66 protein-coding genes (1 of these 66 cut by a window edge) are annotated in these 56,202 nt (G+C 43.4%); 31 read left to right on the top strand and 35 right to left on the bottom strand.

The features are described 5' to 3' along the window. Positions 1-48: 48 nt before the first annotated feature. Genes HWN40_RS10230 through HWN40_RS10220 form a run of 3 tightly spaced genes read left to right on the top strand, consistent with a single transcriptional unit; the run spans position 49 to position 3,120 of the window. Positions 49-2,196: a hypothetical protein gene (locus tag HWN40_RS10230; RefSeq protein ID WP_176965637.1), complete on the top strand. Its 2,148-nt coding sequence runs from the start codon at positions 49-51 to the stop codon at positions 2,194-2,196. Then, positions 2,193-2,654 (top strand): hypothetical protein, encoded by a 462-nt coding sequence (locus tag HWN40_RS10225; RefSeq protein ID WP_176965636.1) that lies wholly within the window; start codon positions 2,193-2,195, stop codon positions 2,652-2,654. The genes HWN40_RS10230 and HWN40_RS10225 overlap by 4 nt, the downstream gene beginning before the upstream one ends. 16 nt (positions 2,655-2,670) lie before the next feature. Beyond that, entirely contained in the window at positions 2,671-3,120 is a 450-nt protein-coding gene (locus HWN40_RS10220) for a DUF6166 domain-containing protein (RefSeq protein ID WP_176965635.1), read from the top strand. A gap of 220 nt (positions 3,121-3,340) precedes the next feature. Here HWN40_RS10220 and HWN40_RS10215 read toward each other — a convergent pair whose 3' ends face one another. The 6 genes from HWN40_RS10215 to HWN40_RS10190 all read right to left on the bottom strand — a co-directional run bounded on the left by HWN40_RS10215 (position 3,341) and on the right by HWN40_RS10190 (position 8,560). After that, positions 3,341-4,513: a type III PLP-dependent enzyme gene (locus tag HWN40_RS10215; RefSeq protein ID WP_176965634.1), complete on the bottom strand. Its 1,173-nt coding sequence runs from the start codon at positions 4,511-4,513 to the stop codon at positions 3,341-3,343. Between the two features lie 611 nt (positions 4,514-5,124). Next, positions 5,125-5,688, bottom strand: a complete 564-nt coding sequence (locus tag HWN40_RS10210) for a GerW family sporulation protein (RefSeq protein WP_176965633.1) — start codon at positions 5,686-5,688, stop codon at positions 5,125-5,127. Positions 5,689-5,972: 284 nt separating this feature from the next. After that, positions 5,973-6,602, bottom strand: coding sequence for a cupredoxin domain-containing protein (locus HWN40_RS10205; protein ID WP_246275899.1), 630 nt, complete (start codon positions 6,600-6,602; stop codon positions 5,973-5,975). 230 nt (positions 6,603-6,832) lie between these two features. Beyond that, positions 6,833-7,540, bottom strand: coding sequence for a fasciclin domain-containing protein (locus HWN40_RS10200; RefSeq protein WP_246275898.1), 708 nt, complete (start codon positions 7,538-7,540; stop codon positions 6,833-6,835). 53 nt (positions 7,541-7,593) lie between these two features. Next, entirely contained in the window at positions 7,594-7,797 is a 204-nt protein-coding gene (locus HWN40_RS10195) for a hypothetical protein (protein WP_176965632.1), read from the bottom strand. Between the two features lie 397 nt (positions 7,798-8,194). Next, on the bottom strand, positions 8,195-8,560 hold the full coding sequence (locus HWN40_RS10190; RefSeq protein WP_176965631.1) for a cupredoxin domain-containing protein: 366 nt from the start codon (positions 8,558-8,560) through the stop codon (positions 8,195-8,197). A gap of 218 nt (positions 8,561-8,778) precedes the next feature. On the opposite strand from HWN40_RS10190, the gene HWN40_RS10185 reads away from it, so the two are divergent. Both HWN40_RS10185 and HWN40_RS10180 read left to right on the top strand, forming a co-directional pair. Next, positions 8,779-9,015, top strand: coding sequence for a ferredoxin (locus HWN40_RS10185; protein ID WP_425487353.1), 237 nt, complete (start codon positions 8,779-8,781; stop codon positions 9,013-9,015). Between the two features lie 112 nt (positions 9,016-9,127). Then, positions 9,128-10,006 (top strand): cation diffusion facilitator family transporter, encoded by an 879-nt coding sequence (locus HWN40_RS10180; protein ID WP_176965630.1) that lies wholly within the window; start codon positions 9,128-9,130, stop codon positions 10,004-10,006. A gap of 39 nt (positions 10,007-10,045) precedes the next feature. Here the strand turns inward: HWN40_RS10180 and HWN40_RS10175 are convergent, their stop codons facing one another. After that, entirely contained in the window at positions 10,046-10,408 is a 363-nt protein-coding gene (locus tag HWN40_RS10175) for a SpoIIAA family protein (protein WP_176965629.1), read from the bottom strand. 767 nt (positions 10,409-11,175) lie between these two features. Continuing rightward, a complete protein-coding gene (locus HWN40_RS10170) occupies positions 11,176-12,351 on the bottom strand; it encodes a C39 family peptidase (protein WP_176965628.1) in 1,176 nt (391 codons plus the stop codon). 318 nt (positions 12,352-12,669) lie between these two features. On the opposite strand from HWN40_RS10170, the gene HWN40_RS10165 reads away from it, so the two are divergent. Then, positions 12,670-14,502, top strand: coding sequence for a PAS domain S-box protein (locus HWN40_RS10165; RefSeq protein ID WP_176965627.1), 1,833 nt, complete (start codon positions 12,670-12,672; stop codon positions 14,500-14,502). Between the two features lie 16 nt (positions 14,503-14,518). On the opposite strand, the gene HWN40_RS10160 is transcribed toward HWN40_RS10165, so the two are convergent. Then, positions 14,519-14,950: a nucleoside deaminase gene (locus HWN40_RS10160; RefSeq protein ID WP_176965626.1), complete on the bottom strand. Its 432-nt coding sequence runs from the start codon at positions 14,948-14,950 to the stop codon at positions 14,519-14,521. 75 nt (positions 14,951-15,025) lie between these two features. On the opposite strand from HWN40_RS10160, the gene HWN40_RS10155 reads away from it, so the two are divergent. Continuing rightward, positions 15,026-15,742 (top strand): hypothetical protein, encoded by a 717-nt coding sequence (locus HWN40_RS10155; RefSeq protein WP_176965625.1) that lies wholly within the window; start codon positions 15,026-15,028, stop codon positions 15,740-15,742. Between the two features lie 114 nt (positions 15,743-15,856). Here the strand turns inward: HWN40_RS10155 and HWN40_RS10150 are convergent, their stop codons facing one another. Continuing rightward, positions 15,857-16,174, bottom strand: coding sequence for a B12-binding domain-containing protein (locus tag HWN40_RS10150; RefSeq protein ID WP_176965624.1), 318 nt, complete (start codon positions 16,172-16,174; stop codon positions 15,857-15,859). Positions 16,175-16,395: 221 nt separating this feature from the next. On the opposite strand from HWN40_RS10150, the gene HWN40_RS10145 reads away from it, so the two are divergent. Then, a complete protein-coding gene (locus HWN40_RS10145; RefSeq protein WP_176965623.1) occupies positions 16,396-16,767 on the top strand; it encodes a DUF6713 family protein in 372 nt (123 codons plus the stop codon). Between the two features lie 30 nt (positions 16,768-16,797). On the opposite strand, the gene HWN40_RS10140 is transcribed toward HWN40_RS10145, so the two are convergent. Beyond that, entirely contained in the window at positions 16,798-18,027 is a 1,230-nt protein-coding gene (locus tag HWN40_RS10140) for a peptidase U32 family protein (RefSeq protein ID WP_246275897.1), read from the bottom strand. A gap of 208 nt (positions 18,028-18,235) precedes the next feature. On the opposite strand from HWN40_RS10140, the gene HWN40_RS10135 reads away from it, so the two are divergent. Together HWN40_RS10135 and HWN40_RS10130 are read left to right on the top strand one after the other, a co-directional pair. Then, on the top strand, positions 18,236-18,472 hold the full coding sequence (locus tag HWN40_RS10135) for a FeoA family protein (RefSeq protein ID WP_176965622.1): 237 nt from the start codon (positions 18,236-18,238) through the stop codon (positions 18,470-18,472). Between the two features lie 210 nt (positions 18,473-18,682). Then, complete coding sequence (locus HWN40_RS10130) at positions 18,683-19,642, top strand: hypothetical protein (RefSeq protein WP_176965621.1); 960 nt, start codon at positions 18,683-18,685, stop codon at positions 19,640-19,642. A 57-nt stretch (positions 19,643-19,699) separates the two neighbouring features. On the opposite strand, the gene HWN40_RS10125 is transcribed toward HWN40_RS10130, so the two are convergent. From HWN40_RS10125 to HWN40_RS10105, 5 genes are all read right to left on the bottom strand, one after another. Then, on the bottom strand, positions 19,700-21,409 hold the full coding sequence (locus HWN40_RS10125) for a glutamate--tRNA ligase (protein WP_176965620.1): 1,710 nt from the start codon (positions 21,407-21,409) through the stop codon (positions 19,700-19,702). A 98-nt stretch (positions 21,410-21,507) separates the two neighbouring features. Further along, complete coding sequence (locus HWN40_RS10120; RefSeq protein WP_176965619.1) at positions 21,508-21,807, bottom strand: hypothetical protein; 300 nt, start codon at positions 21,805-21,807, stop codon at positions 21,508-21,510. Further along, positions 21,807-22,538, bottom strand: coding sequence for a fumarylacetoacetate hydrolase family protein (locus HWN40_RS10115; protein WP_176965618.1), 732 nt, complete (start codon positions 22,536-22,538; stop codon positions 21,807-21,809). The genes HWN40_RS10120 and HWN40_RS10115 overlap by 1 nt, the downstream gene beginning before the upstream one ends. A 93-nt stretch (positions 22,539-22,631) precedes the next feature. Further along, on the bottom strand, positions 22,632-23,552 hold the full coding sequence (locus HWN40_RS10110; RefSeq protein WP_176965617.1) for a ribonuclease HI family protein: 921 nt from the start codon (positions 23,550-23,552) through the stop codon (positions 22,632-22,634). A 476-nt stretch (positions 23,553-24,028) separates the two neighbouring features. Next, positions 24,029-24,913, bottom strand: a complete 885-nt coding sequence (locus HWN40_RS10105; protein WP_176965616.1) for a tetratricopeptide repeat protein — start codon at positions 24,911-24,913, stop codon at positions 24,029-24,031. Positions 24,914-25,120: 207 nt separating this feature from the next. On the opposite strand from HWN40_RS10105, the gene HWN40_RS10100 reads away from it, so the two are divergent. Beyond that, entirely contained in the window at positions 25,121-25,576 is a 456-nt protein-coding gene (locus HWN40_RS10100; protein ID WP_176965615.1) for a DUF5788 family protein, read from the top strand. A 17-nt stretch (positions 25,577-25,593) separates the two neighbouring features. On the opposite strand, the gene HWN40_RS10095 is transcribed toward HWN40_RS10100, so the two are convergent. Both HWN40_RS10095 and HWN40_RS10090 read right to left on the bottom strand, forming a co-directional pair. After that, entirely contained in the window at positions 25,594-26,142 is a 549-nt protein-coding gene (locus tag HWN40_RS10095; RefSeq protein WP_176965614.1) for a hypothetical protein, read from the bottom strand. A gap of 90 nt (positions 26,143-26,232) precedes the next feature. Beyond that, on the bottom strand, positions 26,233-26,754 hold the full coding sequence (locus HWN40_RS10090) for an LEA/WHy family protein (protein ID WP_176965613.1): 522 nt from the start codon (positions 26,752-26,754) through the stop codon (positions 26,233-26,235). Positions 26,755-26,977: 223 nt separating this feature from the next. On the opposite strand from HWN40_RS10090, the gene HWN40_RS10085 reads away from it, so the two are divergent. Together HWN40_RS10085 and HWN40_RS10080 are read left to right on the top strand one after the other, a co-directional pair. Then, positions 26,978-27,205 carry a DUF1059 domain-containing protein gene (locus tag HWN40_RS10085; RefSeq protein ID WP_176965612.1) on the top strand — a complete coding sequence of 76 codons (228 nt, stop codon included), beginning with the start codon at positions 26,978-26,980 and terminating at the stop codon, positions 27,203-27,205. A gap of 292 nt (positions 27,206-27,497) precedes the next feature. Continuing rightward, entirely contained in the window at positions 27,498-28,001 is a 504-nt protein-coding gene (locus tag HWN40_RS10080) for a type 1 glutamine amidotransferase domain-containing protein (RefSeq protein ID WP_176965611.1), read from the top strand. A gap of 22 nt (positions 28,002-28,023) precedes the next feature. Here HWN40_RS10080 and HWN40_RS10075 read toward each other — a convergent pair whose 3' ends face one another. Together HWN40_RS10075 and HWN40_RS10070 are read right to left on the bottom strand one after the other, a co-directional pair. After that, positions 28,024-29,307 carry a phytoene desaturase family protein gene (locus HWN40_RS10075; RefSeq protein ID WP_176965610.1) on the bottom strand — a complete coding sequence of 428 codons (1,284 nt, stop codon included), beginning with the start codon at positions 29,305-29,307 and terminating at the stop codon, positions 28,024-28,026. 1 nt (position 29,308) lies between these two features. Beyond that, positions 29,309-29,464 carry a 4Fe-4S binding protein gene (locus HWN40_RS10070; RefSeq protein ID WP_176965609.1) on the bottom strand — a complete coding sequence of 52 codons (156 nt, stop codon included), beginning with the start codon at positions 29,462-29,464 and terminating at the stop codon, positions 29,309-29,311. A 214-nt stretch (positions 29,465-29,678) separates the two neighbouring features. Between HWN40_RS10070 and HWN40_RS10065 the strand changes: the two genes are divergently transcribed. From HWN40_RS10065 to fpoO, 16 genes are all read left to right on the top strand, one after another. Then, the gene (locus tag HWN40_RS10065) at positions 29,679-30,131 is read left to right on the top strand and encodes an Lrp/AsnC family transcriptional regulator (RefSeq protein ID WP_176965608.1); all 453 of its coding nucleotides are present in this window, start codon (positions 29,679-29,681) and stop codon (positions 30,129-30,131) included. An 82-nt stretch (positions 30,132-30,213) separates the two neighbouring features. After that, complete coding sequence (locus HWN40_RS10060; RefSeq protein WP_176965607.1) at positions 30,214-30,633, top strand: DUF22 domain-containing protein; 420 nt, start codon at positions 30,214-30,216, stop codon at positions 30,631-30,633. Positions 30,634-30,647: 14 nt separating this feature from the next. Beyond that, positions 30,648-31,154, top strand: a complete 507-nt coding sequence (locus tag HWN40_RS10055; RefSeq protein WP_176965606.1) for a hypothetical protein — start codon at positions 30,648-30,650, stop codon at positions 31,152-31,154. Positions 31,155-31,535: 381 nt separating this feature from the next. Further along, positions 31,536-31,928: a F420H2 dehydrogenase subunit FpoA gene (fpoA, locus tag HWN40_RS10050; protein WP_176965605.1), complete on the top strand. Its 393-nt coding sequence runs from the start codon at positions 31,536-31,538 to the stop codon at positions 31,926-31,928. After that, positions 31,916-32,491 carry a F(420)H(2) dehydrogenase subunit B gene (gene fpoB / locus HWN40_RS10045; protein WP_176965604.1) on the top strand — a complete coding sequence of 192 codons (576 nt, stop codon included), beginning with the start codon at positions 31,916-31,918 and terminating at the stop codon, positions 32,489-32,491. The genes fpoA and fpoB overlap by 13 nt, the downstream gene beginning before the upstream one ends. Positions 32,492-32,500: 9 nt before the next feature. Then, complete coding sequence (gene fpoC / locus HWN40_RS10040; RefSeq protein ID WP_176965603.1) at positions 32,501-32,977, top strand: F420H2 dehydrogenase subunit FpoC; 477 nt, start codon at positions 32,501-32,503, stop codon at positions 32,975-32,977. A 12-nt stretch (positions 32,978-32,989) separates the two neighbouring features. After that, on the top strand, positions 32,990-34,114 hold the full coding sequence (fpoD, locus tag HWN40_RS10035) for a F420H2 dehydrogenase subunit FpoD (protein WP_176966378.1): 1,125 nt from the start codon (positions 32,990-32,992) through the stop codon (positions 34,112-34,114). A 5-nt stretch (positions 34,115-34,119) separates the two neighbouring features. Then, positions 34,120-35,145 carry a F420H2 dehydrogenase subunit FpoH gene (gene fpoH, locus HWN40_RS10030; RefSeq protein WP_176965602.1) on the top strand — a complete coding sequence of 342 codons (1,026 nt, stop codon included), beginning with the start codon at positions 34,120-34,122 and terminating at the stop codon, positions 35,143-35,145. A gap of 4 nt (positions 35,146-35,149) precedes the next feature. After that, on the top strand, positions 35,150-35,593 hold the full coding sequence (gene fpoI / locus HWN40_RS10025) for a F420H2 dehydrogenase subunit FpoI (protein WP_176965601.1): 444 nt from the start codon (positions 35,150-35,152) through the stop codon (positions 35,591-35,593). Next, positions 35,578-35,856: an NADH-quinone oxidoreductase subunit J gene (locus HWN40_RS13665; RefSeq protein ID WP_176965600.1), complete on the top strand. Its 279-nt coding sequence runs from the start codon at positions 35,578-35,580 to the stop codon at positions 35,854-35,856. The genes fpoI and HWN40_RS13665 overlap by 16 nt, the downstream gene beginning before the upstream one ends. Further along, complete coding sequence (fpoJ, locus tag HWN40_RS13660) at positions 35,846-36,154, top strand: F420H2 dehydrogenase subunit FpoJ (RefSeq protein ID WP_176965599.1); 309 nt, start codon at positions 35,846-35,848, stop codon at positions 36,152-36,154. Before HWN40_RS13665 ends, fpoJ begins: the two co-directional genes overlap by 11 nt. After that, complete coding sequence (gene fpoK, locus HWN40_RS10010) at positions 36,151-36,453, top strand: F420H2 dehydrogenase subunit FpoK (protein WP_176965598.1); 303 nt, start codon at positions 36,151-36,153, stop codon at positions 36,451-36,453. The genes fpoJ and fpoK overlap by 4 nt, the downstream gene beginning before the upstream one ends. A 2-nt stretch (positions 36,454-36,455) precedes the next feature. Further along, complete coding sequence (fpoL, locus tag HWN40_RS10005; RefSeq protein ID WP_176965597.1) at positions 36,456-38,468, top strand: F420H2 dehydrogenase subunit FpoL; 2,013 nt, start codon at positions 36,456-36,458, stop codon at positions 38,466-38,468. Continuing rightward, positions 38,468-39,949 (top strand): F(420)H(2) dehydrogenase subunit M, encoded by a 1,482-nt coding sequence (gene fpoM / locus HWN40_RS10000; RefSeq protein ID WP_176965596.1) that lies wholly within the window; start codon positions 38,468-38,470, stop codon positions 39,947-39,949. The genes fpoL and fpoM overlap by 1 nt, the downstream gene beginning before the upstream one ends. Further along, entirely contained in the window at positions 39,950-41,404 is a 1,455-nt protein-coding gene (fpoN, locus tag HWN40_RS09995; RefSeq protein WP_176966377.1) for a F(420)H(2) dehydrogenase subunit N, read from the top strand. A 1-nt stretch (position 41,405) separates the two neighbouring features. Beyond that, on the top strand, positions 41,406-41,768 hold the full coding sequence (gene fpoO, locus HWN40_RS09990) for a F420H2 dehydrogenase subunit FpoO (RefSeq protein WP_176965595.1): 363 nt from the start codon (positions 41,406-41,408) through the stop codon (positions 41,766-41,768). 89 nt (positions 41,769-41,857) lie between these two features. Here fpoO and HWN40_RS09985 read toward each other — a convergent pair whose 3' ends face one another. Continuing rightward, a complete protein-coding gene (locus tag HWN40_RS09985) occupies positions 41,858-42,127 on the bottom strand; it encodes a DUF2795 domain-containing protein (protein WP_176965594.1) in 270 nt (89 codons plus the stop codon). Positions 42,128-42,399: 272 nt separating this feature from the next. Here HWN40_RS09985 and HWN40_RS09980 point away from each other — a divergent pair, with 272 nt between their 5' ends. After that, positions 42,400-42,936, top strand: a complete 537-nt coding sequence (locus HWN40_RS09980; RefSeq protein WP_176965593.1) for a PRC-barrel domain-containing protein — start codon at positions 42,400-42,402, stop codon at positions 42,934-42,936. 246 nt (positions 42,937-43,182) lie between these two features. Here HWN40_RS09980 and HWN40_RS09975 read toward each other — a convergent pair whose 3' ends face one another. Continuing rightward, entirely contained in the window at positions 43,183-43,371 is a 189-nt protein-coding gene (locus HWN40_RS09975) for a DUF2795 domain-containing protein (RefSeq protein WP_176965592.1), read from the bottom strand. Positions 43,372-43,756: 385 nt separating this feature from the next. On the opposite strand from HWN40_RS09975, the gene HWN40_RS09970 reads away from it, so the two are divergent. Beyond that, positions 43,757-44,713: a hemerythrin domain-containing protein gene (locus tag HWN40_RS09970; RefSeq protein WP_176965591.1), complete on the top strand. Its 957-nt coding sequence runs from the start codon at positions 43,757-43,759 to the stop codon at positions 44,711-44,713. A gap of 97 nt (positions 44,714-44,810) precedes the next feature. Here HWN40_RS09970 and HWN40_RS09965 read toward each other — a convergent pair whose 3' ends face one another. The 13 genes from HWN40_RS09965 to HWN40_RS09905 all read right to left on the bottom strand — a co-directional run. Further along, the gene (locus HWN40_RS09965; RefSeq protein WP_176965590.1) at positions 44,811-46,094 is read right to left on the bottom strand and encodes a GntP family permease; all 1,284 of its coding nucleotides are present in this window, start codon (positions 46,092-46,094) and stop codon (positions 44,811-44,813) included. A gap of 176 nt (positions 46,095-46,270) precedes the next feature. Beyond that, a complete protein-coding gene (locus HWN40_RS09960; protein ID WP_176965589.1) occupies positions 46,271-46,876 on the bottom strand; it encodes a hypothetical protein in 606 nt (201 codons plus the stop codon). A 10-nt stretch (positions 46,877-46,886) separates the two neighbouring features. Beyond that, complete coding sequence (locus HWN40_RS09955; RefSeq protein WP_176965588.1) at positions 46,887-47,513, bottom strand: hypothetical protein; 627 nt, start codon at positions 47,511-47,513, stop codon at positions 46,887-46,889. A gap of 121 nt (positions 47,514-47,634) precedes the next feature. Next, positions 47,635-48,153, bottom strand: a complete 519-nt coding sequence (locus HWN40_RS09950) for a hypothetical protein (RefSeq protein ID WP_176965587.1) — start codon at positions 48,151-48,153, stop codon at positions 47,635-47,637. A gap of 35 nt (positions 48,154-48,188) precedes the next feature. Beyond that, positions 48,189-48,812: a chemotaxis protein CheC gene (locus HWN40_RS09945; RefSeq protein ID WP_176965586.1), complete on the bottom strand. Its 624-nt coding sequence runs from the start codon at positions 48,810-48,812 to the stop codon at positions 48,189-48,191. Between the two features lie 34 nt (positions 48,813-48,846). After that, positions 48,847-50,061, bottom strand: coding sequence for a DUF3795 domain-containing protein (locus HWN40_RS09940; protein ID WP_176965585.1), 1,215 nt, complete (start codon positions 50,059-50,061; stop codon positions 48,847-48,849). Positions 50,062-50,116: 55 nt separating this feature from the next. Beyond that, positions 50,117-50,575 (bottom strand): chemotaxis protein CheD, encoded by a 459-nt coding sequence (locus tag HWN40_RS09935; protein ID WP_246275896.1) that lies wholly within the window; start codon positions 50,573-50,575, stop codon positions 50,117-50,119. Positions 50,576-50,595: 20 nt separating this feature from the next. After that, complete coding sequence (locus HWN40_RS09930) at positions 50,596-51,207, bottom strand: chemotaxis protein CheC (protein WP_176965583.1); 612 nt, start codon at positions 51,205-51,207, stop codon at positions 50,596-50,598. Between the two features lie 13 nt (positions 51,208-51,220). After that, on the bottom strand, positions 51,221-51,829 hold the full coding sequence (locus HWN40_RS09925) for a chemotaxis protein CheC (protein ID WP_176965582.1): 609 nt from the start codon (positions 51,827-51,829) through the stop codon (positions 51,221-51,223). Between the two features lie 54 nt (positions 51,830-51,883). Further along, positions 51,884-52,723 carry a CheR family methyltransferase gene (locus tag HWN40_RS09920; RefSeq protein ID WP_246275895.1) on the bottom strand — a complete coding sequence of 280 codons (840 nt, stop codon included), beginning with the start codon at positions 52,721-52,723 and terminating at the stop codon, positions 51,884-51,886. Further along, positions 52,724-54,847 (bottom strand): pilus assembly protein PilM, encoded by a 2,124-nt coding sequence (gene pilM / locus HWN40_RS09915; protein WP_176965581.1) that lies wholly within the window; start codon positions 54,845-54,847, stop codon positions 52,724-52,726. Between the two features lie 5 nt (positions 54,848-54,852). After that, positions 54,853-55,467 (bottom strand): chemotaxis protein CheC, encoded by a 615-nt coding sequence (locus tag HWN40_RS09910; RefSeq protein ID WP_176965580.1) that lies wholly within the window; start codon positions 55,465-55,467, stop codon positions 54,853-54,855. 18 nt (positions 55,468-55,485) lie between these two features. Continuing rightward, positions 55,486-56,202: the 3' portion of a chemotaxis protein CheA gene (locus HWN40_RS09905; protein WP_176965579.1), read on the bottom strand. 1,314 nt of this gene lie beyond the right edge of the window; 717 of the gene's 2,031 nt are visible here — the last part of the coding sequence; its start codon lies off the right edge, out of view; its stop codon occupies positions 55,486-55,488.

Below are 56,202 nucleotides of genomic sequence, written 5' to 3'. Positions count from 1 at the left end.
GCTGCTTACTAAAAACCTTTATATCAAATTAAATCTACCAAATATTATATGAGAATTGATATATTTAGTATTGTTATATTTATTGTTTTTTTGCTGTCTGTACCTGTAGCTACAGCAGAATACAATTATGAAGAGGTAAAAACCATTGTCTACGAAGCCGGAAAAGAGGCACAACCCGGTTTCACTGAAGATTTTGCATGGTATGGCGAGGATCAAGACCATGTGGGAGTAGTAGGTTTCTGGGAGAATGGTCCTCTGAAGGATGAGATGAAGAGTGTGGATTACTGGGATGTAGATGATCCGATGATCATGATGACAGGGGAAACGACTGACCAGTCCGGATACAGTCTAAGTTCTGCATCATTCACAGCTCCGACTCCCGGGGGAGAACAGGTCTATGTTACTATAGAAGGTCATTATCTTCCCTTATCTGAGATCGAAACGGTAGCTGATAACATATTTATCAGACTTGTGGAGGAATCTGCTGCAAGTGGCGTCCTTTCAGGAACGGTGAGCAGTCCGGAACCTCAGGTAGTTGAACATACAGAAGAAGACATCAATGAAATAGTGATTGCTGCCGCAAAAGAGGTCAAGCCGGATATCAATGATAATGGGGTCTGGTATGTGGGTGACGATAAACACCTGGGTCTGGTCTATTTCTCGGAATCTGATCTTGAACCTGAAATGAGAAGTATTGATTACTGGGATATGGATGAGCGGATGTCCATGTCTGAAAATCCTGAATGGACGGTAAGCAGCGATATTATGTTCAATGCTCCAAGTCCCTATGGAACCCGTGTTGTTGTAACCATAGATGGCTATAATGTTCTTTTGCCTGAGATCCAGCCTGTAGCCGAGAACATCTTCAACACACTTGTAGAACAGTCTGTCGCAAGTGGTGCCATTGGTGAAGGAATAGAGGAGGATACAACTTTACAGGAAGATCTGATAGAAAATTCTATTGCAGATGCAGAAGATGATTCTTTGCAGGACCCGGTTCCAGAGGACATCCCATCTCTTACAGATGATGATACAGAACCTGAGGATACTGGATTCATAGAATCTGATGACGAACCCATGGATATTGATGATCTGTTTTTAGTGTATGATATTCTGGAAGAGGAGGGAATGGTCCGGTATGAAGGCGAGGTAGACGTAGAGGATATCGATAAGCAGGATATCGAAGATCTTCAGAACATCCAGATGAACTATGTCCTTCCAGAAGAATTTGTTGAATCCACGCAGGAGCAGGCCAAGATCATCGATATGATAAGAGGTGAAAGTTCTGAGGATATCGACAAACTTGATGAAATGGACACAGGTGTAGAACAGGAAGTGGAATCCAACAGGGCTGTAATCAAAGACGTCTTTGGAGAGGACTTTACCTTTGAGGAAGGCGAGCCAGTAGAAGTGGGTGGCGGTTCGGATTACGAAGGAAAGGAGAAAGTTGCCGAAAAACTCACTGAAACGATCTATCTTGATGCTATTGACAAGACCAGAAAGGAAAGCATGGAAAAACTCAAGACCGGACACGAAGCAGCTTCATTCTTCTCAGATACTTATGGTGACTCTAAGATAGCAAAGAACTTTGAGAAAATGGACAAGCTCAACAGCGTGAAAGAAGAGGTTGACAAGTACTATGGTGCCTACAAGGACACTGAAAAGCTCAGTGAGATGAAAGGGTCCTCGGGTACCACTGCAAAAGCTCTCTATGTAGTTACAAAAGGTGGACAGGAAGTTGCTGACAAGATACCTGTGGTTGGTGATCTTGTAAAGACCGGATTGGAAGTAACTGAAAAAGTGGTTATGATCCTGCCTAAACTTGACAATGCAATAAAGAACAGCGATGCCAGGCAGGGAGTAATAACAAATGGTCCAATAGGAACTTCCACACCCAACGCATTCCTGGATTCATACGGTAAAGTTACACAGACCTCAGACGGACCCTCCTATTCAATGCCCTATACAGATGAGAATGGGGAAGGACATGAGGTAAGTCCTGATCAGTGGGTAAAGGTCACAAGAAAAGATGGAACTTATTACATACCCACGGACGAATGGGAAAACCCGATAGGCGATGTTGCTATTAAAGATTCCGGAAGCAGCTGGAAACCCTGGAAATGGGATAATTGCCAGGTGGTCAAACGCAGCAATCCTGCAATAAGCTACAATAACGGGGAGGAATACGACTTATGAAGAAAAGAACAGTTGCAATAATAGGAATAGTACTGTTGTTCCTCCTCTTCTCAGGAGGGGATGATGATAGTACTTCTGTTGCTGACAGCACGGAATGGAATTCCATGGTCTCGGACAGTTATGATGTTGACAGGGCTGCAAGCATGTCAATTTACGAATCCCTGACTTTCCAGGGGATTGATGATGCTGTGGTAGAGGTTACTGATGAGCAGGTACTTGTCAGATATGACCAGCCATCAGTTAAATCAGACACCGATGCACTTCTCACTTGGCTGTATATAATGGGAGTAGCGGCTGAAACCGCACCGGATACGGAATTGGTGATCATAGAGATGTATGACGGAAATGATCCTCTCTACGAGGTCACTGTGCAGACGGCTGATATTCAGGATTATCTGGATTCTACTACTACTCTTGATGAGTTCAGGAAAAAGGTGGATGTAAAGGCAGTAATGTAATTTCAGGAGGATGACTATGGGAATAATTGGCTCTATTGCAGACAAAGTTCTTGACGTTCTGGATGCCGTGGTGGATGAAAAGGCTGCACGTATGTCTAAAGTGAATGGCAGAGGACTGGAAGTCAGGGGAGTATGGGAAACAAAGGAACTGTTCATCTACGGTTCCCCTCTTACTCCTGAAATACTGGATGAGCATGATATTTCCCGGAATGCGGATAAGTTTCACTGGGGTGATGATTCAGAAGGCTCGGAGATGGCAGCAATTGCCATTCTATTGTGGTTCCTTGAAAAAGATGAGGCACTGGCAAGAAAGGATCTCTTTCTCAGGGATTTTGTCATGGAATTTCCTCAGGAGGACTTTGAACTTCTATACAACTATGTCGGCTGGCGGAACAGGAATACTCCAAGAAAATACTACAGGCATGAATCTGTGATGGACGAGCCACCCGGCGATGATGATGACTGATGTGGATTTAAAGCACAGGAAAGCAGGGGTGGTGTTTTGCATCCATATGCTTTTAGATATCTGTCATAACAAATTCCAATATGCATAAATCCGGGACAAAGTAAAAGCAGGTGATTTTGCAGTGTCCATTGACTGGAACTGATTTTTTGTAATTATTCTAGTTGCAGCATGTAAATAAAATCGGGAGAAATCTCCCGGTCCGATCAGAAGTAGATTATTTTTATATGACGTAGGCCTTCAGTGGAGGGAATCCATTGAATGCGACGGAACAATAGCTTTGTGTATAGGCTCCTGTTGTGAATATGTATACTCTGTTTCCTTCTTTGAGAGTATGCGGGAAGGTATATTTGTGATCCTCGTAGAGTATATCCATACTGTCACAGGTGGGGCCTGCAAGGATAACCTCTTCAGCATATCCTTTTTTCTCACAGTATATGGGATATTTGATGCACTCGTCGAGCGTTTCTATGAGTCCGCCGAACTTTCCGATGTCGAGATACACCCATCTGTACTGGTTCAATCTTGCCTTTTTTGATACCATCACAACTTCACTCACTATTATTCCAGCATCAGCGGTCAGGGATCTGCCGGGTTCTATGATAATTTCCGGGAATTCGTCTCCGAAATCTTCGTGTATGAAACGGTATATTTCCCGGGCATATGTTTCAATTTCATTTGCGGGGGACAGATATTTAGCAGGGAAACCACCACCTAGATTTATCATCTTGAGTTTTACTCCCTTTTCGGCTACAGCCGTGAAAAGATACTTGCATTTTGAAAGTGCGTTGTCCCATTGTCCTATATCACGTTGCTGGGAACCTACGTGGAAGGACAGGCCGTAGGGCTCCAGCCCCAGTGAATGGGATTTGAGGATAAGCTTATATATTATGTCTGGATGGGCACCGAACTTTCTGGAAAGCGGCCAGTCCGCACCGTCACTCTCAGTAAGAACCCTGAAGAACACCTTTGAACCGGGCGCATTTTTTGCAAGTTTTCTGAGGTCGCTTTCGGAATCCGTGGCAAATAGTCTGATTCCTTTCTCATAAGCATATGCGATATCCTTCTCCTTTTTTATTGTGTTACCATAGCTTATACGCTCAGGACCAACGCCAAGTTTGAGCAACTGGTCAACCTCATAGATCGTCGCGGCATCAAAGCTGGAACCTCTGTCCCGAAGTGTACTGATGACCTCATCCATCGGATTTGCCTTTACTGCATAATGTACCTTGACAAAAGGCATGTACTCGATTATCTGGTCGTACATGTTTCCGATCTTTTCCAGGTCAACTATTAGGAGCGGTGTCTCCTTGTCTCTGGAAAAGTTTTTGATCTTTTTAAAATCCCTGGCGGAAATATAGTCATCCAGGGGGAATCCATACTTCTCTTTTTTCATTTTCACTCCATTTTATAGTAATAATTGCATTATATGGTGTAATAATCAAGTTAAAATTAGTTTAAATATGTATGATTTATAATTTTTAGTTTATAAGATTTTAAACAGCTCTAATTGTGTTTTAAGTATTTATATCTAATTATTACTAAAACTTCAGCAATATTGGCAACTTAAAATCATTTTTTAAAATTATGGATCAGTCATGTATATTAAAATTAATTTATCCATTATTGATCTGTCAAAAAACTCTGAAAAATGCTCAGAATATGATTTCAATAAAATTCAACATAAAAAAGTGTAATTAGATTATTTATTCTCAAAATAATCTATAAAAAAGTCTTTATCAGGTAATTCTTGCATAGATTCATCTATCATAATGATTTCTGATAAAAAGAGTGTATACTTTTTGTCTATGATGGTCAGATCCGGATTTTAAATTGGATCCGGATTCGACACTACAAGAGAAGATAATATTTTGTGAATATCTGTATTCTTCTGTGATTCATCCCTTCAATGGATTCGTATCAACAATATGAAGTCTGGCTACAGACACAAAATAATCTATGATATCTTCTCGCTAAAAAAGGCCCTCGAAGCTTTTAATTGGGAGATTACTTAGATGATCCTCCCCACTTGCCGCTTGAAGTTTCCATTTCTGTTTCTTCTGCGGCTTCCTCAAGTTCTGCCTTCTCTTCACTTGCTTTTTCTTGGAGGGCTTCTGCTTCTTCTTTTGTTTCTTTCCTTAGGGCTGATCCCTTCTCTTTGATCATTTTGCCGGCTTGCTCAGACTTGCGCTTGGCCTTTTCAGCAACCTCGTTGCTTGCCACCTTGGCTCTCTCTACAGCTTCAGGTATCTTACTTGCGACTTCAGGGATCATGTCAATTACGCTGCTATATCTGTGCTTTCCGGTTATGCTCAACAGCCTGACATCATCTTCAGCTATGACAACAAAGGCAATTGGTTCCATGTTGACGCCTGCATAACCTCCGCCGGCAAATCCCTGGCTTTTTTCCTTATTACGTTCTCCACCAGCGCTTCCATATCCTGCAGACATTTTAATTACTGGCATTACTGTTTTCCCCGCCCATGTAAAAGGTTCTCCGAGCAAGGTTTTAGAATTTATTATGCTTTCGTTCTCGTCTGTGATCTCCTTCATTATGTCTTCTACACCCATATAACTCCTCCCAGTATGGAATACAGACGTTTTTCTCTATATTTGGTATATGTTCTTACTTCTTTAAAAGTGAATCGAATCTTCTCGATATTTTTTACTATCTGTAGGCAAAGAAATGTATTCACAAATATGATAAAATTTGCTTTTAAGTCCTCTCGTCCTGATTTATAAATCTCCTTTCGATAAATCCGAATCTGTAAGCCGCATCTTCTGATTAGATGTTCAGTCGGCGGAAAAAATTAAATCGTTTTTATCCAATATATTCGAATAAGTTCTTGCAGATCTTATGCATCTGCAGGTACTGTTATATTACCATTTGTGACTGTACTGGTGGTAGTAGTTCCTTCTTCGGAGGCAACGGTTACTGTACCATCAAAGAACGGGTCTTCATCGGATCCGTACTGGTAAGTTCCCGCCTCGTCAAAGGTATAGCTGAATTCTTCGCCTTCATCAAGTTCACCGGAATCGAATGTACCATCATCTGCCACTACACTGTGAATTGTGTTATCTTCATTTGTCCATGTAACGGTTTCACCAACGGAAATTTCTGTCTCGGCAGGAGCAAATCCATCTCCATCAATCGTGATCATGGTTTCTCCATCTCCCATCATTTCCTCATCATCCATGGTATCGTTCTCTTCCTCCATCATGTCTTCTATCATTTCTTCTTCACCCATGGTATCATTCTCTTCCTCCATCATGTCCTCTTCTTCCAACGTTTCTTCTTCGTCCATGATATCATCCTCTTCTTCCATCATGTCCTCTTCACCCGTCATCTCTTCATCACTTGGCACTGTAGTCGGCTGGTCCACAGGTGTTTCATTTTCAACTGGCTGATCTTCTGTGTCTGTGCATCCGATAGCTGCAAACACAGCTAACATTACTACAAACAATATCAATAATTGCTTTCTCATAATTACCCCCTTCCTAAATAAATATATTAAATTAAGTTCTGTTTTCAGGTTAATAATATCACCTGAAAACAAATTCAGTAACTCTTATACTCTTGAATTTTCTTATCTACTTCTCCGGATTACATAGCTGACACTATAGAAATTAAGGATAATTCTGATTAATAAATAATTTATAAATAATAAAAAAAGCTTGTAGGCAGCAGTTTTAAAAATTGCTGCCATTCAAAGTCTTACTCTGCTGGTACTACTACTACGTCTCCATTTTCAGATTCCATGGTTTCATTGTCCATTGAATCATTATTCATGGAATCATTTCCCATCATGTCTTCCTCAGCCATCGAAGGTGGCAGTATTACAGCATCTATGACATGAATCACACCATTACTGGCTACAATATCTGGCTGTACGACATTTGCATCGTCGACCATTACATTGTCATCAGTGACATTAATGGTGATCATTTCACCCTGGACGGTTTCAAGTGTGGTCCCGTCAGTTAGATCGCTTGCCATGTATTCACCAGAAACCACATGGTAAGTAAGCACTTCGGAGAGCTGTTCTTCATCTTCCATTAATGCATCAAGTGTTCCCTCAGGAAGCTCTTCAAAAGCGTCGTCCGTTGGTGCAAATACCGTGTATGGCCCTTCTTCGCTAAGGGTTGCATCTAATCCGGTGGTTTCAAGGGCAAGTACGAGTGTATCAAAAGAACCTGCGTCAATCGCTGTTTCCACAATGTTCATTTCTTCGTCTTCAGAATCTGTCATTTCTTCTTCAGCGTCGCTTACATTTTCTTCGATATCCTCTTCCGCACCTGTTATCTCTTCTTCATCGCCTGTAATGTTTTCTTCTGTTGTCGGCTGGTCTTCTGTGTCTGTACATCCGATAGCCGCAAAAACAGCTAGCATCACCACAAACAATATTAATAATTGCTTTCTCATAATTAACCCCCTAATTTACTTCTGCTCCCAATTATTCTGGTCACTGGAATCTTTTAAGTGAACTCATCTACTGTAACTTTAGAAAGCTGAGAAGCATCCGGACCCTGAGTCGCAAACGATTCTTCAATTCCCAGATCCTCATCCTCTACATCCATTTCTTCGTCATCTTCCATCTCATCTTCACCTTCAAGGTCTGTACATCCGATGGTCAGGAACATGCCTACAAGTAATGCAAATATTAACAATGCTTTTTGCATTAATTAACCCCCTTATTATAACACTATGTCAATTGTATTTTATAAGTCTTTTTATTTGATCACATGGCTTACTGCATTTGGTTATGTAAATCTTCTATGAATTTCATATATAATTGAACATTTTATTCCTTTGAGCCATTTAATATTTACTGCCTGTTGATGGCGTAAATTGCAAGATCTATGTTTTATGTACTGCATTTGATTAAAACAAGTAATATTGTTTTGAAACATAGTTACTTAATAAATAACAATTTAAAAAAGTTGTTTTTGAAGTTCAGGTTTTATCTCATCCATCCGCAGGTACTACTGTGGTGTTCCCGCTTTGATCTTCCTGCAGGGCTTCCCCGCTTTCTGTGATGGTGATCACACCTTCAAGCGATGGGTCCTGGTCGGAACCTTACTGGTGAATTCCGGTATCATCAAACGTATAGCTAAACGATTCACCTTCTGCTATCTCTCCTGAATCAAAGGTCCCGTCATCGGCAACTACACTCTGTGCGGTAGCACCTTCATTTACCCATGTAACGGTTCCACCGACAGGGATTTCCATCTCCGATGGATCATAACCCTCTTCACTGATTGTTATCTGATTCTCGTTTCCATCTGATATTCCGATGTCTTCAAGGATCTCATCGCCTGTGACTTCTTCCTCTTCGATAATATCAGTTTCATTAGTTACCGGCTGGTCCTCGGTATCTGTACATCCGATAGCTGCAAAAACAGCTAGCACCACTACAAACAATATTAAAAATTGCTTTCTCATAAATTAACCCCCCTTACGTTATTTGTATACTGGTGGTACTTTATAATTGTTTTTATTACATGACTTTGTTCTTCACATGTAGTTTTAATTTATTTGCGTTGTTAATACTCATGCATTGTATGTGATAAGTTCCTGTGCCTTTTTTTACAGGTAGCATTGTTATCGAAAAAAACTTATCCTGCGAGCATCTTCTTTTTATTGATATTCACCAGGGGGAATTGAATATAGCTGATAATAGTAACAAGGTTCCTGAAAATGTTTCAGGTTCTTATTATGTCGATGAGGAATGTATAGGGTGTGAATTATGTGTAGACACGGCTCCTGATAATTTCAAGATGGCAGAAGATGGCACACATGCCTATGTCTACAAGCAACCAGAAGGTGATTCTGAGACAGAGTTGTCTGATGAAGCACTATCCAGCTGTCCGGTGGATGCTATCGGGGATGACGGTTAAAGACCTGATTACAGATTTTTGTCTATTTCCTAATTATCTGTATTGCCTACTGAATACTAGCTATTAAACAAATGACAAAAGACTTAATAACGGTACTAATCAATATTTGTCCATGGCAGACAGAGAAAAAAATGTGGGTTTTGCTGCCTCCTTAAATATTCTTTTCACTTTAATTGAGGTTGTAGGAGGACTTCTGACAAACAGTTTAGCCCTGCTGGCAGATGCACTTCATGACTTTGTTGATAGTTTTGCATTGATAGTTGCCTGGCTGGCAGAAAGGCAGGCAAAAAAACCTGCAACTGAAAAAATGACCTTTGGATATCGAAGATTGTCTCTTTTGTCTGCTCTATTCGCTGCTGTGGTACTTGTGGCAGGTTCGCTATTCATATTATCCCAGGCTATTCCACGTCTGCTTAATCCTGAGCCTGTAGATGCCGGAGGAATGATCGTAATCGCACTTATAGGTGTCACAATCAACGGTCTGGGATACTTCAGGCTTAAAAAAGGGCTAAGTCAGAATGAGAAAGTATTATCATGGCATCTTCTGGAGGACATTCTGGGATGGATAGTTCTTCTCATTGGAGCAGTGATCATGAGATACTGGAACGCTCCGATAATAGACCCTATCATGACTATAGGGTTCACAGCATTTGTACTATGGGGAGTTTCCAGAAACGCCAGGGAGACATTCAATCTTCTTCTGCAGGGTGTTCCCAGTCACATCGACACAGATGAGGTCAACAACCTGATCCTGTCGGTCAAAGGGACAAAGAAGGTCCATGATATGCACATATGGTCACTTGAAGGAGAAATAAGTATTCTGACAGCTCATGTTATCGTTGAGGATCAGTATCTTCTGCAGAACCCTGATGAAATAAGACAATTAATTAAAGATAAGCTGGAAGACTATGGTATAGAACATTCTACACTTGAACTGGAAAGTGAGGGTTCCTGTTCTAATAAACAGTGTGTCTTCAATTTAAATGAATGATCGTTTTCATATTTTTTTATACTAAATCTGGTATAGGACTCATTTACTTATCCAGTCTTTAGCTTCGGTGAGCTCTTCGTTGCTATATGTCTTTACCTGTCCCGGAATAACATGTTTGAAAAGTTCCATAGCGGTGATCATCCATTCCACATTGGATACAACTGCAATCTTTTCGAATGAAGTGAAGTTCTGCATATCAAGTTTTGCATCTTCCCACATAGCCTCTCGGCTAAATTTCTCAAAATCCGGACCCAATTGATAAAGTAAGCGAATCTTTTCGTAATCCTTCAATTTTTCCTCAATGGCAGGAGCCAGTATATTGTCATAATCTTCTCCTTTTACCACACCACTCAGGCGAACTGCTACAACTTTATCCGGCAAACCCTGTATTATCTCGATCATTTTACTCCCCTTTTGTTTTATATGCTTATTTTAGTAATAATTGTCGTTTCGAGGAATGCTCTGTCAATGGCTATACATGTCCTGTGGATATTCCGGGAAAAGAAAAAGAAAGTAATCAGAAAAAAGAAGGACCTGTATGGAACAGTTTTGCATAATCTGCCTTTATGGCGGCTTGCTTATCTGTCCATTCGTTTATGAGGTGAGATCAACTCAAAACTGCTTATGTACGGAAAATCGTGTCTGAATAACCTGGTTGCTTCATTTTTGTCGTTAGCATGTACCGGTACTTCTCTTAGTATCCTGTTACGTTCATCTTCCCAAAACCTTGCCCAATACAATTATTTTCCCCCATAGTTCTCTGGTATTGGTTTTTATATATTTATAAAATGACCTCTGCCATACAGGCACAGTTATCATTTGGTTTTGTTTCACTCCGTTACTTCACACCGAACCTATTCAGACATAGCACTCCCGGCGCCTCTGTCTGCAAATTAGAAAAGTAAATCGATTGTATTTAACCATATCTTGAATGAATTTCATACTGGATTATAATTTAAGCAAAGGTGTAATTAAAGTCTGACCTTTGTTATCATTACTTTGCTATATATTCTCCAGTGGAAATATGGGGGTTTATGCGGTATTTTTTTGATGTGTAATTATTTAATAGATATTTATATTATTGACTTGTATATATCGACCTCTTCACTATCTGGATTCCATTTAATATTTCTCTATTGAATAAAGGATTCCTGAGTACTGATACATTTTCAGGGAATATATAGCTCGAATGATAGCGAATCAATATGCTTTCCTTTATCATCAGAAAGTATTAAAGTAAAAGAATAGTCTCCGGCGGGAAGCTTTTCAATCTGATTTGAATAGTTGATTCCCTTTGAGAGGTCTTTGCCACCTTCAACTTCTATCTCGCTTGAAAAAAAGAAGTTATCTATCTTATTGCCGGATTCTTTGCTGACCACTTCACTGGTAACGGTATAGTTTTTCTGTTCAGGGGTCGGGTTGGCAACTGTAAAGTAAAGGCTCATGCTGTCCTGTAAAGAGATCTTTCTTTCTCTGGAAATATTGTCCTGCCTGACAATAAGGTAACCGTTTTCATATTTCCCGTCAAGGCGCAAAAGGCCGACATCATTTTTGTTGGAGCGATTTGTGAAATACACATGACTGTAGTTATGGTCCGTGCTGTCAACCAGATATATGGACCCATCAGGACTGCTTGAAGGTGCATCTTCTGTGATCTCTATGGTAAATGCAAGGTTTGTCAGCATTATTTCTCTGACAAGTCTCTCATTGAACTCATACCAGCTAACGGGTACGGCAATGTGTCCTTCTTTATGTGCGAAGAAGTCCTCTGTAATAGCACCACTGGGATCTGTCAGATATATACATTCTTCATCGTAACCAGTCGCAACAATAGCATGTCCTTTCTTCGCACCGGCAGGGTCAGTGTACTGGAACGCAAGCAAAACAGGCTGTCCTCTGTCAATATTTTCTCTTATCCGGGAATCGAAATTTTCAACATCGAAATTACCGATGTTAAAACCCCACACCGTTCTTTTTATTTGAATAGAACATTTTTCGCTGAAATAGTTCTCCAGTGAATTGTCAAATACATTGTACTGACCCTCGAAGGTCTCGTCATGTCCCGAATCGAAATATGAGGCAATTTCCCATGGTTCGATATTTCTGTTATTGTAGCTGAGCATCATTGAAAGACAGGAATAAAGGCACCAGCTTGTATCTCCCTGATCGTAGTAAGGCACAGGCAAAGCTGTCTTTACATTATTCCGGCTGTAGATGTCTGCGTGCTCTTTCTCAATATCGCCGGTAGCTGCAACGTTGCAGCTTACCAGCATTATACAGAGTACCTTGACCATAAAAGACAGGTCAATTCTTCGAATAATGACATGGTCCCCCTGTTCGCTCATACTCCATTTTCAGGCCAGACTAAATTTTTTGATCTGCTCCATGTCGTAGCAGGATATTTGCATAAGATCTGCCTGGTCTGATCAAATCAAAATTCTGGTCGGAAGTATAAATAAGTGTCTCTGCATGTCGATCTGCTTATGCTCATAATCATGATGTAAAAAAGATTGATTGTTGTCAGTAAGTTAATTGCCGGCACATATCTTTTTCTTATTTTTTACGGATATGTATAATTACTATTAAATCTATATGCAGCTCTGGTACTTGTATAATTTATATTGACATTTCGATGTCTCTGAACTTGCTGAAGCTTGATTGAAATGACCCCATCTGTAAGACCCAGGATACTAATTGCAGACGATGAGCCCATGAATGTTGAACTTCTTGAGGCGTATCTTAGTTCTGACTACGATATTATCACCGCATACGGCGGCCTGGAAGCATTTGAGAAGGCTGTGGTCGAGAGGCCGGATCTTGTCCTTCTTGATGTAATGATGCCGGATATGAATGGTTATCAGGTATGTGAGATGATCAAGCAGTCTGCAGAAACCCAGTTTATACCTGTTATTCTTGTGACTGCTCTCTCTGGAAGGGAAGATCGTCTCAAAGGTATGGAGTCACATGCGGATGACTTTTTGACAAAACCCATTGACGGACTTGAGCTTAAGATGAGGGTGATGTCTCTTCTGAGAATTAAGTCGTTGCATGACAGGATTATGTTCGAACGCGATCAGGCACAGAGCTATCTTGACGTTGCGGGGGTAATGATACTTGTTTTTGATAAGGACCAGAAGGTGACCCTTGTCAATAAAAGGGCAACAGAGATACTCGGATATGAAGAAAATGAGATACTGGGGAAAAAATGGCTCGACACTTTCGTACCTGAATATTTCCGTCCCACATCCCTTGAAAAATATCTGGATATAATGCATTCGGATAACGGTGATATCGTTTATTCGGAAGGACCTGTACTGGCCAGGAACGGAGAAGAAAAAATAATCTCCTGGTATAGCAAGTCCCTGAAAGATGACAACGGTCATACCGTTGGGGTCCTGAGTTCGGGTGAGGATATCACCCTTCGCAAAAAGGTAGAGGAATGCTTAAAGCACAGGACCACTGCCATGGAATCTTCTGTGGATGGCATTGCCATACTTGATGAACGCGGACACTATGTATATGTCAATGCCGCACATGCCAGGATACATGGATATGATAGTCCGGATGAGCTCCTTGGCAGATCCTGGAAGATGCTCTATGGGGAATCTGAGATAAGAAAGATATATGAAACTGTGATACCGGCATTTTCAGTGAAAGGTGAATGGAAAGGAGAATCCATTGGCCTGAGAAAAGATGGCAGCAGTTTCTTCCAGGAAATCTCCCTGACTGCTCTGGATAACGGTGTAATCTGCATTGTAAGGGACACCACCCAGCGCAAAGAGGCGGAAAAACAGTTGAAAGAGTATGCAGGGAACCTGCAATCGCTTAATGAAATGAAAGACCTCTTTACCGATATTCTCAGACATGATCTGCTGAACCCGGCAGGTATTGCAAAGGGATTTACCACTGTGCTTATGCAGGATGAGACTGATCCAGCCAGACTTGAGAGGCTCAAACTGATAAATAACAATATCAAAAGGCTGATAGATATGATCGAGTCTGCAGCTCAGTTTGCCAAACTTGAGGATCTTGAACATCTTGAATTCAAAGCCATGGATCTGAGATCGATACTATGTGATGTTGCTAATAACTTCGAAATGGAGCTTGGATCAAAGAACATCTCACTGGAAATGGATCTTGACAGGACCTATCCGTCAATGGTGAATCCTGTGATCGAAGGAGTTTTCTCCAACTACCTTTCCAACGCTATAAAGTACGGACCATCTGAAAGTATTATTAAAATTGAGATAGAAGACCTTGGGGAGGAATGGAAAGTAAAGGTGACCGACAACGGGGACGGTATACCGGACAGTGAGAAATCAGGGGTTTTTGAGCGTTTCAAACGTTTATCCGAAAAAAAGAAAGGTGTTAAGGGCACAGGCCTTGGTCTTGCAATTGCAAAGAGGACAATCGACCTTCATGGTGGAAGGGTGGGAGTCGATAACAATCCGGAAGGCAGAGGCAGTGTTTTCTGGGCAAGCATCCGGAAAGCATAATCTTCTTATTTCTGTTTCATTCTCCTATATCCTCGTTCCAGATCTCCGGTTTTTCAAGGATGAATTCAGCCATCATCTCTCTGCATTCTTCAAGATCGAGATCTGTCACATTGATCCCGTGTTCCTTCATGAATTCGGAAGCACCCTCGAAGTTCTCGGATTCACCGACAATGACTTCCTTTATTCCAAACTGAACTGCAGCTCCGGCACAGAGATAACATGGCATCAGTGTGGAATACAGAACCGTATCATTGTACTTTCCTATTCTTCCGGCATTCCTGATGCACACGATCTCAGCATGTGCAAGGGGGTCATTTTCCTGTACCCTCATGTTGTGGCCTTTCCCCACGACCTCGCCATCCTTTACAAGGACGGACCCGATGGGAATTCCTCCTTCTTCAAGTCCTTCTTTTGCTTCTTCTATTGCAAGCTGCATGAATTTGTCCATATGTTTCCCTCGCTGTGATCAGCTAATATGCATAAATTTTAATATAATATATAACTTCTCTTTTATATATTAACAATGAAGGACAGAAAAATGGAATATAACCGACTGCTCAAAAACTCCTTCAGAAATGTTCTTGACAATCTGCCTGTATACGGGCCGGCAACATTGATCCTTACTTTTGGTTCAATACTGCTGATTACCGCTCCTCCGCTTATTTACGGATTTGTCTTAATGCTCTCAAAGGGAGCAAGGCAGGAAAGTGTGAAGATCGTCGATGTTTTTGAGGGTTTTTGTTCGGGTAATTTTCTTAGAAGCTGGATATATACTATTCTGATGTTTGCTATAATGATCCTGTTTTTTATCATATGGGCAGTGCTCTATGTAGTTCTGGGACTTTCCATTGTCGCAGTTCTTACGCTGGCCGGCGTGATCCTGCCTGAGATTGTTATCATTATTTTAATGGTCGTGATATCAATCCTCATGGCCTGTATAGTCTCGATACCTGCTATCTTCATATTATTCGTGCTACCTCTGTTTGTGATCAAAAGATATGGTATCACGGATGCCCTGTCAGAAAGCATAGAGCTTGTAAAGGAGAACTTTGTAGCAAGTACGGTACTATGTGTTATTATAGCTTTGATCGCTCTTGCAGGGGTGGTTCCATATTATGCGGGAATGCTCTTGCAGTGGCCTGTTGCATTGAATCTATTGATCTATATAGTCGGGATATTGCTGACAATGCCACTGAGTCAGCAGATACTTGTAAACGCCACAATTGATCTGATGGATTAAGATATTCAGGATATTCAGGCCTTTAAATGAATTTTATCCTGGAATATTGGTAAAATAATAATCGTTGAGAAAAAGAGAAATCGGTAAAGTTGTCTTGATTTTTTAATACTGACCTTAGTAGTTAACAACAAGGTTACCGAAAAAACCTGTGTTATCATTTGTTGCAATGACCTTTGTCTTCAGTATCTCTATACCTATGTTCATGGTCTTTGAGGCAGCAAGTATCTGGATAAGAGAAAGCTTACCTTCTTCGAACATATCTCCCATGGTCCTCATTCCCTCTACGAATCCCTGCTCGATGACATCCACGGGATCCAGACCCATATCAAGGGCTTCCCGGGCTGCTTCTGCGGCTTCTGTATCGTTGATATCAATGACTGCAGATCTGGCTTTATCAAAAACATGCTGATTTACTGAATCTTGAGTATCCATAATATTACCTGTCCTTATTGAACCTGAATCAGAAGGTAAATTTTCTGACAATACTTTGCTTATCAGACCCTTTCCGGGTTCTGCCGATTTCTATAGTTTAAGATTGAGATAAGTTTTGTCTAGAAGAAATATATTTTTGTAAATAAACTATATAGTTTCATGATGTCTGTTATTCCCTGTAAACTAATATTTAATGGACACCAATCTAAAAAAGAGGGACTATGGGTGGAACATTATTCTGGATCTATTTGTTGAATGCGATTCTCCTGATAAATCATGAGATCGATTCGGCATACTGGGAAGAGTGGAAACTGTTCAGGATGCCCGGAGGTATAAACTTATTCCTGTTGCTTCATTTTCCAATCCTTTTCGTAGTTATTTACGGCCTTGTACTTGTATATCAGGGAAGCTATTATGGCTTGCTGATATCACTGCTTGTTTCTTTAAGCGGTATCTTTGCTTTTCTGGCACATACTTTTTTCCTGCTCAGGGGCAGGGAGGAGTTCAGGACCACAATGTCAATAATGATCCTGGTTTCAACATTGTTTTTCTCAATTGTACAACTAATTTATACACTTATGCTTTTGTACTGACAGATCACCAAAGACATTGGAGGAATCCTATTACTTCCAGTGGATATCCTTTTCTATCCTGAACACGCGGTCGTTCTTCCGGACCCTGTCAACAACAGCCAGTCCGGTTTCCATGCCTTTTTCCGCAGAACTTACTTTCTCTCCTTCGACCATCAGGGACAATACTTCCTGCTCGACATAGGTGGTCTTACCTTCGATGATTATCTGATCTCCTGTCCTGAGCCCCTGTTCCAGAAGTTTCACGGAAGCTGCGTTATTTTTCGGATAGAAGTTTGTCACGATTCCCACAGCTTCCCTCTTTACAGGGGATGCGTTCATATCATGATTGCATGCAAGCCCTTCAGGTCCGGGGTAGCCGAAGTAGAATCCGGTAGAAAACCCGCGGTTATATTCCAGTTCCATTTCCTTTTTTAGCAAAGCCGCAGACTCCGGCTTATAGGTCCCATTAAAGTAATCGTCAATAGCTTTTCTGTAGCATCTTGAAACCGTGGAAGTGTAGCCGGGGTTGCGCAGTCTCCCTTCTACCTTGAAGGAGTCAATACCGGCTTCCAACAGTGCAGGAATGTGTTCTATCATGCAGAGGTCCTTTGCACTGATGAGATATTTTCCTTCGATATCCACCTTCTCACCGCTATCCGAATGTAGTGACCATTCCCATCTGCAGGGCTGGCTGCACTCTCCGCAGTTGCCGGACTTTCCCAGCAGGTATGCCGAGAGGTAACATCTGCCTGACACTGCCTGGCACATGGCACCATGTACGAAAGCCTCCAGTTCAAGGTCTGTGTTTTCTCTGATATACTTGATCTGGTCCAGGCTGAGCTCCCTGGCAAGCACCACCCTGCTTGCACCCATGGATTCATAGAAATTGACGGTTTCCTGGTTTGAGACGTTTGCCTGGGTGGATATATGTATTTCCAGGTCATTAGCTGCTGCTTTCATAATGGCTGCCGGGTCCCAGACAATCACCGCATCAACCTCCGCAGATGCCGCAGTTTCCATCACCTCGTTCAGTTCCTGCAGATCATCAGGGTAAATCACGGAATTTACCGCAAGGTAAGCCTTTATTCCGTATTCATGTACACTCTCTACAAAATCGACCAGATTATCTGTTGTGATGTCCTGAGCCCTTGACCTGAGACTGAGCCTGTCAAGGGAGAAGTAGACTGCATCGGTATTATCTTTGCAAGCTTTGAGGGAAGCCATATTCCTGACTCCCATTGCAAGTTCCGGTGCTGATCTTTTTTTCATGTCTTTTGGCATGGTTTATGGATATGAACTATTCTTTAAATCCTTTCTGTCACTAACTCAAGTGAGTTTGTTTAATTGTCAACTTTTGTTCGTACTCGGGAACTTATATATAGTATTAAACACTATATCGATTTGTCAAAGGATGTTAGGCATCCCTATAAAGGACAAATATGGTAAAAACATGTCCTGAAAGACAACTTAAAATATAAGAGGTGAAAAGGTGGCTCCAGTAATGCCGTTGGTTATGATGCCTGAAGGCAAAACAAGTAAGATCGTATCCATCAACGCAGGTCGTTCCCTGATGAATCGCCTCATATCCATGGGATTTATCGAGAATTCTTTCCTCAGGATAAAGAGAGACAACATGGGTTCCCTTATCGTTGAGCTGAACGGGTGCAGTTATGCGCTCGGAAAAGGGATGGCTTCAAAGATCATGGTCCAGGAATGCTCTGCATGATCCGGATTAACCTGGATATCTGTCTGATCTGATTCTTTTTAATTTTCTACTTTCTTCTTATTCCAGTTTGTATGTTATTTCGGATTTCTGCCTGAGTTTTGCTAATACTTTCACCACAGTTTCTTCAATTTAATATACAGAGATATCAAATCTTCAGCTAAGTACGATCCAACAAGATGAAATTATGTGTGAGCAGGTATGTACGATTCAATGGCTGAAGTAAAGGGAAGAGTGAAACTGTGTCCTGATAAGAAGGACTCGGTCTCTGAAGAAAGTATGGTAGAACAATCTCTTCACTGGCCCATAAGTCCCATGGACCATTCAAAGCTTCATGCAAAGGGTATGGAGCATGAACATTATTCCACCGGAGTGATGCTGGATGTGAGGTTTTTTCCTTCCGTGGCATATGGTGTGCTCCCCTTAAGTCTTGATCATAAATATATATTCGATATCGAGATGGAATATCCTCTTTTTGATGAATCGGGCGATATAGAGATTGAGGACCTTGTGTATACCGCAGGTAAAAAACTGGATGAAAGCACATATGAGAGGGAGTTCAGGCCGGCACGTCTGAAAAAAGGGAAAGTGAACATTAAGGACCTGATTATCCTGAAAGCCCGCCGTGTGCTGGAATGTGATATCTGTATCAATGAAGTACTGGATGATGCCAGACAGCGGATGAGTAGATGGAACGAGGCGAAGGAGCAGCTGAAAACATACAATGAAAACGCCAGACGTGAATTCCTGAGAAAAGAACGTGAAACTGCCCTGCTCTTTGAGAAGCGGCAAAAAGAGGAAGCCATTCGTGAAGAGCAACTACAGAAAAATCACAACGAATGGATTAGAAAATGTGGCAGCTTGCGTCTTAATAAATGCCTGGAGGAGGGTTATGATTACAGAGAGCTGTACCATGTCGAAAGAGGCATGGAGTTGTTCGGGGAAGACTTTCGCCTTGATTATGATAACTCAGTTCTTGTTGAGAATTGCAAATGTCCTTCCCTTATGGTGCTTGAAACAATTGCAGTTCTCAGGAAAAAAGGTTTTTCAGGACGTGCAGTATGGTTGCCAAAGGGCCTGAAGGCAGCAGATAACAACTATGATTCTGTCAGCTGTGAAGCTGTGCTTGTGTTTTTTGAAGACAGGGCCTACTACAGGATTTTCAGTGATTGATATAATGTAGTGTGGAATTGAAATAAAGAAAAAAAGCAAAGGGACAGTTTTTATCCCTTATTTATGCGTATAATATGCTATCACTTCTTCATTGACACTGTCAATGCGACAGAAACCAAACCTCTCAAACTGAACCATATTGTCCAGCTCATTAGCTATCTGCTTTTCACCTGTTCCGTGGAACTCACCATCAGGTGATAGCACGGTTACGGGTATTCCGTTGGAAGGTGCCCAGTGAACTATCCTCATCTTCTCTTTTTTCACTGATTCAATGGAATCGTTCAGGTAAGCTGCCTGCAGGGGTTCAAGAGAAGTGATCTCAACATTGTAGAGATCCTTTAGCCTTATCTTCGAGCCAGCAGAGAGCTTGTCCGCATCTTCTTTACAAATGTATAGCTTCGGACCTGCCTCGATTTCACGGTTTCCGCGGTTTTCTGTGGGGTGCAGGGGCGGGGTTGCTGTGCAGGGCTCCTTGCCTGTGATCTCGATCTCAACCGGATCCCAGACGAAGAAGTACCTGTTTGCAGTCGGATCCACGAGTTTGCGGTTCTCTGCATAAAGGGTATCCATGCTGATGCTGATATCAGTTTCACCAACACCCATTTCTATAAAGAACTTGCGAATTGCCTCGGGGAGAATACCTCTTCTGCGAAGGGCACGCAGGGTTGGCAGCCGTGGGTCGTCCCAGCCTGAATACTCTCCGTCCTCGATAGCCTTACGCAGTGCACTGGTACTGAACTTTCCGAACTCGTGCATCTTCACGCGACCCCAGTGTGTGGTTTTCGGGTATTCCCATCCAAGATAGTCGTAGATATAGGTCTGGCGTTTCTCACTGTCCATCAGGTCCTTGCCTCTGATAATGTGGGTCATACCGAGTTCATGGTCCTCGATGGCACCCTCAAAATCAAGCAACGGCCAGACACAGTACTTATCTCCTACCTCCGGACGCGGATGCGGGGTCTTGACTATTCTGAAAGCACCGAAGTCACGCAATGCAGGGTCCTTGTGCCTGATATCCGTCTTGATACGCAGGACAGCGGATTTCTCTTCGTATTCTCCGGCTGTCATTTTCTCCCAGTGTTCTAGGTTCTCTTCAGGACTGACGTCCCTGTGAGGGCATGGTTCTTTTGCATCCTTGAATTTCTTGAAATCCGCACCGTCACAGAAGCAGACATACGCATGTCCCATTTCTATGAGTTTTTTCGCATAATCATAATATACGGGGACCCTGTCAGAGGCGATAACTACTTCGTCAGGGTCTGCCCCGAGCCATTTGCAGTCATCTATATACCAGTCATATGCCTCGAGCATGGGGCGTTTAGTCTGGGGATCGGTGTCATCGAAGCGTATGATGAACTTACCACCATACTTTTTCACATACTCGGAGTTTACAACAATACCGCGGGTACTTCCAAGGGTCGGCGGACCATTGGGATTTGGTGCAAAGCGCATCACGACCTTCTGTCCTTCCTCTATATCGAGTTCTTTCAGACCTTTGTCAGGTTCCTTTTTGGCGCAGAGTTCCTCGATCAGTTCAGGTGCGATCTCCTCAAGCCTGGCCTGCCATTGATCCGGATTTCCTTTTGCAACTTCGGTAAGTATTTCCTGGATAAAAGGAGTAACTTCCTTTGCCTTTGAACGCAGGTGAGGGCATTCACCCATAACACGACCCATAACGGCTCCTATCTGTGGCGCCTGTCCGTATTTTACAGCATTCTGGAGTGCATATTTTTCTACTGTCTTTTTGTCATCATCGGTTAATGTCATCTGTATTCTCCGCAAAGATAGAATCTCGATTAAGATCGATCAAAATTTTACTGATCACGATATGCTAGGTGAATTGTAAGAACCTGACTTAAATGTGCTCACTCAGGCTTGCCTATCTCTCTTATATGGGCTGCCTTGGAGATCACATCACAGATATCGCTTTCAAAATCAGACATGAACTGTTCCACCGCATCGCCTGCAACAGCTCCGTGGGAAGAGGGCTTGATAAGTTGTTCTTGCTCAAGTATACGGAGAGAATAGCGTACTTTATGAGTGGGCATTCCCGTATCCTCGGAAAGTTTCAGTATTCCGATAGGACCACGTTCGATTACCGCTTTTAAGACCATTAGATGGCGTTCTGCAAGTTCCAGTTCTTTGTTTATCTGATCGAACAGCATTATGCGACCTCATTTCCTAAAATTCCGATACCTTCGATTTCAATTTCCACAAAATCACCGGGGTTAAGTTCACCAACACCGGGAGGGGTTCCTGTTGCTATAATATCCCCCACTTCCAGTGTCATTATGCCTGATATGAACTCTATCAGGTAGGGTATGTCAAATATAAGATTGGAAGTATTGGAATCCTGCCTGATCTCTCCGTTGACACGTGTCTTTATGGGTGCGTTATCAACTTCGAATTCCTCAACCGGTACAATAAAAGGCCCCACCGGTGCAAAAGTGTCAAAGCTTTTGGATCTGGTCCACTGACCATCCCTGCTCTGGAGGTCCCTGGCCGTAACATCATTGAAACAGGTAAATCCGGCGATCACGTCATAGGCCCGTTCATAACTTATGTTCTTGCACTTTTTTCCGATGATCGCTGCAAGCTCGCCCTCATAGTCAACTCTCTGGCTGGACTTAGGATAGATTATCTTATCTTTATGTCCTATCATGGACGATGAAGGTTTCAGGAAAATTATAGGCTCTTCGGGAACCTTCATACCAAGCTCGACCGCATGGTCATGGTAGTTCAGGCCCACACATATTATCTTTGAAGGAAGGCTTGGCGGAAGAACCTCAAGTTCCTCCATCTCGTATGTTTTCCCGTCACCATCATGGGAGGTGACAATCCCGTCACTGAACTCTCCGTAGAATATCTCATCGGAATATTTGAACCGGCCGAACATCAATGAACTCTTTTGCTTTCATTCTAGATAAGCATAGATGTTCTTTATGCAGTTAAGTTCGTATCTGCAATACGAAAAAAGAAGATTGTGGAATTAAAAAGCAAAAGTTTTCCTGTTAACATAGTATTTTGATCTGCCGCCTGAGGATTTAGAGGTATTTTTTTTCTTCATCTTTTTCTTCTTGCTGCTCTTTTTAGGAGCTTTCTTGTTTTCAACGTCAAATCTTACCTTATGTATTGCAAGGTCTACTGCCAGTCCCCTGAGCATCCACCTCAGGGCCTGGGCCTGCAGGTGCTTCATTTTATCTGTTTTTCCTGCAAATTCCAGGGCAGCTTTTGCTGTTGCTTCCCTGCCGGCCATTTTCTGCAATTCATACAATTCCATCCCGGATAAAAGGTCCTTTGATCCCGGATGCAGTCTCTTATACATCTTTGCGGAAGGGAAAGGAGTTGAATTCATTGCTGATATCTTACGTCTGAGGTTATTCGATATCGGTGCGATTTCAATATCCATAATGCATTTTCTGTCATTCGGATATTCTATCCGGACCTTTTGCTTTGATTTTGAAAGCCTGTCGGCTCTCTGGTTCTGTATCCTAGGAACCCATCTGAAATGTATATCAAGTTCGTACTGTTTGATAATAGAACTTATATCCTCATATATGGCCTTTATATGATGGTTTTCTATCGGGTAGATACCTCGCATCTGGTAGATCACGGTCTGGCTGTCCCCGATCACAGTAAGAGGTCCCTGTCCGTCAGCTTTCACATATTCAAGCATGCCTTTTTTCAGGGCAATATATTCTGCAAAAAGAGCGTTATTGCTATTGCTTTTATCAAGGCGGTCGTTTCCGAGTATCGAGTATGAGCTGTTGTTAAGTGTAACCACCCAGCCCACCCCCATACAGCCACCCGGATTAGGACTGCATGAGCCGTCAAAGGTAATTAGATCCATGTCTCTGGTACTGATTATCTCTATGGTTTTCAGCCGTACACAGGATGTTATCCCTTGCATAAATAATATTATTTTATGACTATATAATATTGTGGAATTGTAAGTATTTATAATTCAAAATATCTATTTATATTGGGGAATCTATATAGTACATTCAAGCATATGTGTGCTTTCATGAAAAAACCATGGAGGGGAAAAATCACATGCTCCGTGAATCTCAGGGAGATATAAGATGAAACACAGGCATGAGTATCATGCAACACCACGCAGACTGCGTGAGCGTGATAAGTTCGAGTAGAGTATAGATATTTCCTTTGATGAATCGCTCAGTGCAGTTTGCTTTAACTGAGCAGCCCCATCTTACTTTTTAACCGAATACTGTTTTTAGAATAGTCAGAACTGGATTTTGGAATTATAAAAAAAGTTTGAAGTGCATTATCGCAAAGATAGCACAGAATCCTTTGGTTAAAAGGACAGGGTCACTGTATAAGATGATGTTTCATCACATCAGTTCCCCTGTCCTCCATATTCCATTATCAGATAAATTCCAGTAACTTGAATGCTATCACAATTGCCACGATACCCACAAGCCAGAATTTTATCATTTCATTGGGGGGTATCCTGACGTCCACCTGGCCACTTTCAGATCCGCTAACTCCGGGATTTCCGGTACGTGATATGTCTGATCCGGGCATTTGCATGTCCTTTTCAGCTTTGCCGGCAGAAGTATCACCAGTCAGGAAGGAGTCTGATACGGGAGCTGTTTCAGGCTCAGAGCCAATTATGCTTCCGGTTATCTCTTCTTTGCTGGAGATTGGAGATACCACTTCTTCTGAATTTTCTTCATCCCTTTCTACACCTGATACGGCAGCAAAAGTAATTTCCTCCTCGTCCTGGGTGGGAATTTCCTGCGAAAATTCATCCTCTCTTGTTTCCGGTCCTACAAAGGTGTTATCATCGAAGCTTTCATCCTCATTACTGTTTCCAAGGCCGGAAAAGATTGATTCCTCCCCTACAGGTGGTGTGAATCCTATACTCTGGTCTTCTGCCTTTTCAGTAACCCATTCATCTTTTTGCTCTGCCTGAGGATGTATTATCTCAAATTCATCGGAATCGGAAAACTGCTCTGATTCCGAGTCGATTGTGGGCTCGAAGGTGTCCGTTTTTCCTATAAGGCCCTGGTAATCTGGATCTATCTCGATCGCATGGTCAAAACTTCTCTGTGCGTCATTGAAACGCCCCATCTTTTCCAGAACACGCCCTTTCCTGAACCATGCCTCGGCATTATATGGGTTATAATCCAGTGATTTGGTATAATACTCTACCTGTTTTTCCTGTGTTTTGGCAGTTTCAGCCATATTGAACCAGGTTTCAGCGGCTTTTAATTTCTTTTTTGTTTTTACTTCGTCCATCATTCCCATAATAACACCTTGTATCAACAATCATAGATCGAATTTCATCATGATATTAGCCGGAAGGAATCTTCCATCGTTATAAATAGTTATATAATAGTATATAAATAATTACTTTGATGAAATCGGACGTGATCTCTTTCTTATAGTTATGGTAGGCGTTGTCAAAACTTATTTGTGGAATGTCTGCTACTAAAATTAAATGCCGGGGATCATATGATAAAAAAATCAGATAATGATGATTACATCAGTGCAAGAGAAAGGCGACAGCTCCTCGCAGCACTGAATACCCGTCTTTTCTGGGTAGGTGAAGAAGTACCATATCGTACTGAGGTTGATGGGAATGTATATAATTTCCATGAGATCGTCTGGGATTTGCTTATGAAAAAAGAGCTTACGGATGAGGACCGTAAGCAGATAGACAATTATATTTCCTACCTCCAGGATAAAGCGAACGAGGATAAACTTGAACTAAAGACCGAGAGGTTGACAAGGGAAGAAGCAAAAAGGCTCTTTGACGAAGCAGCAGGCCTGATGCGCACGATAATGGACCTTAAGGACATCGAGGAAGGTAAGGCAAAAGAAAAAAGGAAGCAGTTCCATGAAGTGTTCGCACGTCAGCGTGTGGCCGAAGCCAGAAGATGGCTACGTTTTTTAAAAGAAAACACTTAGATCAAAATAGATATAGTCTAATGGCTCCGGCTTTCATCATCCTGAAATACATACTCGAAAGACCACATGGGCAATCCTTCAACTTCTGTATTCTCCAGGTGCTCCATCTCGTGGGCGGCATAATAGGCCGAAGGGCCTGTGAACATCACAACGTTCTCAAGTGTGTCCCCGATGAAGATCTTTCTTTTCTCCGTGCTTATCTTCGCCACAAGTATCCTTTTTGCATTGAGGGTTATTGAATGTGGTCTGATGAGCAATACCCTTGATTCTTTGTTGCCGCATTTTTCCAGTCGGTTCACATGTCCTTCCTTTTTTAACACTTCAGGGTCTATAAGCAGGTATATCTCTTCTACAGTGTTTCCGATCTTCGTTTCTTCGTCATAGAGAGTATAGACCTTCATAACAGAGATACTTTTCAGATGCTCTGCAGAATAACTCCACGCCCCTCCAATTTTCAGTGATAGCAGCATTGGATAAAAAGCGTCCCTGGGAAGGTCGAAATTTCTGAAGATGGCTTCCTCCCTGGCACTGAAAACGAGCATGGATCTCAGGTCACTTACTTTCATGGTTTATTAACTATTGTATCATAATGATAAATAGCTATAGCAGAATGATTATTTTCTCAATGGCTTAAATCTGCCCTATCCCATTCCCCCTTACTCTTCAGAGCTGTTATCAGATATCTCTTCTTGTCCTGTATTGTTCTGGGTTTCTGAAATATTCCCGGAGAATGGCTGTTCAAAGGTTCCCAGGGGTGTATCAAAATACAGTACTCCCTCAACACTCCATACAAGCTCTCCCTGTCTCAGGGCACTGAAGATCGTAGCCGGTACAATTGTTGGTTCTGTAGTAAAGTTGGTTGATGTCCTTCTGCCTTCTTCAGGCGGTATCTCAACAGCTTCCTCAAAGCTTCCGTTGCCGATGTTCACATCGTTTGCATAGACTGTATAATTCATTCTTTCAAGTCTGGCAGTGACATCGTTTGGGTTGTAGATATCAAGGGTTACATTCAGGTCGATAAGATCCGAGCTGAACTCGTTAACCTCGATACTCCTTACAGTGATCTCAGTATCTTCTATTGCTCTTATCTGCTCTTCCCGGCTTTCACAACCCATACTCATAATGCCTGCCAGCAGAATAAGAAAAACCACTCCGCTCATCAACACATATCTTCTCATTTCGGAACACTTCCGTATCTTCCCATTTGCCCATAAAAAAGATTCCCGGACCGGCTTAAATCACATTAGGAAACTGAAATACTAATACGGGTATTTCTCTGAAGGCAGGTTCTAAAAACCCGGTTGAAAACATTTTCAATCTGCTTTAATACAAAAAGCGGAAAACTAGATTTATATCCTACTACTTTCATTAGATTTATACTTACATAAAGGAGCATGGATTATGAAGGTAAGAATGGTAAAATGCACTGACGTGGGCATCGGCAATTGTAGCTACATGGCAATGGGATATGACCTGGAAGAAGTTGAACAGAAAATGTTCGATCATGTTGACACCGAGCACAAGGACCTGCTTGAAACAATGTCCCATGAAGAAGTCCACGAACTGAAACACAGGATATCAGCCTTCCTTGGGAGAAGCTGTGGCTGTGGTCATCTTCCAAAACCCTGAAAAAACTGAAAACCTTACCTGTATAGGTGCCTCACAGCTTGACACGCCCTATGATGGTCATACATGTCTTTCTGCGAGGCAACTATGAAAGGAGGGCTTACTTAAGACACATTGGTCCGTATTTGGTATTAGTAAAAAATCGTATAAATACTAATAAGCAATAATGTTCCTACACATTATTTCTTTTCTATGAAATTCTTTTTTAAATAGTTCTACTGTGTCTGATATTATTCCTTCTCTGGCATAAGCTACATATACCGACGACCAGAATACTGTATCGGGAGTTGATATTTTGAAAGCACTTGTATTCGGAGCGGACGGCTTTGAGGATGTGGAACTGATCTATCCGTATCACCGTCTTAAGGAAGAAGGAGTGGATGCAAAGATCGCATCTCTCCAGAGGGGAACAATTACGGGCAAACACGGCTACTCTGTTAATGTCGATCTGGGTTTTGATGAGATTGATCCTGCAGAGTATGACCTTCTGGTAATTTCCGGTGGAAAGGGTCCTGAGAAGATGCGCCTTGATTCTAATGCACTTGAAATAACCAGGCATTTCTTTAAAGAGAACAAGCCTGTTGCGGCAATATGCCATGGCCCCCAGCTATTGATCTCTGCTGGTGTTATCAAAGGCCGGAAGGCTACAAGCTGGCCGGGAGTTATCGATGACCTGAAGGCCGCGGGTGCGGACATATATGATGAGGAAGTCGTGGTCGATGGTAATCTGATCACTTCCAGAAGTCCTCATGACCTGTTCGCATTTGGCAGGGAAATGATGGAACTTCTAAATAAATGATTGATCAATAAAAGCCGGAGCATCAATGCTCCATTATTTTTTCCATGGTGTTTTCCACTCCAAGGGCAACACCTTCAACTTCAATTCCACCTTTTCCCTTTGCTCCGTCACCCACAACAAAGAGATTCTTAACCGGGGTTATATTTGTCAGGTCAGAACCGGAAGATGACCTGTTCACAGGCCAGTCGTTGGAATATGACTGGATGAGGAGTACTTCATATTCCTTGCCTGCAAATATATCCTCAAGATCCTGAAGTCCGAGCTCGATTTCTTCATCAAGTCTGTCGAGATTTTCCGGGAGAACGCACTGATGTGACATTGTTAGGTGTTTTCCCGCAGGAGCAAGGTCCGGATCGATGTTGGTCACCTCATTGATGCCGTTCACTCTTTTCCCGTAGGGTGTGAGCAGCACTCCGCCGTGGCCTATGAGGGGCTTATCTGATGAGAGGCAAATTTTAACACCGGCAGATGGTTTCAACTTTTTCGCCTCATCAATGTATTTTCTTATGTCTCCGTTTCCTGCTACACCATTCAGCAGGCCGGTTGTGATTGAGTGCCCTACGTCACTTATGACCAGGTCAGAGATGTATTCCTGACCGTCTGCAAGCACTCCTTTTACATTTCCGTTGTCAGTTAGTATGCCGGTGACCTCTGTGGATGTATGTATGGTGCCGCCGTTTGCTTTTACGATATCAGCGAGTGCATCGGTGATGGCCTTACACCCACCAAGAGGTACTCCGGCACCTCCGTAGCGGTAGAGATTCTCAATTATCTCAAATGCTTCTTCAACAGGCACGTCCCTGGATGTCAGGCTGAGTGCCCATCCAAAGAAAGAGTCTGACATGCGGTAGGTCCAGTCCTGGTCCAGATGTTTTTTGCACCATTCATAAAAGGAGCCTTCACTGGGTGGGTTCTTCCTTGTAGTAATAATGTAGAATGCAAGTTTCATGCGGTTGATAAGGGAGAACGGCATTTTGAAGTCCTCAAAAAGCAGATCTTTATGTCCGAACTTATAGTCCGTGTCTCCTCTTTTTCTGGGTATCCTGATAACAGCTGTTGGTTTTTTGCGTATTATCTCCACATCGGCACCCACATCTTCCAGCAGCCTGGCAAGGGGTCCGGAGGGCCCGTGGGGTATCATATGCAGTGCACCAGTGGTTAGTTGAAAACCTTTGTATGGAATATTTGTGAACCTGCCGCCGATTATGGGGAGGCGCTCGAATACCTCTACCTCGTATCCTGATTCTGAGAGCTTGGCTGCACTTAAAAGTCCTCCCAGCCCGGCACCGATAATAATTGCCTTCATTTTATACCTCGATCGCTTTAACCGGGCAGTATGCAGCGCACATGCCACAGTTTGTGCAGTTGTCCTTCATGCTTGCCCTGACTCTTACTATTATGGCATCAAATTTGCAAAATGTGGCACATTGGCCACATCCAACACAATTATCGTTTATTTTCATAGAACCTCACCGGACTTTCTTTAATAAAATGACTAACAATAAAAGCATTATCGTCCCGATACAACTTATGCACATAGGATTGCTGTTTCTGGCGGACGGATTTGCAGGTTGTTTATTTCTCCCGGGAATCCTTTCTGTCATCCTGTGTCATAATATGTTCCTGACATAGTAAAAAATAGAAAAATATATTATTATCTTCGATTATTTATATCTCATGGACGAGGTCGATATTTCCATACTGGAACATCTTTCCGGCAATTGCAGGAAACATAGTACGGTTATCGCAAGTGAACTCGGTGTGGCCACATCCACGGTTCACAAGCGAATTGAAAAAATGTATGATTCAGGCATTATCAAAGAATTTACCATAAAGGTAGATCCTGATGTTGTCGGGTTTAATATTACTACTTTTGTAGGGATAAACCTCGAACCAAATCAGAGTGCAGGTGTTATCGAGCGACTTAATGAGATCGATGATGTTCTGGAAATATATGAACTTCTGGAACCCTATGATCTGCTTTTAAAAGTACAGACATTTGATGTGCACACACTGAAGGAAAAAGTGCTGGTCCCCATCAGTAATATGGAAGGTATTAAAAAATCCGATAGCATACTGACTACAAAATGTCATAAAGATACTAGTCTTTCTATCCGCAAGAAATCTTGAACAATCTAGATGTAATGATTATTCATGATAATTACTCGGAACCTATTTATACTTACATGATAGTTTCATCTTTGGTGATCAAATGCGAAAAGAAGTGATCCAAGTGGTATCACGGGACAATGGAGGACTTGTTTCCAAGAAGATCAAGGCAGCGCCTTATGAGTTCACCATTGCTACACGTGCCAAGTGGGAAATGGTAATCTCCGATGAAGACCTCGAAATCCGTGCGGGTGAGTTTAAAAGGGTCACAGTGAAGGAGATCACCCTGGAGCCTGATATGGTAGCTATTCCATGTACTTTTACGCACCATGCAATAGTTTCGTTGATCAAGGTGGGTGCTAAGGGTGGAGCAAAGCCTGTGGACAGCGAACGTGTAATCAAACATGCATATGTACTGGGCCAGGAGAATGGCAGGATCAGGGAAGGCGATCTGATAGCCGTACTCAATATTTTCCCGATAATGTTTACCCGTGAGGCTCTGAACCCCAGAGCAGTCAGGTAATCGGGGGTAAGTTAATGGAAACCTGTACTATCTGTGGTGACCTTCAGGACTATAAGCATTATGAAGGCTACAATATCTGCACTGCATGCGTGGATATCATGGAAGATGTCATGGGAGAGTATTTCGTGCGCACAATTAGGAGTAATATTCCCAAGGCGCATGCTGGCTATCTGAGATATCTTAACAATACTACCAAGTACATCTCTGATTATAAGAAAATAACAGAGAAATCCCATCAACATACAAGAGATGTTGGGGATCGTGTATCCGAGGCTATGGAAAAGAATAACGGGCATCCTTCGAAGCAGCGGTATTTCGAGCATATGCAGAAGGTGCTTGACTGGCTTGAGGGCACTCCGCAGTTCTATCATTACTACTTCAAGGAATATTATGTATGTCCCGGATGCGGGGCTTCTATCTTTGAGAAATATTCCCGGCGCAATTTGGGAGACTGGCTGATAGTAACATGTTCGGAATGCGATATGGTGATTAAAAAATACTATTCTCCAAAGCAGGTGTGACCCGGTATTTTGATATGCGGGATATTCCTGCCTTCTTTAATTTATTTGCTTAACTTCTTCCTTCTGCACTATGTTACTGTTCTTAACTTATCCTTACGTCAGTATATGCAAAAACTGAGTCTGCTTGCATGTATCATTGTTTAAATACTTATCTTTTATTCATATAGTGCTCAAATCTGAATTTCTGAGTTCTATAGCCTTGATTGCCACAATTTAAATATAATGAATTTATATCAACTAATAGCCAACTCAATCTATTGAAAAATATATCAAAAGATATGATTTGATTTATTTAATTGCAGACTTGGTATATGAAAAAAACACACAGAAGGTATTTTATACATATAAAAAGTCTACGTAATAACCCTCAGGAGAATTGTTATGTCAGAAATAATCGATATGGGTAACATAATATATAGTTACATACCGGTTGCAATAATTCTTGTTGTGGCATTACTGATGCCTCCTCTGACCATGTTCTTAGTTAAGGCACTAAGTCCGAGGAGTAAATCTGCAGCAAAATATCAGACATATGAAGCCGGTTCGGTCCCTACCGGGGATGCCAGAATACAGTTCAATGTCGAGTATTATCTTTATGCCATTGCTTTTGTTCTCTTTGATATAGAGGTCCTGTTCTTATATCCATGGGCTACTATCTTCAAAGGACATGGAATTACTCAATTAGCAACCGTCGAAATGCTGGTCTTTATTTTTGTTGTATTGTTCGGTTACGTCTACCTCTTAAAGAAGGAGGCTCTTAAATGGATGAAGTAGAGCAAACAGAAGCTGAACAGACCGAAGTTGAAGAAAACGAAGCTGAAAATTTCGGGTATGATGATGTTCCCGGTGTCACACTTACAGACAGCAATGCGATCAGTGACTTTTTGAAGAAAACGAAGGTTCAGGATGTTCTTAACTGGGGAAGGAAGAATTCACTCTGGTTTACGGTAAATGCAATGGGATGCTGTGGTGTGGAGCTGCTTTCCACAGGAATGGCCCACTATGATACCGACCGTTTCGGAATCATCCCTCGTAACTCTCCAAGACATGCCGATGTGCTCATTATCAGCGGATATGTGACAAAGAAGTACCTGCCTGCACTCAAAAGGGTCTGGGATCAGATGCCTTCACCCAAGTGGGTAATCGCCTTTGGAGACTGTGCCATAAGCGGTGGTCCTTTCTATGAGTCATACAGCACTCACCAGAACGTTGATGAGATCTTCCCGGTGGATGTTTTCGTCCCGGGCTGTCCTCCAAGATGTGAGGCTCTTATTCAGGGTTTTGTTGAACTTCAGAAAAAGATCGAAGCTAAGAAAGATAGGGGTACGGAATATTGAGGTGAAAAAATGGATGCCAATACTATAATTGATTCACTTTCAGGTCAGTTCCCTGATGATATATACGATACCGATGTTGAGTCCGGAATCAGAATACTTGCCAAGGTAAAACCTGAGAATGTAGTGGAAGTATGCAGATATCTCAAGGAAGAACTGTCCTTTGACCACCTAGGTTGTGAGTTCGGTGTTGATTACCCGGACAGGAATGAGATTGAGGTCGTATACCTCATAAGCTCATATGACCATCCTGTAGTACTTACCTTAAAGGCGATCCTTCCAAGGGACAATCCAGAGATTGAATCGGTTGTTCCTGTTTACTGGAATGCCAACTGGTACGAAAGAGAAACCTACGAACTGCTTGGTGTGAAGTATATCAACCACCCGGACCTCAGGCAGCTTGTACTTCCGAAAGAGATGCTGGGCGAGTGGCCACTGCGTAAGGATTACAAGGGCTTCCCCAATAAGACAGCTAAGAATTTGGTGTGAGGATTCATTATGTTGGAAGAAAAAGTTGGACCTTCTGAAATGATAGTACACATCGGGCCACAACACCCGATGCTACCGGGACCGTTCAGACTGAACGCCAGGCTGAGGGGTGAAACGGTTGTTGATTCCGAGGTCGAGATGGGCTGGATCCATAAAGGGATCGAAAAGATACTTGAGAATAAAACGTATCTTCAGGGAATAACCATCGTTGACAGGATATGCTATCTTGCGGCACTGAGCAATGAAGAAGCTTATGTCGGATGTGTCGAGAAGCTTGCAGGTATAGAAGTGCCTGAAAGATCACAATACATCCGTGTTATTGTCGAAGAGCTTTCCAGATTACAGAGTCACCTGCTTGGTATGGGAGAATATGCTTCCTTTGTTGGTTTTGTAAGTATGTTCATGTACACCATCAAGGAAAGGGAAGATGTACTGAGTTTACTTGACTCCATTACAGGAGCCCGTATCACTCACAGCTTCCTGAGATTCGGTGGTGTCAAGGATGATATTCCGCCCGGTTTCAGGGATGACGTCAAGCGTGTTTTCCCCAATGTCAGAAAGGCTATTGATTCATATGAAGACATGTACAGCACGGATTCAATCTACAGGGCAAGAACTGTAGGTGTAGGTGTGCTGACAGCCGATGTTGCAAAGGATCTGGGAGTCTCGGGACCACCACTCAGGGCAACCGGTGTACCTTTTGATATCAGGAAGGATGAACCCTATCTTGTTTATGAGGACCTTGATTTCAAGGTATGTACGGAAACAGCCGGTGATGTCTATGCAAGGATACAGGTCCGTCTCGATGAGATGCGTGAAAGCATGTATATAATCGAGCAGTGTCTTGACCAGATGCCTGAAGGACCCCTGTTCGCTGAAGACACTCCCTATGGCAAGAGGTCTCCTGTCATGAGAATTCCTGCCGGTGAGGTATATCACCGTGTGGAAGACCCAAGAGGAGAAATGGGATTCTATATGGTCTCCGATGGCTCAGACAAACCATACCGTGTGAAGATCAGAGGTCCGGTCTACCCCACACTGCAGACATTGCCACCTCTTCTCAAGGGTGTCAAGGTTGCGGATATCGTGGCGATTGCCGGAAGTATGGACACATGTACCAGCGAGGTTGACAGGTGATAATTATGGAGTTACCGGAAATTTTATTCAATCCTCTTGTTAGGGGTATCCTGGGTCTGTGCCTGATGGGTGCAATATTCCTTGGTGCCATGGCTGCCGTATGGTTCGAGCGTAAACTCTCGGCAGACATCCAGCAGAGATACGGTCCTATGAGAGTAGGTCCCCATGGAGTGTTCCAGCTGGTTGCCGATGCTATCAAGCTGTTCACAAAAGAAGACATTATACCAAAGAATGCTGACAGGCTATTGTTCGTCGCAGCACCTATTCTTCTGATGGGCTCTGTCTTCCTGATGCTTGTGGCAATACCCTTTGGTGCTGTAGTTATAAACGGGGATACCTATCCCATAGCCGCAACAGAGATGGATATAAGTATTCTCTATATAGAGGCCATGTCCTCGATATCGATCGTCGGTATCTTCATGGTGGCATACAGTGCCAATAACAAGTATTCTCTTCTTGGTGCTTTCAGAAACTTCGCACGTATGATCGGATACGAGGTACCACTTGGTATCTGTGTCGTGAGTGTAGCCATTATGGCAGGTTCACTGAACATCGTACAGATCGCGGAGGCACAGAGTCCGCTGTGGTTCGTTGTATTGCAGCCTTTAGGTTTTATAGTGTTTGTTATCGCTCTGCTGGCTGATATGGGACGTCTTCCCTTCGACCAGAACGAATCAGAAGAAGAACTTATTGCAGGATGGATCACCGAATACACAGGTATGAGGTTCGGTCTTGGTTTCTTCGCAGAGTACATCCACCTTATCCTTGGTTCAATGCTCATTGTACTGTTGTTCCTCGGAGGCTGGAACCTGCCTGAATTCCTTACTTCGAATTTGATACTCGGTATTATCCTCCCGACTGCCTTCTTCCTTGGAAAGGTTGTTCTGGTGATGCTGGGAATCATAGCTCTCAGATGGGCTGTCCCGAGGTTCAGGATCGATCAGGTAGTAGATCTTAGCTGGAAACGCCTTCTGCCTTTATCCCTCCTTAATCTCGGATGGGTAATCGCACTTGGTCTGCTGGGGGTATGAATAGATGGTCATTAAAAATTTAATGAAAGCTGTTAAGAACATTTATTTCGGCCCTCCTGTTACAAGAATGTGTCCGGAAGTACCCACAAAGCTTGCAGACAGGTTCAGGGGCTTACAGAAACTTGACAAGAGTAAATGCATAGGTTGTGGAATATGTGCAAATACATGTCCCAACAATGCAATTAAGATAGTAAAGGCCCGTGTTAGTCCGGGCAGTGACAAAAAAAGATGGTTCCCTTCAATTGATATAGGCCACTGTCTGTTCTGTGGTCTTTGCATTGATCAGTGTCCCAAAGATGCTCTCTCAAACAGCAAGGTATACCTTACAGGTATCATCCGCTGGCAACATGAGGATCTTCTCTTTACGCCGGATATGCTGGCAAGGGAAGTTGATATCAATGCTGAGGAAGAGGCCGGCGAGGAGGTGAGCAGATGGACCCCACAGTAGGTACCATCATTGAACTTATTATTTTCTCAATCCTGGCCTTCACAGCGATACTTTTCTCAATATTCGTTGTGAGTGCAAGGAATGTTGTCAGAGCAGCGATCGCACTGGTAATATCCATGTTCGTAGTTGCAGCCCTGTACATCATGCTGAATGCCCAGTTCCTGGGAGTTGTCCAGGTACTCGTATACATAGGTGCAATTGGTGTATTGATCCTGTTCGCAGTTATGCTTACAAAAAAGGAGTTTGGTACGGATGATGAATAAAGAAATAACGATTAAACCGATGGAGATTCTCACATCAGTATACAACTTCTTCAGGCCACGTATACTCGGGATGACAGTCGCATTCCTTTTCCTGGCTGTCCTCATGGTATCTGTGTTCTTTACAAGCTGGCCATCTGTTGACCAGATTCCACAGAACCTTGACGACCCAAGTAATATCCAGGGAATCGGAGTAATGATCTTCACGGACTTTGTAGTACCCTTCGAGATCCTCTCGATAGTATTACTATCCTCACTCATGGGTGCTATCTACATGGCAAAAGGAGATGGTAGCCAGTGATACCCGTTGAACTCTACATAGGTCTTGCCGTGATCATATTCACCATAGGTCTCTATGGTTTCATGACACAGCGCAGCGGTATCCGTATGTTGATGTCTGTTGAACTCATGCTCAACTCCGCAAACCTGAACCTGGTTGCATTCTCAAGCTATAATGCAGACCTTACCGGACAGGTATTCGCTCTGTATTCAATTGCACTTGCAGCTTGTGAGGCAGCAATCGGATTTGCGATACTTATGGCCATCTTCAGGATGAAAGATACGATCAATCTTGATTCATTTAACGTATTGAGGTGGTAAAAATGGCAATTGGAGATTTCGCATTCTTAATACCACTACTACCCGCACTTGCATTTGTACTGACTTTCTTCCTAGGGAAGAAGCTTCCAAATGGCGGTGCAATAATACCAATAGCGGCGATCGCAACGTCTTTTGTGATCTCTCTACTTATTACATTGAACCTGCTTCAGAACCCTGAAGAGGTTATTACTCAGTCTTACAGCTGGTTTGCTCTGTTCAATGTGGGTGTCCTTGTGGACCCGCTGGCAGCAGTAATGCTCACAATGGTGACATTTGTCAGTCTGCTCATACACATCTATTCAGTAGGCTACATGTCCCATGACGCAGCACCTTCCAGATACTTTGCAGAGACTGCGCTTTTCACAGCTTCAATGCTGAGTCTTATACTTTCAGACAACATCCTTCAGCTCTTTGTCAGCTGGGAACTTGTTGGTCTGTGTTCTTACCTGCTCATCGGATTCTGGTACCAGAAGCCTTCCGCGGCAACAGCTGCAAAGAAAGCTTTCCTGACAACCAGGATTGGTGACGTTATGTTTCTTGCAGGTATTGTCCTGTTGTTCGCAGATCTGTTTACGATCTTCAACGGCACGATCCCCGCAGGTACCTACATACTCAGGTTCGACGAGATATTTGCTCACATTCCGGAAATAGCAGCGATCAACGCTAACATACTTGGAATGGAAGTGAGCCATATTACTATTATAACACTGCTCTTCTTCGGAGGTGCGGTAGGTAAATCAGGTCAGTTCCCGCTTCATGTGTGGCTTCCTGATGCAATGGAAGGTCCTACAACCGTTTCAGCTCTCATACACGCAGCAACAATGGTTACAGCCGGTGTCTATCTGGTTGCAAGGACATTCCCGATGTTCATAGCAGCACCTGATTCACTGCTTGTGGTCGCATACCTTGGTGCATTCACAGCGATATTCGCAGCAACTATGGGTATTGTGATGAACGATCTCAAGCGTGTGCTTGCATACTCCACCATCAGCCAGCTCGGTTACATGATGCTGGGTCTTGGTGTCGGAGCTGCAATCGGTGCAGAAGCAGTGGGTGTTTCACTCTTCCACCTGATCAACCACGCATTCTTCAAGGCTCTTCTCTTCCTGTGTGCAGGCAGCGTGATCCACGCAGTGGGCACACATGATATGAGACAGCTCGGAGGAGTGGCCAAGGTCATGCCGATAACTGCGCTGACAATGATCATTGCAGCATTTTCACTTGCAGGATTCGGTATACCCGGTACATCCATTGGTTTCAGCGGTTTCATGAGTAAGGATCCAATAATCGAGAGTGCATACCTCTTCGCTGAGAGCAGCGGAATGTGGTTGCCATACCTGTTCTCGATCGTTGCAGCACTGCTGACATCCCTGTATATATTCAGGCTGATCTTCATGACGTTCTTCGGTAAACCACGTACGGATTACGGAGGACACGAGTCACCTGCTTCAATGACAATCCCACTCTCCATACTCGCATTGTTCGCACTGGTCTTCGGTGCTCTTACAAGAACATCGTTCTATCATTTCCTTGAAGAGACCTTTACGAACAACTTCGTGAACATGGATATCCCTGCACTTGCGGAAATGGGAGGCTACCACCTTGCATCCCATGCAGGACACGAGCCTCTGCTCATATTATGGATGCCATTGATAGTTGCAGTTGCAGGTCTTCTGATCGCATATCTGGTATACGGACTGAAGATAGTCAACATGGATAACCTTGTTTCAAGGAACAATCCTGTTTACAAGCTTCTTTACAACAGGTACTATCAGAACGAGATCTTCACAGACTTCTTCTCTGTAAAAGTGATCTATGAAGGATTTGCGTTTGCATCCCGTTCCGTCGAACGTGGATTTGACTGGCTCGTCAACTGGATAAGCGATATTACGATCGAGACCGGAGAATCTGTACGTCAGTTCCAGACCGGAGTGATACAGACCTATGCAACCACCGTTGTTGCGGGAGTCGGTCTTCTGATCATACTTATCAGAGTGATCATGGAGGTAATCTGATGATATTATCTTTAATCGTGCTGATACCTCTGATATTTGCAGCACTTACACTACTTACAAAAACAAAAGAACAGGCAAGGGGAATGGCCCTTGTAGCAACAGTTGCAGTACTGATACTCACATTGTATATGTACTTCAACTTTGACAGTACAATAGCGACTAACCAATTTGAGGAAATGTACCAGTGGGTTCCATCCCTGGGAATAACCTATCATCTTGGTGTGGACGGAATTGCAATGCCATTGATACTTCTCAATGCTATCGTGCTACCGTTCCTTATCCTCTACACATGGAATGACGACAGGAAGGCTCCAAATAAGTTCTATGCACTCATTCTGGCAACAGAGGGTGCAGCTATCGGTGTATTTGCAGCACTGGACTTCTTCCTGTTCTACATATTCTGGGAACTTACTCTCATACCGCTCTTCTTCATGGTGAGCATATGGGGAGGTCCCAACAAACACCACGCATCAATCAAGTTCTTCATCTACACCCATGTTGCATCTCTTGTGATGCTGCTGGGTATATTCGGACTGTATTTCGCAGCCTGGGACGCCACAGGTGTACCAAACCTGGACATCCCGTATCTGCTTTCCCAGTTCCAGTTCATCGAATCCGGTCTGATGAAGGATTTGATATTCCTTGCACTGCTGTTCGGTTTCATCGTGAAGCTGCCTGTGGTTCCGTTCCATTCATGGCAGCCTGATGCATATACCGAGGCACCTACTGCCGGTAGTGTGCTTTTTGTGATGCTCAAGATCGGTGGATACGGTATCTTCAAGATAATGCTTCCACTGCTTCCGTTCACAGCATCACCTGATCTGATGATCACAATACTTGCGGCCCTTGGTGCGGTAAGCATAATCTACGGTGCATTCGTCGCTCTCTCACAGAGGGACCTTAAGAGAATGATAGTATACTCCAGTGTAAGTCACATGGGATACGTAACCCTGGGTGCAGCCGGTCTGGTATCTCTTTCAGTATCCGGTGCAATGTTCCAGCAGTTCTCACACGGACTTATCATGAGTGTTATGTTCATGGCCAGTGGCGTGATCAACGCTGCCACAGGAACCAGGATTATCAATGACCTTGGAGGACTTGCACAGAAGATGCCAAAGCTGGCAGTGATAATGGTGCTGACCTTCATGGCTTCCCTCGGACTTCCGGGACTTACCGGTTTTGTTGCCGAGGTGTCCGTCCTTTCAGGAACATTCGTGAACCTGCCGGTATATGTGATGATCGCACTGCTTGCAATCGTTATAACAGCAGCATACCACCTGTGGGCTCTTCAGAGAGCAATGTTCGGTGTATTCAATGAAAAACTCGGCACAATCGTCGACATAAACAGTTATCAGACATTGTCCATGGGACTCATTGCAATGCTCATACTGTACTTCGGACTTAATCCAAGCCCGGTGCTTGATATGATGTTGACAAATTCAGAAAACATAATCAGCCTTATGGCTGCAATGGGGGTGTGAATCATGGATCTGATGTTATTAGCTCCTGAGCTCACTCTCGCAGTAACAGGCCTTGCTGTATTGCTCATAGGCCTTTTCCTACCAGTTGGCTCAAAAAAGATATTGGGATTCATCGCAAGTATCGGTGTCCTTGCTGCATTGGCCCTGACGGTCACAAGCCTTGGAACCGAGGCGATGATGTTCAATGATACATTGTCGATCGATGCGCTGTCCCAGTTCTTCAAGATAGTCTTCCTCGTGGTTGCATTGTTGTTTACGATCGCATCCATCAAATACATGGAAGGCAACAAGAATGCCGAGGAGTTCTTCTCCCTCGGACTATTCGCGACCATCGGTATGATGTTCGTAGCATCTGCAAACGACCTTATGGTACTCTTTGTGGCTTTCGAGCTTGCAAGTCTGGCAACCTATGCCCTTGCCGGATTTGAGAAGACGAACCAGAAGTCACTGGAAGCCTCCATGAAGTACTTCATGATAGGTTCCCTTTCAGCGGCCCTGTTGCTCTTTGGTATCAGTTTCATTTACGGAATGACAGGTACCACTAACATTCCTGCCATTGCAGAAAATGCCGCAGGTCTTGTAACAAATCCTATAGGAATCGTTGCTGTGATCCTTCTGATAGCAGGATTCGGTTTCAAGATCGCTCTTGTACCATTCCACATGTGGGCTCCTGACACATACCAGGGTTCACCATCAGTGGTCTCATCCCTGCTTGCGGCAGGTTCCAAGAAGATGGGAATTGTGGCAGCTTTCAAGGTATTTATCGTAGCCCTGATCGCACTGCAGGTCGAATGGCAGACAGTGTTCGCTATACTGGCGGTCGTCACAATGACCTATGGTAACGTGGTTGCAGTAACCCAGACCAGTGTCAAGAGGATGCTAGCATATTCATCCCTTGCACAGGCAGGTTACATCTCAATGGCATTTGTAGTACTTACACCATTGGCACTTAGCGGTGGTATACTCTACGCACTGTCACATGGCTTCATGAAGGCAGGAGCTTTCATTGCAACCGCAGCAGTGGTATACATGGTACTCTCAGAGAACAAGGATACAGAGGATCCTGACCATCTTGATAACTTCAGGGGTCTTGGAAGGAGGATGCCGATAACAGCACTCTCAATGACGATCTTCGTATTCGCTCTGGCCGGTATACCTCTTACAGCAGGTTTCACGAGTAAGTTCGTACTGTTCTCATCCACAATCCAGGCAGGATTTGTCTGGCTTGCTGTGATTGCCATACTTAACAGTGCACTGTCACTGTACTACTACGCCAAGATCGTGAAATACATGTACTTCCTGCCAACAGATGCAGATAAGGTATCAGAACCACTTCCATACACCATCGCTCTTGTCATAGCTGTGATCGGTGTCCTTGCGATTGGTTTCTGGCCCGAGCCTTTCAGCTACTGGGCAATGGAAGCAGCAAAGGTATTGATCCCGGGAGGTATCTAAGATGGCAGATTGTGATCTATGCGGAGTTGCTATTCCCACAGTCGTACCGGTTCAGGTATTCAAGCCAAGGTTCGCCCACTCCTATCCACATGGAATGTGGCAGGGACTTTGCGAGGACTGCCTGAATGCTGCAAAGGAATCACACGATAAGCAGGAAGAATCTCCTTCCTGTGGAATTGCAGGAAAATGTGATCTTTGTGGTGGAATAGAACGTCTCCATCCTGTACTTATCAGCAGGCCATCCTTCTCCAAAGGTGCGGATGAGGATACTGTCAGGCTCTGCAAAAGGTGTCTTGACTCAGTAGACAAGGCATCTGATGAATGGGAAAAGGAGAAATCCGAAAGCGAGCACGAGCACCATTGAATGAATCGGTCTTACCGATTCTTTCTTTATTCTTTTTTGAAATCTTAAGTGCTACCGCACGCCTTCCGGTCTTAAATTATTGTTTCAGATTACTGTTCTTTCCATCTGTTAATATCTCTGTCAATCTTTTCGACATCTTCATCGATTCTCTTCTGCATGTCCTCAGTCATTCCTTTTTCACCAAGGGCTCTCCTGATGTCTGATGTACTGTCATACTTTTTATCAGGAATATCCTGCAGATCAGAGATTATGTTCTCGGAAGCATGATGTTTTCTGGCAAAGTCAAGAATATCTCTTTTATTCTTCGGATATTCCATTCCTTCCAGTGCTTCCTGTACGGCGGCTGCATTGCTTCTCATATTTTCACTCCCCATAAGGTTTAGTAACTACTCATGAGTAATATTCGACCGATAGTATATATAAATACTAGAAAAACATCTACATCTGGAATTTATGTACCTATAAACCCGCTTGATAGCATTTATACGTGTAAGTGATACTGTTAGTTAAATTTGTACCTTCACATTATAATTTATTTAACATCCGTAATACTTAAATAAGCTGACACCTCATATAAATTAGGGGAAGGCAAACAGATTGCCTTATTTGTAACTAAAAGGGAGTGATAACTATGGCTATGCCAGAAATATTTTCAGCCAGTAACTTAGAAGGAGACAAAGTCATAAATTCAAAAGGTGAAGAACTTGGTAAGATAAAGGATGTCGTACTTGATGTGACTAACGATTCAATCGCTTATGTCGTGATATCCTTCGGTGGTTTTATGGGCGTTGCAAACAAGCTTTTCGGTGTACCCATCGAAGCTTTAAAGAAGAAACCCGGTGAGGACGTTTTCGTCCTGAATGTCGAAAAGGAAAGACTAAAGGATGCTCCGGGTTTTGACAAGGATAAATGGCCCGGTATTTCCGGTGAGGCACAAATGGACTACGCAGCGTGTATCTATGGTTACTATGGATATGAATGTCCGTATCAGTCAACTGAGATACTAGGTGAGAGCGAAAGGACATGGGACCGCTCACTTGAACAGCCAAGTGGCCGTACGATCGAGGAGATGGGTGGCATAAAGGAAGAAGGAAAGACCCTCGAAGGTCTTGGTGGCATAAAGGAAGAAGGAAGAACATTAAAAGGATCCAAAAGAAAATCTGAATAATGGCCGAATATGTAGAAAGGTCAACTGGAGATGTATAGGGAGTTAGTAACTCCTGCTATGTTCTTTTTTATCTTTTAATATTTTCATTAATATTCGATTTTAGCTTTGTCTGGATATAGATGCTGTTCTATTAGGTTTAGAATATTTTATAAAGCCGATCAGGTAGTTCCGTATGGCCCGATCGGCTTCTATCTAAGGTGTCCATTGAACTTGTTCTGATTGTTCACTGGCTATGGTCTGTAATTCTCATCTGCCTGAGAACTCACTGCTTAAATCTGAAGCAGTCTCATACCTCTTATCCGGTATTTTTCCCAGGTCGTCCATTACGTCCTGCGAAGCACCGTGGTCTTTGGCATAATCCAGAACTTCCTTCTTTTGTTTAGGGTAGTTTATACCTGAAAGTGCTTTCTGTACTTCAGCAGCATTGGATTTCAATATGTCACCTCCCACTCACTAATTGGATTAAACCCGGTTCACTGTTATATTCTCTGATATAAATAAATACTCTTATAATAATTTGTACAAAAAATACTTCTCTTGCCATTGAAAATCAATTTCTAAAATAAAGCATTTATATGCTTTTTAAGTTCTATGTTTCTGGAAACTTTTGCTTTGAATGAAATTTCAGGTATAAAATCTGCCTTAAACATGACTTTTTCCCGACAATATTTCTCAGATCCTACTTTAGTTGTATTATTTAATTGAATTTTAAAAAACGCTATACACCACCTGAGTTTCGTAATACTTAAATAAGCTCGAAATAGATATTTGCCGATGGAGGCAAAGCGCCTCATATCGAAAATCAAAAGGGAGTGGTTATATGGCTGTACCAAACATTTTGTCAGCTGGCAGTATGGACGGAGATAAAATAGTAAACGACCAGGGTGAAGACCTTGGAGACGTAAAAGATGTAATGATAGATCTTGAAAGCGGGTCAATTTCCTATGTAGTATTATCCTTCGGAGGTTTTCTTGGCTTAGGGGACAAATTGTTCGGAGTTCCGGTGGAAGCCTTAAGGAAAAAGCCCGACGAACATGAATTCGTTCTGGATGTGGACAAACAGAAGCTGGAAAATGCTCCGGGATTTGATAAAGATAACTGGCCTGGTACCCATGGTGACCATCAGGAATACATGAGAACCATCTATAGTCACTATGGCTACGAACAGCGTACTGCCAGGGGAACACAAATCATTGGAGAGGAAAGAGAAGAAGTGAGACCCAGAGAAGAGGCAAAGCAAACAAGAGAACAAGCTCCTGAAGCTGTGGCAGCCGCCCCGGTAGGTGCCAAAGCTGCAGTTGCGGGTGAAGAGATCAGGACAGGAGATATACAGAGTCGGGAAATCTACCAGATTCTTAAGAACGAACACGACAAAGTACTGGGTCTCTTTGATGAAGCGATAAACACTGGTTCAAGGGACACGTTCATGCAGATAAAAGCAGAATTGGACCCACATATGAACGGTGAGGAGGAAGTACTCTATCCTGTATTGAAGAAGCAAGGACGCACTCATGACATCTCCATGGAAGGTTATGAGGAACATCATGTTGCAAAGATGCTTCTATCAGAACTGGATAATATGAATGAAAAGGATGAGATGTGGATACCCAAACTCAAGGTACTGAAGGAAAATGTAAAGCATCATGTTGAAGAGGAAGAAAAGGAGATGTTTCCGGCTTCAAAGAATATTCTGAGTGAACAGAGGGCTGAAGAGATCGGCCAGAAATATCTGGACTTTAAGGACAGATATAATTCTACTCATGGTAAAAATATCTGATTCAGATATGTGTTCTTAATATGTCAGGGTCCTGCCCTGATATTTTTCTACTAAAAAATTTATACTGATTCCCCAGAAAAAAATTGTTTTTGCCTGATCAATAAAAAAGCGTATAGATTACAGCGGTGATCAGGAAACTGCTTATTCCCATGACCGCTCCTCCAACAGTGTATGTTTTCAATACTTCAGGAGTATCCATCTCCGCAAAGTCGGCCAGTATCCAGAAGTATGGGTCGTTGAAGTGAGATATCAGGAAGGTTCCCGAGGCCATGGAGAAGAGTACTATTTCTGCAGGTAATCCCAGTTCCGGCATGATCGGTATGACCAGTGCGGATGCGATGAACAATGTGACCATCCTGGAACCCTGCACGGTCTGAACTGCCGCCGCAACAAGGAACGGAATCAACAGGACAGGAATGTTCGAATCAAGCAGCATACCTCCAAGAGCTTCACCAACACCGGCCATTGCAAGGGTGGCTCCCAGTGCCCCTCCGCCACAAATATCAAGCAATACAAGTCCGCTCCTTCGTATTCCCTTTTCAACCCATGCTCTGATATCGGATGACTCAAAGTTACGTGCGGGAAGTGTCATTGCGAGGATAGCCCCCGCAAAAAGAGCTATACTTTCATGTCCGATAAGCTCTATCAGGGGTATGTTGGTGAGCAGACGTATCATAATAAGTACAATCGGAACAAGTATCGGAATATAGCTTGCAGTCCTGTATGTAAGTATCTCCGGTCTTTTTTCCTCCCTGACCATATTGTCGCAGCAATCCTCTTTGATGCTGAAACTGTAATATTTGCTGGCATAAAGATATCCCATCAGGAAAACCACTATGGCAATGGACATACCAATGATCAGAACCCGTGATGCGCTTAGCTGCATTTCATTGGTGAATGCATAGATTCCGGGTGAAGGGTACAATAGACCAAAGGATGCCATTGTTGCCAGGGCCAGGGCTACTTCTGTAAGGCCCTTCGGGAATCCGTGTTTGTCGCTCAGGTCCTTGGCTACCGGCAGAAAAATTATGAAAGCCAGTATCAGGCACATCATGGGCACCGCAAACACAAATCCGAGTAATGCGATTGCGAAAATTGGTTTTTTGAATATCTTTGTTATATCCTCAGCTATGAGTGCGGTGGCACCGGTCTTGTGCAGTATTACACCGATAATGCTACCTGAGGTGACTATTATCGCATACTGTGCAAATATACTGCTCATACCTGCGGTTATCGTATCAAGAGTGGCTTCGATTTCACCCGCAAGGAACCCCACCAATACTGACCCTGCTATCAAGCTAATGAATGGATGAACCCTCAGCCGTGCCGTTAGCACCAGCACGAAGGCCAGTGCTATAAGGAAAATGAGTAGAGGACTCATTAAGAATTAATTGGCTTTTGCTCTTATAAAGCTAACTGACCTCATTCAAATAGAAAGGCTTGTATACTATCACTTTTTACCAATCAAAAGGCGGTATGATCTGTTGTGGATTTAAAAAAAAAGTAAGGTCAGGGTCCTTCAAAGATGAAGAAGACCCTTAATTCGGGATTTAATGCTCAGCCTTCAACATATAGCAGGTAAAGGCAGCTGTTCTCTCGCATTTCCATGAATCCCTGTGTCTCTGAAATGCCTGCTTTCTCCAGAAGTACCTTCTTCCATGATTCAGGTGGAAGTGCTATCTCTCCGGTGTATGCCTTTGCACCTATCTGTGCATACTGGAGTGGTTTTCCTCCGACAGTTATTCTTTTTGCGACCTCTCTTCTGTAGGTCTGATGCATCATACATGCACTGTGGGCGGCGGATGGCTGGATCGTGTGGTTGTAATGGTCAGTGGCTTCGATGTGTACAGGATTGAAATTGCCTATTCTCTTTATGTATTCCCTGATAGCCTTGGAAAAGGGGCATATATTGGTAACGAAGCCGCATTTGCTGATCTGCTCTATACTCTCAAAGGATGAGAATACGGATTCACCGCTAACGACAGCACTTGCGAAGTCATCCCATGTCTCATATTCCTCCTCGGGGACTGATTTTGCAAGGGACTGTGCCTGTCCTACCATGTAATTGGTGAAACTTTCTACTCCCTGTTTATCTGAAATATCCTCAAAGAAGAGATATACAGAAACATCAACAAAAGGATTTGATTCAATATTCTCGGCCATATTATCACAATCACTCGATTATTTCTTCGCCTGCACTTTTACCTTTGACTATCAGAGCAAAGACACATGATGCACTGCGGAGTATACTTTTGATGTGGCGCTCGTCCACGTTTATCCTTGCCAGGTTCTCAGGCACCATCTTTACGTCTCCTGTCATTCCCTTGTTTGCAAGCTGGAGACATTCAAGAGCCTGTTTTGCAACGGTGATATTGTTAGCTGCAACTTCCCTGAACTTCTGGTGTGTAATGCAATAGTTTGAAACAGCAGAATCCCTGATGCGGTTATTGTAACTGTCAGCAACGTCAGTATCAGAATCCGGGATCGGGCCGATTCTGGATATGTATCTTCTCATGGTCGGTGCCATGGGACATGTCTTGAGAGCATAGACATATCCGATCACATCCCCGTCCTTGTCTATGATCGCAAGGTCGGTCAGTACGTTTACCTCGCCTTCCACTGTCAGAGAGGTCCTGCCCTCTTTCATTGCCACGTTAAAGGCGGGCCAGCCGACATAAGCTTCCTTTCCCATCCTTTCCGCATAGCTTTCACCCACACGGAGCCAGTATTCTACAACACCCTCCGTTCCTGCTTTGCTGACCATATCGTCAACAAGTGAATATATCGCGATGTCCATCATTGTTATGGGTCTCCTTTATTCATCTCGCACCTTAGCGCCTTAAATACTTTATTTATATATTAATTGTACTGATAGTTTTTATTCTTTACCATTGAATTTAACTGTTAATATTAAAATAAGATTATTTTTTAGACCACTGCAATTCCGGATTCCCGGGATAGAGCTCTGATGTGGTCATATTATCTTCCATTATAAGGCTGTCAGCTTCCTCGATGGATCCTACATCCATCTCAAAAGTGTCCTCCCCTGCAACATTGTATCTCAGAACAAGCTGGCCGTTATGCAGTTGCAACAAGCGCACATAATCATCTTCATATGTATCGATCCCGGTTTCATAAGCGCGCTGGCTCCTTGCGGTCCATCTGCATATCTCAGTGAGCTGACTTTGATTATTGTCAGGAATAACTTCATCTTCGATCGCAGGGTCCTTTTCGGTACGGATATCGTATGCAAGCTCTTGCTGTATATCTTCAAGACTATATTTCCGGGTCTTTGCACCAGAATATCCTGAAGCACCTGATTCAGATTCGGATCCGTCGTCAAGCTTTGCCAGGGAATGCAACATCTCCACAAATGAGGATCCTTCCGTATTGTTACGGGATTTTTTCTTCTCCAGATGTTGTATCCATTTATTCTTCATATCGCATCAACTGCTGATTATATTTACTCACTTATTCAGGCCAGGAGCTTTTGTATTGAAGCACGCAGCCCTTGGGTGGATGAAGGTTCCAGAAGCAGGAACATGTCCCCGTATATTGTGTTGAGTCCTGTTCCGTCTCCTGCATTGTGTACCATGAACATTGTTTCGATGGTCAGTATTCCAGTCGGTTTCACTCCCATACGTGAGAATGCGTTTTCAAATATCTCCTGTGCCGGTCCGATAGTAATTACCGGCGGGTCCTGATATATTCCAAGGTCAAGGAAAGAAGAAAGAGCACTAAAGTAAGAGCCGGTGAAAACATTGCCGAGTTCGCAAAGTGCGGATTCGTTCATTGAAGGGTCACCTGTAATCTCATTACTGTCAAGCATCAGATCGCTCAGGAGGACCGAGTTAGCGAATTCAAATAAGAGCACAGCCGCACCTTTGAGCTTGCCTCCCGTATTAACCATCACCCCTGTCATTGTAATTGTATCGGGGATCGAGGCTGCAATACTCTGCAGACTGAACATTCTGGCATCCGATAGATTCAGCCTGACAGGTCTTCCAACCAGTTTAGAGAGTGCTGTGGTAGCATTTCCCATACCGGTGCTTCCGATCTCCTTCAGGGCATCTATCTCCAGGCTATCAAGTTCTTGCATTTTCTGACCTTTTTCTTTCATTGGATAACGTTTTTTAAGTATCCTCTGTTTCTTCCATGTAGAATTTCTCTCCTACAAAGAAGCGGATGTATTCTTCTTTCCCTCCCTTTACAATGCGTATCCGGTTCTTTACCAGCTCGGCAAGATTGAGGAAGAGTCCTTCAAACCTCGAGACCGTTTTTTCTTCATGGGCTGTTTTATTGATCAGCCCGATAAGTATCAGTTCACTGGAATTGAATTTTTCAACCATACCGGACATGAAATCATAGGTTTTTGTCTCACCTTCGCTTAGAATAAGCTGGGTAACAGGTTCAAAAACAACAGCACAGTCCTTTGGTAGTCTGGCGGTCAGGTCGAAGAACTTGTCAAGCTCCTTAACAGGCAGCTTAATTATGCCGTTCTCTTCACTGACAGTCGTTGCAGTGGTAGATATCTCGATAAACTTCATGGCACCGATATCGATGAGATCGCCAAGCTTCTCCTTGTAGAGCGCGGTGCGTGGCTGGGTGGATACAAGAACCGTGTTCACCATCTCTCCATAGAACCTGAGGCAAATTTCAATAACCGCATCCTCATATCTTGCCTGGGGTGTGTATTCCAGAAGTGTTGAGCGCTTGAATATACTGGCTGTATGTTCAAGTTCAGGAAGAGTTCCGATATCATTGTTCAGTGGACACTGGACTATCTCGTAATTATAGGTATCACAGTTGGTGTTGCTGTCACAGTCCATACAGGATGTCATTCCTTTTTCAACAACACAATCGTAAATGGAACAGCTCTCCTCTCCCTCCTTGTTTTTCGGGATACATCCATGACATCTTTCCCCTGTATATTCTTCACATATCGAACAGTTCTTTCCGCATGCGGATTTTAATATCTGACCTTTCTGGAAGACCATGCCTTCTAGCAGGAAATCTCCAAGTTTTTCACGGGGAATCGTCCTGAATGCATTGAACATCATAAAACCGGCGGCAGCAAAGATACTTGTATAGACAGCACCCCAGAATCCAAGGAATATCAGTATCGTTTCTGTGACCAGAGGGTCGGAGTTGCTTACAGCGACCGATGAGAAGATTGATGTGGTGATAAGGAATACGGCAGTAAGTGCCAGGAGCAGCCAGGCTATAGATCCCTTCTGGGTCTCGAGATGCACCCTCACCCAGAAATATATGGCTGCCATTCCGGTTGCCAGTGAAACCGAAATGAAGAGTATGTATATGTAGATCAGTGTAGTGTCCGAAGTTAACATCTTGCTGCCACCTTAGTTTTTATATTCTTCTCTTATTAAGTAATATATATCTATGTTAATATATTTTTTCACCTTTCAGTGCACTTTTCACCGTAAGTTTACCGTTTTCAGTGTCGAGTACGATCGTACGACCATAGTTTGCACCGGTATCCTCGGCGATAATAGGTATCCTCAGTTTTCTCAGGACTTCCTTTGTCGCGACCACGTTGCGCTCTCCTATATTCAGCTGTGCGTTCGAATTAAAGGAAAACATCCTTGCACCGCCTGCGATCTTGGCTTTGATCGCACTCTTGCTGGCACCTTCTGCCAGCATGCAATCAAGCAGATGGGGTATTCCCGTGTCTGCAAACTTGGCTGCATTGTCCTTTGACCTTGCATTCTCTACGCTGGGAAGCATTATGTGCACCATTCCGCCGACACAGCTTCTCTTGTCATACAAGGCTATGCCTACACACGAACCCAATCCAAGGGTTGTGATCTTTGCGGGTTTTTTTGCTACTGCGCTGTCTGCCATCCCAACTATTATCATATTATTCAGGTACGCATTGTGTCTATTCTGTTAAGGATCGTCTTCATGGAGCCGGAGTCCATCAGCATGTACATGTCACCGCTCAGACTCTGGTACTGGTCCTCTGACTGGATTTCGAAAAGTGTAGTAAGCCCCATGACATGCTCGATTTTCCCGTTGAAGTGCTGACTGCATTTTTTCAGCAGATCATCCGGGCTTCCCTCAGATATTATCGGGATCGAAGGTATTACCGAAAGATCAAGGAACTTGGATAATGCATTATAATATGAACCTGCAAGGATATTTGCCACTTCCACCACCACTGACCTTCGCATATAACCATCGTCCTCGTGTTCGTTTTGCTCAAGCAACATCTCTGACAGTGAATCGGAATGTTTCTGGTTAAGCATGAGAAGGAAACCACCGTTCAGGTCTCCCACCACCTTAACTATAGCTCCGATCCGGTTGTATTCGTGTTCTGTGGAGATATCGTTCAGGCCGAGTAAGGTAAACGCCGATCCACTGACACTGACTGATTTTCCTACAAGCTGGGAAAGGGCTGTGGTAGCATTTCCCATTCCTATATTGCCTACTTCGTTCAGTGCATCATAATAGAATTTGTCAAGTACAATGTTCATTTTTTATCTCCTCTCAAACCATCTCGGAAATCCTGTTCAGTATTTTGTCCATTGATTCGGGATCGAACAATGTGAGCAGTATGCCTTCCATCCTGTGACCTTCCAGTGTGAAGAAAGTATCAAAAAGAAGAGTGCTTTCCACATTCCTGCTCATCTCGATAAGTATGTGGTCCATGATGGCTCCGAGCATATCAAAGGTCTGCATGGGTGGTGAAATCCTAAGTTCAAGTCCCAGGAATTCGGAAAGGGAACTGACATAAGATCCTGCAAGTATATGTCCCACTTCTTCGATCATTGACTGATTCAGTTCATTGAAGATGTCTACCTCTTCTTCTCCGCTGATAGTGGCACAAATTGCTTCTGCGGTTTCCTTTGACAGCAACATCATGATGTAGCCGTTAATGTCCCCGTCAACATGCATTATCACTCCTGAGACAACAGTATCGGCACCTCCTGCGATCTCAGGTACCTTCTCTATGCGCTCGATCTTAAGTTCAGGGACCTCGATCTTGATCTGCTTACCGATCATTTTAGAAAGTGAGGTTACTGCATTTCCAACGCCAATATTGACGATTTCCCTTAATGCACTGGCTTCCAGTTCATTCAGCTCTTCTATCCTCATTTAATCCCTCTATTATATTGATTGTTTTTCAGCTACAGGAGCTCTTATTGAAGCTTATTTGGCGTATATTCTCTCCTTTGCATTATAGGACCTGAAAAGGTCTTTAGATGGTCCCAGGAGTGTTTCCGTTTTTCCCATTACAAAGAACCCATCCTTATTGAGGCCTTCATAGAATTTCATATAGAGCTTTTCCTGTAGTTCTTTTTCAAAATATATCGTGACATTTCTGCAGAAAATGATATCAAAACCACCCATCTTGGGACCCGATATCATATCATGTGGTTTGAAGCGGGTCATCTTTTTGAGCTCGTCCTTGATATGGTACTGATTTCCTTCTTTTACGAAGTATCTCTGCATAAAATCAGGTCTGACGTCCTTCATCTCTACTTCGCTGTATATGCCGTTTCGTGCATGCTGTAGACTTGCCTTGTCAATATCGGTTCCGGTTATGCTGATATTATATCTGCCTATCCTGTTTCCAAGGATGTGGTGGAACAGCATTGCAATGGAATATGCCTCCACACCTATGGAACAGCCGGCACTCCATATTTTTATGGACTTGTTCATACCGATACCCTTCGACTTGATCACGGCAGGAAGTACCTCTTTTTCTATAATATCATAAACCTCGGAATTCCTGAAGAAATTCGTGACATTGACCGTGAGGGTTTCCAGAAGAATATCCTGCTCGTTCTGGTCCTGCTTGAGGACCTGGATATACTCTCCGAAATTTTCAGAGCCGGTGGCTCTTAGTCTGACATCGATCCTTCTCCTGAAATGGGAGTCCTTGTAGTATTCACAGTTGAATCCAAGTCTGGTCTTTATTATATTCTTGAGTGATGCAAAATCTGCATCCTCTTTAGATTTTTTGTTTGCTGCAGCTTTTAGCATCATTCAAACCTCCGGGAATTCTATATTCACCCTGTCACCGTCTTTGAGAGGTGTGGTAAAGCGTGCCTGATGATTGTTAACAAACAGACGTATGCTCTTTCCGACAAGCTCTTCACGTCTGATATCTATAAATTCGAAAAGATCAGAAAGTATGGGTTCCTTCTCGGATCCGTCTTCCAGGACGATGTTATCCCTATCGTTGACCCTGTACGAGGGAAGTACCCTCTTTCCATTGGCTTTAATGGCTCCTTCAGTCCCTTCGAAGGTAACTTTCTCACTGTTCAGTATGACACTGATATTCTTTCCTGCCTTTGGAATGTCAATGAGGTCAGCATATGTCCAGTGTATGTCCTTTTTGCTGACATGCAGAACATCTCCGTCTTTGATGACAGTATCATCGAAATACTTCGGGACAACAGCTTCCCCGTTAAGTTCCACGGTATATTCCGCCCTGTCAAGGACTTTACTTCTCCTGTTAAGTGTGATCTGAAGCTTCTCTTCCGGATCACTGTCAGCCATGGTGTGCAGTACTTCTTTTACAGTTGCAGGTGCGATGATAAGCTCGGCCCTGTCAGGTATCTCTGTATCGGGTTCTACTCGCTCACCATTTACACGAAGAAGAGGCGTTTGCTTTTCCTTCCTGCCATTGATCGTGACATCAACTTTCATTGTTATTCCCTGTCTGGCTGCCAGATCACGTACTGTTATGCTGGCATCCTTCCCGTCAACAGGAGGATTGAATTCAATACGCGAACCACTGCTGATAGGATCTCCGAGACTTGCTTTATTACCATCAAGCCTGATACTTGCATGCTGTCCTGTCTCTCCTTCTATGGTCACGAATTCTGAATTGACCTTCAATGTAAGAGCCATGCCGGGACGTGGATACATTCTTTTGATACGGGTGGCAACGAGTGCATCCATAACCGTAAGACCATTGAGGTCCATCAGGTGGACATTCGTACCGTTCACTGAAGCTTCGATAAAATCAATTCCGTCGTTGTGTATGGATGTAAGGGCTATTCCCAGAGGAGTGATCATATCAGCACCAGTTACTTTGCCTGTCCTGTCTTCCAGATCTTCTATCATTTCCGGAAGTCTTGAACCAATTCGCTGCACAGGTATGCCCAGATGTTCAGCGAGTTTTTCTTTGAGCGTAGCTGTCTGTGACCCTCCGCCAACAAGTACAACCGCCCTTGGGGGGTTTCCATTGATGGAAATTATCTCTTCGGCGATATGGCCGGCAAGCCTGTCAACCTCATCTTCAATAACAGAAATGATCTCAGAGGTCTGTATTTCGGTTCCCACACCGAAAATGTCCTTTATTTCCACCTTATCTTCATCTACCAGTTGTTGCTTGATCTCCTCACCCTTCTTAAAATCAAGCAGATAATGCTCACAAATAAAATCAGTGATCTCGTCCCCGGCTTCAGGGACCATGCCATAGCCCACGACAGTTCCTTCACTGGTGACTGCAATATCCGATGTACCCGCACCGATATCCACCAGCGCAAGATTGAGTTTGCGTGTGTCCCTGGGGATTGCGATATTCAGTGCGGCTATGGGTTCCAGTGTGACACTCTCCGCTTCAAGGCCGCATCTGTCAAGCACTGCGAACATACTGTTCACAACGGTTTCAGGCAGGAATGTTGCAAGCAGCTCAACCGATATGGAACTCCCGGTATGTCCTTCAAGGCTTGATATCTTCTGTCCCTCAAGTTCATAACCCACAACAGAATAGCCCACACAGTTGAACCTTTCATCACAATCGATCTCACTGCCTGCCCTTGCAACCGCTTCAAATTCAAGCTCGGAGATCTCCTTTTTGCTGATCTCTCCATAGGGCAGGTCAATGGACAGTTTCACCTTGGACGTTTTCAGAGCTCTTCCTGCAACTGCCACAGAGGCTCTGGTAAGTTCATGACCGATGGTCTCTTCAAGTTCTTTCTTTACCTTCTGTACAACCTCTGCGACCCTGTCAACATCATGGATCTGTCCGTCATGCATACTGCGCTGATTATGCTCGAGTATGCATGCGGCTTTTATTTCCAGAGGCTCTTCTCCTTCTACAATGAGCCCCACAACGGTCCTGGTTCCGATATCCAGGGCAAAGTGGGTGGTACTCACTCATATCATCCCATCATCTTCTTCATCACTGCTGCCATGATCACATCACTGGCCTCAGGTTCGAAAAGCATATTGAATTCGTTTCTGGAATTGGTAGAGGGAATGAAGCATTCTCCTTTGACAACTATGAAATCGTCAGCAAGTTCTCCTATTTCTTTTTGTATGAACTCTGAAACTCCTTCCATGTTCACTTCCATGGTCGGATCACCCACTTTCAGGTTGAGTCCGAGGAATTCGTTGACCACACGCATATAGGAACTACAGAGGCGCACTCCCATTTCTCTCAGCTTGCGCATCTGCATCTCTTCTATTTTGTTGGTAGTGCCGATCGGTTTTTTCATTAACAGGTCGGAAAATGAAAGCGCGGAGAATTTAGGGAGCAATATAAGTGTACCTCCGGTCACATCACCGGATAGCTGGAGGTGAATTCCTACTACTGTTTTTTGTTTTCCTTCGGATGCCTTGGAAATAATATCTTCCAGTGAGAGCATTTCCACGCTGGGTATATCGATCTTAACCTCTCTGTTCACCATCTTGGAAAGAGAAGTTGCCAGATGCCCCATCCCGATATTTCCTGCTTCCTGGAATGCTCCTTTTGCCATTTCGTCCATTTCAGCCATTTTTTACCCTCATTATAGTTATATCAAAGTTGCAATATCAAGGATCAGTGCAACACTTCCATCTCCCAGGATGGTTGCCCCTGCAAATCCTTTTGTGTTTTTCAAAAGCTTGTTGTCAAGTGTTTTGATAATTACTTCCTGCTGTCCGAGAAGCTGGTCAACTACAAATCCGATGTTTTGACCCATTCTCTCAACGACAACAACAATAAGATTCTCCTTCTCTTCTGTCTCATAAGGGGAATCAAGAACATCATGGAGTCTTAAAAGGGGAAGAACTTCCCCGCGCAGCATAATAACCTCTTTTCCTTCTATGGTTTTGATTTCACTTGCTTTGATACCCACATCCCTGACCACATTGGCCAGCGGGATTGCATAGGTCTCTTTTGCAACCTTGACCATGAGGGACTGGATAATAGCCACGGTGAGCGGAAGCTGCAGTTTTATGGAACTTCCCTGCCCCTGTACGGAGCTGACCTTCACACTTCCTCCAAGTGCTTCTATCTTGGTCTTGACAGCATCCATCCCGACTCCTCTTCCAGAGACATCAGTGATCACCTTTGCACCGCTGAATCCGGGATAGAATATCAGGTTAAGTGCCTCTGTGTCCGAGAGCTTGTCAACCTCCTCGCGGCTCAGTATGCCTTTCTTAACAGCGACGTCCCTGAGGTGTTCCGGGTCCATACCCTTGCCGTCATCCTCGACTTCAATGAGGACGCTGTTACGCTGCCTTGATGC

The organism is Methanolobus zinderi (genome assembly GCF_013388255.1).
GTDB classification, from domain to species: domain Archaea; phylum Halobacteriota; class Methanosarcinia; order Methanosarcinales; family Methanosarcinaceae; genus Methanolobus; species Methanolobus zinderi.
This window is presented reverse-complemented; position numbering and strand designations above follow the sequence as displayed.

Excerpts from the sequence above, each read along its gene's own strand:
- fpoB (WP_176965604.1), top strand. The coding sequence starts at position 31,916 with ATGGATGAAGTAGAGCAAACAGAAGCTGAACAGACCGAAGTTGAAGAA.
- HWN40_RS09965 (WP_176965590.1), bottom strand. The coding sequence starts at position 46,094 with ATGAGTCCTCTACTCATTTTCCTTATAGCACTGGCCTTCGTGCTGGTG.
- fpoO (WP_176965595.1), top strand. The coding sequence starts at position 41,406 with ATGGCAGATTGTGATCTATGCGGAGTTGCTATTCCCACAGTCGTACCG.
- HWN40_RS09970 (WP_176965591.1), top strand. The coding sequence starts at position 43,757 with ATGGCTGTACCAAACATTTTGTCAGCTGGCAGTATGGACGGAGATAAA.
- HWN40_RS10220 (WP_176965635.1), top strand. The coding sequence starts at position 2,671 with ATGGGAATAATTGGCTCTATTGCAGACAAAGTTCTTGACGTTCTGGAT.
- HWN40_RS09945 (WP_176965586.1), bottom strand. The coding sequence starts at position 48,812 with ATGCAAGAACTTGATAGCCTGGAGATAGATGCCCTGAAGGAGATCGGA.
- HWN40_RS10170 (WP_176965628.1), bottom strand. The coding sequence starts at position 12,351 with ATGAGCGAACAGGGGGACCATGTCATTATTCGAAGAATTGACCTGTCT.
- fpoA (WP_176965605.1), top strand. The coding sequence starts at position 31,536 with ATGTCAGAAATAATCGATATGGGTAACATAATATATAGTTACATACCG.
- fpoJ (WP_176965599.1), top strand. The coding sequence starts at position 35,846 with ATGATGAATAAAGAAATAACGATTAAACCGATGGAGATTCTCACATCA.
- HWN40_RS09985 (WP_176965594.1), bottom strand. The coding sequence starts at position 42,127 with ATGAGAAGCAATGCAGCCGCCGTACAGGAAGCACTGGAAGGAATGGAA.
- HWN40_RS10150 (WP_176965624.1), bottom strand. The coding sequence starts at position 16,174 with ATGGATACTCAAGATTCAGTAAATCAGCATGTTTTTGATAAAGCCAGA.
- fpoH (WP_176965602.1), top strand. The coding sequence starts at position 34,120 with ATGGAGTTACCGGAAATTTTATTCAATCCTCTTGTTAGGGGTATCCTG.
- HWN40_RS10155 (WP_176965625.1), top strand. The coding sequence starts at position 15,026 with ATGAAGGACAGAAAAATGGAATATAACCGACTGCTCAAAAACTCCTTC.
- HWN40_RS10205 (WP_246275899.1), bottom strand. The coding sequence starts at position 6,602 with ATGAGAAAGCAATTATTGATATTGTTTGTAGTAATGTTAGCTGTGTTT.
- HWN40_RS10165 (WP_176965627.1), top strand. The coding sequence starts at position 12,670 with ATGACCCCATCTGTAAGACCCAGGATACTAATTGCAGACGATGAGCCC.
- HWN40_RS09960 (WP_176965589.1), bottom strand. The coding sequence starts at position 46,876 with ATGGCCGAGAATATTGAATCAAATCCTTTTGTTGATGTTTCTGTATAT.
- HWN40_RS10070 (WP_176965609.1), bottom strand. The coding sequence starts at position 29,464 with ATGAAAATAAACGATAATTGTGTTGGATGTGGCCAATGTGCCACATTT.
- HWN40_RS10175 (WP_176965629.1), bottom strand. The coding sequence starts at position 10,408 with ATGATCGAGATAATACAGGGTTTGCCGGATAAAGTTGTAGCAGTTCGC.
- HWN40_RS10140 (WP_246275897.1), bottom strand. The coding sequence starts at position 18,027 with ATGCCAAAAGACATGAAAAAAAGATCAGCACCGGAACTTGCAATGGGA.
- HWN40_RS10055 (WP_176965606.1), top strand. The coding sequence starts at position 30,648 with ATGGAAACCTGTACTATCTGTGGTGACCTTCAGGACTATAAGCATTAT.
- HWN40_RS09910 (WP_176965580.1), bottom strand. The coding sequence starts at position 55,467 with ATGGCTGAAATGGACGAAATGGCAAAAGGAGCATTCCAGGAAGCAGGA.
- HWN40_RS09930 (WP_176965583.1), bottom strand. The coding sequence starts at position 51,207 with ATGAACATTGTACTTGACAAATTCTATTATGATGCACTGAACGAAGTA.
- HWN40_RS09920 (WP_246275895.1), bottom strand. The coding sequence starts at position 52,723 with ATGATGCTAAAAGCTGCAGCAAACAAAAAATCTAAAGAGGATGCAGAT.
- HWN40_RS10145 (WP_176965623.1), top strand. The coding sequence starts at position 16,396 with ATGGGTGGAACATTATTCTGGATCTATTTGTTGAATGCGATTCTCCTG.
- HWN40_RS09950 (WP_176965587.1), bottom strand. The coding sequence starts at position 48,153 with ATGAAGAATAAATGGATACAACATCTGGAGAAGAAAAAATCCCGTAAC.
- HWN40_RS10060 (WP_176965607.1), top strand. The coding sequence starts at position 30,214 with ATGCGAAAAGAAGTGATCCAAGTGGTATCACGGGACAATGGAGGACTT.
- HWN40_RS10210 (WP_176965633.1), bottom strand. The coding sequence starts at position 5,688 with ATGGGTGTAGAAGACATAATGAAGGAGATCACAGACGAGAACGAAAGC.
- HWN40_RS10230 (WP_176965637.1), top strand. The coding sequence starts at position 49 with ATGAGAATTGATATATTTAGTATTGTTATATTTATTGTTTTTTTGCTG.
- HWN40_RS10075 (WP_176965610.1), bottom strand. The coding sequence starts at position 29,307 with ATGAAGGCAATTATTATCGGTGCCGGGCTGGGAGGACTTTTAAGTGCA.
- HWN40_RS09980 (WP_176965593.1), top strand. The coding sequence starts at position 42,400 with ATGGCTATGCCAGAAATATTTTCAGCCAGTAACTTAGAAGGAGACAAA.
- HWN40_RS10120 (WP_176965619.1), bottom strand. The coding sequence starts at position 21,807 with ATGCTGTTCGATCAGATAAACAAAGAACTGGAACTTGCAGAACGCCAT.
- HWN40_RS10125 (WP_176965620.1), bottom strand. The coding sequence starts at position 21,409 with ATGACATTAACCGATGATGACAAAAAGACAGTAGAAAAATATGCACTC.
- HWN40_RS10065 (WP_176965608.1), top strand. The coding sequence starts at position 29,679 with ATGGACGAGGTCGATATTTCCATACTGGAACATCTTTCCGGCAATTGC.
- HWN40_RS09935 (WP_246275896.1), bottom strand. The coding sequence starts at position 50,575 with ATGGCAGACAGCGCAGTAGCAAAAAAACCCGCAAAGATCACAACCCTT.
- HWN40_RS10110 (WP_176965617.1), bottom strand. The coding sequence starts at position 23,552 with ATGCAAGGGATAACATCCTGTGTACGGCTGAAAACCATAGAGATAATC.
- fpoM (WP_176965596.1), top strand. The coding sequence starts at position 38,468 with ATGATATTATCTTTAATCGTGCTGATACCTCTGATATTTGCAGCACTT.
- HWN40_RS10160 (WP_176965626.1), bottom strand. The coding sequence starts at position 14,950 with ATGGACAAATTCATGCAGCTTGCAATAGAAGAAGCAAAAGAAGGACTT.
- fpoC (WP_176965603.1), top strand. The coding sequence starts at position 32,501 with ATGGATGCCAATACTATAATTGATTCACTTTCAGGTCAGTTCCCTGAT.
- HWN40_RS10180 (WP_176965630.1), top strand. The coding sequence starts at position 9,128 with ATGGCAGACAGAGAAAAAAATGTGGGTTTTGCTGCCTCCTTAAATATT.
- fpoI (WP_176965601.1), top strand. The coding sequence starts at position 35,150 with ATGGTCATTAAAAATTTAATGAAAGCTGTTAAGAACATTTATTTCGGC.
- HWN40_RS10195 (WP_176965632.1), bottom strand. The coding sequence starts at position 7,797 with ATGCAAAAAGCATTGTTAATATTTGCATTACTTGTAGGCATGTTCCTG.
- HWN40_RS10115 (WP_176965618.1), bottom strand. The coding sequence starts at position 22,538 with ATGTTCGGCCGGTTCAAATATTCCGATGAGATATTCTACGGAGAGTTC.
- HWN40_RS10090 (WP_176965613.1), bottom strand. The coding sequence starts at position 26,754 with ATGAGAAGATATGTGTTGATGAGCGGAGTGGTTTTTCTTATTCTGCTG.
- HWN40_RS10085 (WP_176965612.1), top strand. The coding sequence starts at position 26,978 with ATGAAGGTAAGAATGGTAAAATGCACTGACGTGGGCATCGGCAATTGT.
- HWN40_RS09925 (WP_176965582.1), bottom strand. The coding sequence starts at position 51,829 with ATGAGGATAGAAGAGCTGAATGAACTGGAAGCCAGTGCATTAAGGGAA.
- HWN40_RS10100 (WP_176965615.1), top strand. The coding sequence starts at position 25,121 with ATGATAAAAAAATCAGATAATGATGATTACATCAGTGCAAGAGAAAGG.
- HWN40_RS09940 (WP_176965585.1), bottom strand. The coding sequence starts at position 50,061 with ATGTTAACTTCGGACACTACACTGATCTACATATACATACTCTTCATT.
- HWN40_RS10225 (WP_176965636.1), top strand. The coding sequence starts at position 2,193 with ATGAAGAAAAGAACAGTTGCAATAATAGGAATAGTACTGTTGTTCCTC.
- HWN40_RS10215 (WP_176965634.1), bottom strand. The coding sequence starts at position 4,513 with ATGAAAAAAGAGAAGTATGGATTCCCCCTGGATGACTATATTTCCGCC.
- HWN40_RS10200 (WP_246275898.1), bottom strand. The coding sequence starts at position 7,540 with ATGAGAAAGCAATTATTAATATTGTTTGTGGTGATGCTAGCTGTTTTT.
- HWN40_RS09955 (WP_176965588.1), bottom strand. The coding sequence starts at position 47,513 with ATGATGGACATCGCGATATATTCACTTGTTGACGATATGGTCAGCAAA.
- fpoL (WP_176965597.1), top strand. The coding sequence starts at position 36,456 with ATGGCAATTGGAGATTTCGCATTCTTAATACCACTACTACCCGCACTT.
- HWN40_RS10130 (WP_176965621.1), top strand. The coding sequence starts at position 18,683 with ATGGCTGAAGTAAAGGGAAGAGTGAAACTGTGTCCTGATAAGAAGGAC.
- HWN40_RS10095 (WP_176965614.1), bottom strand. The coding sequence starts at position 26,142 with ATGAAAGTAAGTGACCTGAGATCCATGCTCGTTTTCAGTGCCAGGGAG.
- HWN40_RS10190 (WP_176965631.1), bottom strand. The coding sequence starts at position 8,560 with ATGAGAAAGCAATTTTTAATATTGTTTGTAGTGGTGCTAGCTGTTTTT.
- HWN40_RS10105 (WP_176965616.1), bottom strand. The coding sequence starts at position 24,913 with ATGGGAATGATGGACGAAGTAAAAACAAAAAAGAAATTAAAAGCCGCT.
- HWN40_RS13665 (WP_176965600.1), top strand. The coding sequence starts at position 35,578 with ATGGACCCCACAGTAGGTACCATCATTGAACTTATTATTTTCTCAATC.